At 71.5% G+C, this 56,477-nt stretch carries 50 protein-coding genes, 1 pseudogene and 1 riboswitch (2 of these 52 only partly in view); of the genes and pseudogenes, 11 read left to right on the top strand and 40 right to left on the bottom strand.

The window, feature by feature from the left end:
• The 4 genes from dxr to ACIBK8_RS03215 all read right to left on the bottom strand — a co-directional run.
• On the bottom strand, nt 1-1,097 hold the 5' portion of the coding sequence (gene dxr / locus ACIBK8_RS03230) for a 1-deoxy-D-xylulose-5-phosphate reductoisomerase (RefSeq protein ID WP_399039762.1). Its footprint begins 178 nt before the window's first position; the window shows 1,097 of its 1,275 coding nt (coding positions 1-1,097); it begins with the start codon at nt 1,095-1,097; its stop codon lies off the left edge, out of view.
• Between the two features lie 185 nt (nt 1,098-1,282).
• Nucleotides 1,283-3,217, bottom strand: a complete 1,935-nt coding sequence (locus tag ACIBK8_RS03225) for an acyl-CoA dehydrogenase family protein (RefSeq protein ID WP_399039761.1) — start codon at nt 3,215-3,217, stop codon at nt 1,283-1,285.
• A gap of 391 nt (nt 3,218-3,608) precedes the next feature.
• The gene (locus tag ACIBK8_RS03220) at nt 3,609-5,063 is read right to left on the bottom strand and encodes an aldehyde dehydrogenase family protein (RefSeq protein ID WP_399039760.1); all 1,455 of its coding nucleotides are present in this window, start codon (nt 5,061-5,063) and stop codon (nt 3,609-3,611) included.
• 266 nt (nt 5,064-5,329) lie between these two features.
• A complete protein-coding gene (locus ACIBK8_RS03215; protein ID WP_399039759.1) occupies nt 5,330-6,976 on the bottom strand; it encodes a PucR family transcriptional regulator in 1,647 nt (548 codons plus the stop codon).
• Nucleotides 6,977-7,246: 270 nt separating this feature from the next.
• Between ACIBK8_RS03215 and ACIBK8_RS03210 the strand changes: the two genes are divergently transcribed.
• On the top strand, nt 7,247-7,666 hold the full coding sequence (locus ACIBK8_RS03210) for a tautomerase family protein (protein ID WP_399039758.1): 420 nt from the start codon (nt 7,247-7,249) through the stop codon (nt 7,664-7,666).
• Nucleotides 7,667-7,703: 37 nt separating this feature from the next.
• Here ACIBK8_RS03210 and ACIBK8_RS03205 read toward each other — a convergent pair.
• Nucleotides 7,704-9,865 (bottom strand): annotated as a pseudogene (locus tag ACIBK8_RS03205) (ATP-binding protein).
• Nucleotides 9,866-10,091: 226 nt separating this feature from the next.
• Here ACIBK8_RS03205 and gabT point away from each other — a divergent pair.
• Together gabT and ACIBK8_RS03195 are read left to right on the top strand one after the other, a co-directional pair.
• A complete protein-coding gene (gene gabT, locus ACIBK8_RS03200) occupies nt 10,092-11,441 on the top strand; it encodes a 4-aminobutyrate--2-oxoglutarate transaminase (protein WP_399039757.1) in 1,350 nt (449 codons plus the stop codon).
• Nucleotides 11,442-11,892: 451 nt separating this feature from the next.
• Entirely contained in the window at nt 11,893-12,528 is a 636-nt protein-coding gene (locus ACIBK8_RS03195; RefSeq protein WP_399039756.1) for a phosphatase PAP2 family protein, read from the top strand.
• Between the two features lie 22 nt (nt 12,529-12,550).
• Here the strand turns inward: ACIBK8_RS03195 and ACIBK8_RS03190 are convergent, their stop codons facing one another.
• From ACIBK8_RS03190 to ACIBK8_RS03165, 6 genes are all read right to left on the bottom strand, one after another.
• Nucleotides 12,551-13,000 (bottom strand): hypothetical protein, encoded by a 450-nt coding sequence (locus ACIBK8_RS03190; RefSeq protein WP_399039755.1) that lies wholly within the window; start codon nt 12,998-13,000, stop codon nt 12,551-12,553.
• A gap of 134 nt (nt 13,001-13,134) precedes the next feature.
• Nucleotides 13,135-14,547 carry an NAD(P)/FAD-dependent oxidoreductase gene (locus tag ACIBK8_RS03185; protein WP_399039754.1) on the bottom strand — a complete coding sequence of 471 codons (1,413 nt, stop codon included), beginning with the start codon at nt 14,545-14,547 and terminating at the stop codon, nt 13,135-13,137.
• 5 nt (nt 14,548-14,552) lie between these two features.
• On the bottom strand, nt 14,553-15,392 hold the full coding sequence (locus ACIBK8_RS03180; RefSeq protein ID WP_399039753.1) for an ABC transporter permease: 840 nt from the start codon (nt 15,390-15,392) through the stop codon (nt 14,553-14,555).
• Nucleotides 15,392-16,327, bottom strand: a complete 936-nt coding sequence (locus ACIBK8_RS03175) for an ABC transporter permease (RefSeq protein ID WP_399039752.1) — start codon at nt 16,325-16,327, stop codon at nt 15,392-15,394. Before ACIBK8_RS03175 ends, ACIBK8_RS03180 begins: the two co-directional genes overlap by 1 nt.
• A 55-nt stretch (nt 16,328-16,382) precedes the next feature.
• Complete coding sequence (locus ACIBK8_RS03170; protein WP_399039751.1) at nt 16,383-17,546, bottom strand: ABC transporter ATP-binding protein; 1,164 nt, start codon at nt 17,544-17,546, stop codon at nt 16,383-16,385.
• Between the two features lie 93 nt (nt 17,547-17,639).
• Nucleotides 17,640-19,157: a gamma-aminobutyraldehyde dehydrogenase gene (locus ACIBK8_RS03165; protein WP_399039750.1), complete on the bottom strand. Its 1,518-nt coding sequence runs from the start codon at nt 19,155-19,157 to the stop codon at nt 17,640-17,642.
• 201 nt (nt 19,158-19,358) lie between these two features.
• Between ACIBK8_RS03165 and ACIBK8_RS03160 the strand changes: the two genes are divergently transcribed.
• Nucleotides 19,359-19,958 (top strand): NADAR family protein, encoded by a 600-nt coding sequence (locus tag ACIBK8_RS03160; RefSeq protein WP_399039749.1) that lies wholly within the window; start codon nt 19,359-19,361, stop codon nt 19,956-19,958.
• A 149-nt stretch (nt 19,959-20,107) separates the two neighbouring features.
• A complete protein-coding gene (locus tag ACIBK8_RS03155; RefSeq protein ID WP_399039748.1) occupies nt 20,108-21,130 on the top strand; it encodes an adenosine deaminase in 1,023 nt (340 codons plus the stop codon).
• A gap of 93 nt (nt 21,131-21,223) precedes the next feature.
• On the opposite strand, the gene ACIBK8_RS03150 is transcribed toward ACIBK8_RS03155, so the two are convergent.
• Together ACIBK8_RS03150 and ACIBK8_RS03145 are read right to left on the bottom strand one after the other, a co-directional pair.
• Complete coding sequence (locus ACIBK8_RS03150) at nt 21,224-22,408, bottom strand: spermidine/putrescine ABC transporter substrate-binding protein (RefSeq protein ID WP_399039747.1); 1,185 nt, start codon at nt 22,406-22,408, stop codon at nt 21,224-21,226.
• Nucleotides 22,409-22,525: 117 nt separating this feature from the next.
• Nucleotides 22,526-23,980, bottom strand: coding sequence for a gamma-aminobutyraldehyde dehydrogenase (locus tag ACIBK8_RS03145; protein ID WP_399039746.1), 1,455 nt, complete (start codon nt 23,978-23,980; stop codon nt 22,526-22,528).
• Between the two features lie 179 nt (nt 23,981-24,159).
• On the opposite strand from ACIBK8_RS03145, the gene ACIBK8_RS03140 reads away from it, so the two are divergent.
• From ACIBK8_RS03140 to ACIBK8_RS03120, 5 genes are all read left to right on the top strand, one after another.
• Nucleotides 24,160-24,633, top strand: coding sequence for an Lrp/AsnC family transcriptional regulator (locus tag ACIBK8_RS03140; RefSeq protein ID WP_227047869.1), 474 nt, complete (start codon nt 24,160-24,162; stop codon nt 24,631-24,633).
• Between the two features lie 2 nt (nt 24,634-24,635).
• Nucleotides 24,636-25,997, top strand: a complete 1,362-nt coding sequence (locus tag ACIBK8_RS03135; protein WP_399039745.1) for an aspartate aminotransferase family protein — start codon at nt 24,636-24,638, stop codon at nt 25,995-25,997.
• A gap of 248 nt (nt 25,998-26,245) precedes the next feature.
• Nucleotides 26,246-26,986 (top strand): ABC transporter ATP-binding protein, encoded by a 741-nt coding sequence (locus ACIBK8_RS03130; protein ID WP_399039744.1) that lies wholly within the window; start codon nt 26,246-26,248, stop codon nt 26,984-26,986.
• Nucleotides 26,968-28,149, top strand: a complete 1,182-nt coding sequence (locus tag ACIBK8_RS03125; RefSeq protein ID WP_399039743.1) for a hypothetical protein — start codon at nt 26,968-26,970, stop codon at nt 28,147-28,149. Before ACIBK8_RS03130 ends, ACIBK8_RS03125 begins: the two co-directional genes overlap by 19 nt.
• 198 nt (nt 28,150-28,347) lie before the next feature.
• The gene (locus ACIBK8_RS03120; protein WP_399039742.1) at nt 28,348-29,373 is read left to right on the top strand and encodes a hypothetical protein; all 1,026 of its coding nucleotides are present in this window, start codon (nt 28,348-28,350) and stop codon (nt 29,371-29,373) included.
• 36 nt (nt 29,374-29,409) lie between these two features.
• On the opposite strand, the gene ACIBK8_RS03115 is transcribed toward ACIBK8_RS03120, so the two are convergent.
• The 9 genes from ACIBK8_RS03115 to rpsB form a co-directional block, all read right to left on the bottom strand.
• Nucleotides 29,410-30,489 (bottom strand): ABC transporter ATP-binding protein, encoded by a 1,080-nt coding sequence (locus tag ACIBK8_RS03115; protein WP_399039741.1) that lies wholly within the window; start codon nt 30,487-30,489, stop codon nt 29,410-29,412.
• Entirely contained in the window at nt 30,490-32,181 is a 1,692-nt protein-coding gene (locus tag ACIBK8_RS03110) for an ABC transporter permease (protein WP_399039739.1), read from the bottom strand.
• Nucleotides 32,157-33,185, bottom strand: a complete 1,029-nt coding sequence (locus tag ACIBK8_RS03105; RefSeq protein WP_399039798.1) for a thiamine ABC transporter substrate binding subunit — start codon at nt 33,183-33,185, stop codon at nt 32,157-32,159. Before ACIBK8_RS03105 ends, ACIBK8_RS03110 begins: the two co-directional genes overlap by 25 nt.
• A 152-nt stretch (nt 33,186-33,337) precedes the next feature.
• Nucleotides 33,338-33,458: riboswitch (TPP riboswitch) on the bottom strand.
• 33 nt (nt 33,459-33,491) lie between these two features.
• Complete coding sequence (gene rlmN, locus ACIBK8_RS03100; RefSeq protein WP_399039738.1) at nt 33,492-34,604, bottom strand: 23S rRNA (adenine(2503)-C(2))-methyltransferase RlmN; 1,113 nt, start codon at nt 34,602-34,604, stop codon at nt 33,492-33,494.
• 165 nt (nt 34,605-34,769) lie between these two features.
• Nucleotides 34,770-35,927 carry a phosphatidate cytidylyltransferase gene (locus ACIBK8_RS03095; RefSeq protein WP_399039737.1) on the bottom strand — a complete coding sequence of 386 codons (1,158 nt, stop codon included), beginning with the start codon at nt 35,925-35,927 and terminating at the stop codon, nt 34,770-34,772.
• Nucleotides 35,927-36,484: a ribosome recycling factor gene (gene frr, locus ACIBK8_RS03090; RefSeq protein ID WP_393687637.1), complete on the bottom strand. Its 558-nt coding sequence runs from the start codon at nt 36,482-36,484 to the stop codon at nt 35,927-35,929. Before frr ends, ACIBK8_RS03095 begins: the two co-directional genes overlap by 1 nt.
• Nucleotides 36,485-36,660: 176 nt before the next feature.
• The gene (gene pyrH, locus ACIBK8_RS03085) at nt 36,661-37,434 is read right to left on the bottom strand and encodes a UMP kinase (RefSeq protein ID WP_227047879.1); all 774 of its coding nucleotides are present in this window, start codon (nt 37,432-37,434) and stop codon (nt 36,661-36,663) included.
• A 162-nt stretch (nt 37,435-37,596) separates the two neighbouring features.
• Nucleotides 37,597-38,433, bottom strand: coding sequence for a translation elongation factor Ts (tsf, locus tag ACIBK8_RS03080; protein ID WP_399039736.1), 837 nt, complete (start codon nt 38,431-38,433; stop codon nt 37,597-37,599).
• A 99-nt stretch (nt 38,434-38,532) separates the two neighbouring features.
• The gene (gene rpsB / locus ACIBK8_RS03075; protein WP_399039735.1) at nt 38,533-39,420 is read right to left on the bottom strand and encodes a 30S ribosomal protein S2; all 888 of its coding nucleotides are present in this window, start codon (nt 39,418-39,420) and stop codon (nt 38,533-38,535) included.
• Between the two features lie 462 nt (nt 39,421-39,882).
• Here rpsB and ACIBK8_RS03070 point away from each other — a divergent pair, with 462 nt between their 5' ends.
• The gene (locus ACIBK8_RS03070; RefSeq protein ID WP_399039733.1) at nt 39,883-41,232 is read left to right on the top strand and encodes a M23 family metallopeptidase; all 1,350 of its coding nucleotides are present in this window, start codon (nt 39,883-39,885) and stop codon (nt 41,230-41,232) included.
• Between the two features lie 288 nt (nt 41,233-41,520).
• Here ACIBK8_RS03070 and ACIBK8_RS03065 read toward each other — a convergent pair whose 3' ends face one another.
• The 18 genes from ACIBK8_RS03065 to ffh form a co-directional block, all read right to left on the bottom strand.
• Nucleotides 41,521-42,060 carry a TetR/AcrR family transcriptional regulator gene (locus ACIBK8_RS03065; protein WP_227049348.1) on the bottom strand — a complete coding sequence of 180 codons (540 nt, stop codon included), beginning with the start codon at nt 42,058-42,060 and terminating at the stop codon, nt 41,521-41,523.
• A 125-nt stretch (nt 42,061-42,185) separates the two neighbouring features.
• On the bottom strand, nt 42,186-43,022 hold the full coding sequence (gene whiG, locus ACIBK8_RS03060) for an RNA polymerase sigma factor WhiG (protein WP_399039732.1): 837 nt from the start codon (nt 43,020-43,022) through the stop codon (nt 42,186-42,188).
• Between the two features lie 350 nt (nt 43,023-43,372).
• Nucleotides 43,373-44,653: a DNA-processing protein DprA gene (gene dprA / locus ACIBK8_RS03055; protein WP_399039731.1), complete on the bottom strand. Its 1,281-nt coding sequence runs from the start codon at nt 44,651-44,653 to the stop codon at nt 43,373-43,375.
• A gap of 115 nt (nt 44,654-44,768) precedes the next feature.
• Nucleotides 44,769-46,379: a YifB family Mg chelatase-like AAA ATPase gene (locus ACIBK8_RS03050; RefSeq protein ID WP_399039729.1), complete on the bottom strand. Its 1,611-nt coding sequence runs from the start codon at nt 46,377-46,379 to the stop codon at nt 44,769-44,771.
• Nucleotides 46,379-46,699, bottom strand: coding sequence for a YraN family protein (locus ACIBK8_RS03045; protein ID WP_399039797.1), 321 nt, complete (start codon nt 46,697-46,699; stop codon nt 46,379-46,381). Before ACIBK8_RS03045 ends, ACIBK8_RS03050 begins: the two co-directional genes overlap by 1 nt.
• A 417-nt stretch (nt 46,700-47,116) precedes the next feature.
• Entirely contained in the window at nt 47,117-47,425 is a 309-nt protein-coding gene (locus ACIBK8_RS03040) for a DUF2469 domain-containing protein (RefSeq protein WP_003980220.1), read from the bottom strand.
• 38 nt (nt 47,426-47,463) lie between these two features.
• Nucleotides 47,464-47,988 carry an NUDIX hydrolase gene (locus ACIBK8_RS03035; protein WP_399039727.1) on the bottom strand — a complete coding sequence of 175 codons (525 nt, stop codon included), beginning with the start codon at nt 47,986-47,988 and terminating at the stop codon, nt 47,464-47,466.
• Nucleotides 47,981-48,778, bottom strand: a complete 798-nt coding sequence (gene lepB, locus ACIBK8_RS03030; protein WP_399039796.1) for a signal peptidase I — start codon at nt 48,776-48,778, stop codon at nt 47,981-47,983. Before lepB (ACIBK8_RS03030) ends, ACIBK8_RS03035 begins: the two co-directional genes overlap by 8 nt.
• A gap of 52 nt (nt 48,779-48,830) precedes the next feature.
• Nucleotides 48,831-49,796 (bottom strand): signal peptidase I, encoded by a 966-nt coding sequence (gene lepB, locus ACIBK8_RS03025; protein WP_399039795.1) that lies wholly within the window; start codon nt 49,794-49,796, stop codon nt 48,831-48,833.
• Nucleotides 49,738-50,793, bottom strand: coding sequence for a signal peptidase I (lepB, locus tag ACIBK8_RS03020; RefSeq protein ID WP_399039726.1), 1,056 nt, complete (start codon nt 50,791-50,793; stop codon nt 49,738-49,740). Before lepB (ACIBK8_RS03020) ends, lepB (ACIBK8_RS03025) begins: the two co-directional genes overlap by 59 nt.
• Complete coding sequence (gene lepB / locus ACIBK8_RS03015) at nt 50,786-51,550, bottom strand: signal peptidase I (protein ID WP_399039725.1); 765 nt, start codon at nt 51,548-51,550, stop codon at nt 50,786-50,788. Before lepB (ACIBK8_RS03015) ends, lepB (ACIBK8_RS03020) begins: the two co-directional genes overlap by 8 nt.
• A gap of 95 nt (nt 51,551-51,645) precedes the next feature.
• Complete coding sequence (gene rplS, locus ACIBK8_RS03010; RefSeq protein WP_227049335.1) at nt 51,646-51,993, bottom strand: 50S ribosomal protein L19; 348 nt, start codon at nt 51,991-51,993, stop codon at nt 51,646-51,648.
• 132 nt (nt 51,994-52,125) lie between these two features.
• Nucleotides 52,126-52,935: a tRNA (guanosine(37)-N1)-methyltransferase TrmD gene (gene trmD, locus ACIBK8_RS03005; RefSeq protein WP_399039724.1), complete on the bottom strand. Its 810-nt coding sequence runs from the start codon at nt 52,933-52,935 to the stop codon at nt 52,126-52,128.
• Nucleotides 52,935-53,480 (bottom strand): ribosome maturation factor RimM, encoded by a 546-nt coding sequence (rimM, locus tag ACIBK8_RS03000; protein ID WP_399039723.1) that lies wholly within the window; start codon nt 53,478-53,480, stop codon nt 52,935-52,937. The genes trmD and rimM overlap by 1 nt, the downstream gene beginning before the upstream one ends.
• Nucleotides 53,481-53,724: 244 nt before the next feature.
• Nucleotides 53,725-53,964, bottom strand: coding sequence for an RNA-binding protein (locus ACIBK8_RS02995; RefSeq protein WP_393687625.1), 240 nt, complete (start codon nt 53,962-53,964; stop codon nt 53,725-53,727).
• Nucleotides 53,965-53,966: 2 nt separating this feature from the next.
• A complete protein-coding gene (gene rpsP, locus ACIBK8_RS02990) occupies nt 53,967-54,407 on the bottom strand; it encodes a 30S ribosomal protein S16 (RefSeq protein WP_392373123.1) in 441 nt (146 codons plus the stop codon).
• A 156-nt stretch (nt 54,408-54,563) separates the two neighbouring features.
• Nucleotides 54,564-55,154 (bottom strand): hypothetical protein, encoded by a 591-nt coding sequence (locus ACIBK8_RS02985; protein WP_393687624.1) that lies wholly within the window; start codon nt 55,152-55,154, stop codon nt 54,564-54,566.
• A 422-nt stretch (nt 55,155-55,576) separates the two neighbouring features.
• Nucleotides 55,577-56,477, bottom strand: the 3' portion of a protein-coding gene (gene ffh, locus ACIBK8_RS02980; RefSeq protein WP_399039722.1) for a signal recognition particle protein. Its footprint extends 650 nt past the window's final position; the window shows 901 of its 1,551 coding nt (coding positions 651-1,551); its start codon lies beyond the right edge, outside the window; the stop codon is at nt 55,577-55,579.

Below are 56,477 nucleotides of genomic sequence, written 5' to 3'. Positions count from 1 at the left end.
CCGCCGTGGAGGAATGCGTCGACGCATTCCTCGTTCGCGGCGTTGAAGACGGCCGGTGCGGTGCCGCCGAGGCCGCCGACGTGGCAGGCCAGCGGGACGGAGGGGAACGCCTTCTCGTCGAGCGGGAAGAACTCCCAGCTCGTGGCCTTCGTCCAGTCCACTCCCGGTGCGGCGTCCGGGACACGGTGCGGCCAGCCCATGCCCAGCGCGATCGGCATCCGCATGTCGGGCGGGCTGGCCTGGGCGAGGGTGGAGCCGTCGGTGAACTCCACCATCGAGTGGATGTAGGACTGCGGATGGACGACGACCTCGATGCGGTCGAACGGCACGTCGAACAGCAGATGGGCCTCGATGACTTCGAGGCCCTTGTTGACGAGGGTCGACGAGTTGATCGTGACGACGGGCCCCATGGACCAGGTGGGGTGGGCCAGGGCCTGCTCGGGGGTGACGTCGGCGAGTTCGCGCCTGGTGCGTCCGCGGAACGGGCCGCCGGACGCGGTGACGACGAGCTTGCGGACCTCCTCGCGTGCGCCGCCGGTCAGCGCCTGGAACAGCGCGGAGTGCTCGGAGTCGACGGGGATGATCTGGCCGGGTGCGGCGGCTGCCTTGACCAGCGGGCCGCCGGCGATCAGCGATTCCTTGTTGGCGAGCGCGAGCACCCGTCCTGCCCGGAGGGCGGCGAGCGTGGGGGCGAGGCCGATGGAGCCGGTGATGCCGTTGAGGACGGTGTGGCAGGCGGAGGCGGCGAGGTCGGTGGCCGCGTCGGGGCCGGCGAGGATCTCGGGCAGCGGCTCCCCCGCGCCGTAGCGCGCCGTGAGCGCCTCGCGCAGCGCGGGCACCGTCTCCTGGCGGGCCACGGCGACGGCGCGTACCCGCAGTTCGTGCGCCTGCTCGGCGAGCGGCTCGACCCGGCCGCCGGCCGCGGAGAGCGCGGTCACCCGGAAGCGGTCGGGGTTGCGCCGCACGATGTCGATCGCCTGGGTGCCGATGGAGCCGGTCGAGCCGAGGATCACGATGTCGCGGGGGCCGTGCTGCGCTCCGGGGTCGGCGGGAGCCGGTGTGAAACGCAGGTGCGGATGGGCGAGGGAGTCCGTCATGCGGTCCATTGTGGCCGGTCGCCGGGGCGGCGTGGGCACCGCGTCGGCGACCGGGTGCGCGCAAGCGGCGCACGGACCGGCGCGCGGCGGCTCCGGGCGCTCCGGGACGGGCTGCGGGCATCCCGTACGGCGGGTGTCCCGGGCGCCCGTACGGGGCGGGATTCCCCGTACGGGCGCGGTGCGGGCTACGTCGTGCCGGGGCGGCGGACGGTGCGGTGGACGTTGTCCTTGGCGCTCGGGCCCGGTGTGGCGTCCGCGATCCACGGGCCTTCGCCGCTGGGGTCGACGATGCCGTCCTCCAGCCACGCGTACCGTCCGGCGAGGACACCGGAGACGACTTTGCGGTCCGGTGCGTCGGTGTTGTTCCAGAGCCGCCCGAACAGTTCGTCGACGCGGATCCTGGCCTGGTGGCAGAAGGTGTCGGCCAGTTGGTGGGCCTCGCGGCCGTGGTCGCCCGACAGGCGCAGGTGCTCGGCGCGTACGCAGGCGGCGCTCATCGCGAAGAGTTCCGCGCCGATGTCGACGACCCGGCCCAGGAAGCCCTGCTTGGTCTCCATCCGGCCCTGCCAGCGCGACATGGCGTAGAAGGTGGCGCGGGCCAGCTTGCGGCAGGACCGCTCGACGTACCGCAGGTGTTCGGCGAGCACGCCGAACTCCTGGTAGCTGCGCGGGAGTTGGCCGGGTCCTGCGACGAGCCTGGGCAGCCAGCCCGCGTAGAAGCGACCCGCGTTCGCGGCGGCCCTGCCCTTGTCGCCGAGACTCTTCTCGGGGTCGATGAGGTCGCCGGCGACGGAGAGGTGGGCGTCGACGGCCTCGCGGGCGATCAGCAGGTGCATGATCTCCGTGGAGCCCTCGAAGATGCGGTTGATGCGCATGTCGCGCAGCAACTGCTCGGCGGGGACGCCGCGTTCGCCGCGGGCGGCCAGCGAGGCGGCGGTCTCGAAGCCGCGTCCGCCGCGGATCTGCACCAGTTCGTCGGCCATCAGCCAGCCCATCTCGGAGCCGTAGAGCTTGGCGAGCGCCGCCTCGATGCGGATGTCGTTGCGGTTCTCGTCGGCCATCTGGGAGGAGAGGTCGACCACCGCTTCGACGGCGAAGGTGGTGGCGGCGATGAAGGAGATCTTGGTGCCGACGGCCTCGTGTTCGGCGATCGGCCTGCCCCACTGCTCGCGGGCCGCCGACCACTCCCTGGCGATCTTCAGGCACCACTTGCCCGAGCCCACGCACATCGCGGGCAGCGAGAGCCGCCCGGTGTTGAGCGTGGTCAGCGCGATCTTGAGGCCGGCACCTTCGGGGCCGATGCGCTGCGCGGCCGGCACCCTGACCCCGTGGAAGCGGGTGACACCGTTCTCCAGGCCGCGCAGTCCCATGAAGGCGTTGCGCTGCTCGACGGTGATGCCGGGCGAGGTGGCCTCGACGACGAAGGCGGTGATGCCGCCCTTGTGTCCCGGGGTCGCCGGCACCCGCGCCATCACCACCAGGAGGTCGGCGATGACGCCGTTGGTGGTCCACAGTTTCACGCCGTCCAGGACGTATCCGTCGCCGTCGGGGACGGCGGTGGTCGCCAGGCGGGCCGGGTCCGAGCCCACGTCCGGCTCGGTGAGCAGGAAGGCGGAGATGTCGGTGCGGGCGCAGCGCGGCAGGAAGGCGTCCTTCTGCTCCTGGGTGCCGAAGATCTTCAGGGGCTGCGGGACGCCGATCGACTGGTGTGCGGAGAGCAGGGCGCCGACGGCGGGGCTGGCGGAGCCGACCAGGGCGAGGGCCTTGTTGTAGTAGACCTGGGTGAGGCCGAGACCGCCGTATTTGGTGTCGATCTTCATGCCGAGCGCGCCGATCTCCTTGAGGCCGTTCACGGTCTCGTCGGGGATCTGCCCCTCGCGCTCGATCCGCGCTCCGTCGATCCGTGTCTCGCAGAACGTGCGCAGGGCGGTCAGGAAGGTCTCGCCGCGGCGTACGTCCTCGGCTGCCGGGCTGGGGTGCGGGTGGATCAGGTCGAGCCGGAAGCGTCCCAGGAACAGTTCCTTGGCGAAGCTGGGCTTGCGCCAGTCCTGTTCGCGGGCCGCCTCGGCGACCTGGCGTGCCTCGCGCTCGGAGACGTTGCGGGTGGTCGGAGCGGTCATCACAAGCTCACCTCGCCGCGGGGTGTCGGCCGTCCCGGCGGGCCGGTCGGCCGCCGGGAAGTGCTACTTGTGAGGGTTACCCCAATTGCGCCGGTTGCACCAGTGGTGGCGGGGCGCCGCGGCCGTTCCGGGAGGGCCGCGGGCCCGGTGCGGCCGGGGTGTGCGGCGATGCGGGTGCGTTGGGCCGGTGAGACGGCGGGCGCCGTCAGGGGGACGCGGCGCGCTCCGGAACGGTGCCGGAGCGCGCCGCGGCCGGGGGCCGGTCCCGGGACGGACCGGCGGGCCTGGAGGTGACGGCCTCGGGGGCGGCCGTTGTGCTGTCCACCGGTCCAGGCCGGTCGGGGGTACGCGCGGACGTACGCGGTGGGCCGGTCTCAGCGGCCCCGGGTGCTCACAGGTCCAGGCCGGTCAGGACCAGGACCCGCTCGTAGGTGTAGTCGTCCATGGCGTAGCGGACACCCTCGCGGCCGACGCCGGAGAGCTTGGCGCCGCCGTACGGCATCTGGTCGGCGCGGTAGGACGGCACGTCACCGATGATCACGCCGCCCACCTCCAGCGCACGGTGCGCCCGGAACGCGGCCTGCACGTCGCGGGTGAACACCCCTGCCTGGAGGCCGTACTTGGAGTCGTTCACGGCGGCGAAAGCGGCCTCCTCGCCGTCCGCCTTGACGATCGAGAGCACCGGGCCGAAGACCTCCTCGCGGGCGAGCGTGGTGTCGGCGGGCAGTTCGGCGAGCACCGTCGGCGTGTACGAGGCGCCGTCGCGCTTGCCGCCGGTCAGCAGCTTGGCGCCGGCCTGCACGGCCTCGTCGACCCAGCTCTCCACGCGCTGCGCGGCGGCCTCGCTGACCAGCGGGCCGACCTCGGTCGCTTCGTCGGACGGGTCGCCGGTGACCTGCGCGTCGACGGCCGCCACGATCTTGGGTACCAGGCGGTCGTAGACGTGCGCGTCGGCGATGACCCGCTGCACCGAGATGCAGGACTGGCCGCCCTGGTAGTTGGAGAAGGTGGCGATGCGCTGCGCCGCCCAGTCCAGGTCGGCTTCGGAGGCGAAGTCCCGCAGGACGACGGCCGCGCCGTTGCCGCCCAGTTCCAGGGTGCAGTGCTTGCGCGGCACCGAGTCCAGGATGTCGTAGCCGACCTTCTCGGATCCGGTGAAGGAGATGACCGGCAGCCGCTCGTCCTGGACCAGCGCCGCCATCCGCTCGTTGGGCACCGGGAGGATCGACCAGGAGCCGGCGGGCAGGTCGGTCTCGGCGAGGAGTTCGCCGATGACGAGGCCGGAGAGCGGGGTGGCGGGGGCCGGCTTGAGGAAGATCGGGACGCCGGCGGCGAGGGCCGGGGCGATCTTGTGGGCGCAGAGGTTCAGCGGGAAGTTGAACGGGGCGATGCCCAGGACCGTGCCGCGCGGGAAGCGGCGGGTCAGGGCGAGGCGTCCGGCGCCGCCCGCGTCGGTGTCCAGGCGCTGCGCCTCGCCGCCGTTGAAGCGGCGGGCCTCCTCGGCCGCGAAGCGGAAGACCGAGACCGCGCGGCCGACCTCGCCGCGGGCCCACTTCATGGGCTTGCCGTTCTCGGCGGAGATCAGCCGGGCGATCTCCTCGGTGCGCTCCACCAGCCGGCGCTCGACGTGCGCGAGCGCGGCGGCGCGGACGTGTGCGGGGGTGGCGGCGAACTCGTCCTGGACGGCGACGGAGGCGGCGACGGCCTCCTCCACCTGGGCCTCGGTGGGAACGCTCACCGTGCCGACGAGACGCCCGTCCCAGGGGGAGGTGACGTCGAAGGTGGTGTCGCCGGTGGCCTGCCGGCCGGCGACCCAAAAGGCGGTGGGGGCTGCAGTGTTCGGCACAGTGGATCCCGGCCCTTCCGAGGTGGTGGGGTGGCGCGCGCGGCTCGTGGAGCGGCTCCGCGTTGTCGACTCCGCCCACCGTAGGGGCGCCGGGCCGCTGTGGCGTTTGTCCGAAGCGGCGTAATCGCCCCGCGTGTCTCTCCGCGGTGGACGGGGCGCGGGATCCCGGGGGCGCGGACGGTGCCGTCGGGGCACCCCGGACCTGCCGCTCGGACTCCGCTCGTCGGACTCCGGCTCGTCGGACTCCACTCGTCGGACTCCGGCTCTCAGTCGCCGGACGGGCCCGCCGTCGCCTTGAGGGCCAGCCACAGTTCCATCCGGACGTCCGCGTCGTCCAGCGAGCGGCCCAGAATCTCCTCCACCCGCCGCATCCGGTAGCGCAGCGTGTGCCGGTGCACGCCGAGGTCGGCGGCTGCCGCGTCCCACTGGCCGTGCCGGGACAGCCAGGCGCGGAGCGAGGCCACCAGGTCGCCGCGGCCGGTCGCGTCGTGCTCGCGCAGGGCGCGCAGCAGCCCGTCGGCGAAGGCGCGCACCGCGTCGTCGGCGAGCAGCGGCAGGACGGACCCGGCGGCCACGTCCTCGTGCTCGATCAGCGCCCGGCCGCGGCGGCGGGCGACGGACTGGGCCTGTTCGGCCTGGCGGTGCGCGGTGGCGGTGGCCGCCGGCCCGGTCGGCGCGGACAGCCCGATGGCGAGACCCTCGCCGCCCTGGGCCGCCCCGCCACGCGCCGTCCGGTCGCCGCGGGTCTTCGGCCGCTGCGCGAGCCGGTCGTCGGTGGCCGCTGCGTAGCGGGCGCAGGCCGCCGCCGCCCCGCCGCCGTCGGCGACCAGGGCCGTCAGCCGCTCGCCCTCGGGGACGGCGAGTACGGCCTCGCCGGTGCGGGCGGCGGCCGAGTCCATGGCGTCGGCGAGCCCTTCCAGGACGGCGGACGGCGCCCGTCCCGGCAGCGCGGGGGCGTCGTCGGTGGCGAAGGACTCGGCGACCACGACCCGGAACGGCGCGTCCAGCAGCCCTCCGTAGAGGCGCCCGGCGACCGCCCGCGCGTGGTCGGGCTCGCCGGCCAGCAGCATCTTGAGCACCGCGGAGCCGAGCCGCGCCTCCGCGTCCTGGAGGGCGCGGGACCGCTCGGTGGTGAGGGTGAGCAGGGCGACGGCGGAGTGCACGGCGTAGCGTTCCGCGGTGCCCAGGGGCGCGCCGGTGCCGACGGCGAGGACGCCGCGGGCCCGCCGTCCGGTGCCCAGCGACTGGAGCTCGACGCGGTCGTCGCCGTCGGCGGCGCTGACCACGGCGCTGGCGGGGGCGGGCCGCTCGCGCAGCCGGGCGACGTCGCCTGCGAGCCGGGCGGCGCGGCGGGCGGCCCAGTCGGGTGCGGCGGCCAGGACGGCGCCCGACGCGTCGTAGAGGGCGGCCCAGCCGTCGAGGTGGGCGGCGAGCCTGGCCAGCAGTTCGGCGGGGCCGTCGGCGCTCAGCGCGGCCCGGGTCAGCTCCCGCTGGGCCTCGAATCCGGCGGTCACCGCGCGGTACTGGTCGGCGGCGACGGCGGCCGACACGGCCTTGCTGATCGCGATGAACGGGGTCCTGCGGGGCACACCGAGCAGCGGCAGTCCCGCCGCGCGCGCCGCCGCCACGAGCGCCGGCGGCACGTCCTCGTAGTTGACGCCGACCGCGAAGCCGAGCCCGATCACCCCGGCCCGCGCGACCCGCCGTACGTAGCTGCGCGCGGTCGCCTCGTCGTCGGCGTCCAGCTTCAGCGCGGTGATCAGCAGCAGTTCGCCGCCCTCCATGTAGGGCACCGGGTCGATCAGTTCGCTGGCGTGCGCCCAGCGCACGGGTACGTCGAGGCGGTCCTCGCCCGCGAGCACGGTCAGCTTGAGCGCGGTGTGGTTGACCAGGGAGGCGAGGGTGTGCGGCATGGGACCTTCGATTGCGGCGTCGGTGCAGGGGTGCGGCGGTCGCCGTCGGGGTGTTGCGCCGTCCCGTATGAACGACTGCTGTCGATTCTGCCTCAGTGGCGGGTTGAGCGGCAGTCTCGGAACCGGCGCCGACGGGCCGGCCCCGGGCCCGCGCCGGGGAACCCACGGCGGAGGCCCGCCGACGGACTGTACCTACTGGTATGTACGATCACGGCACGCGCCCCGGCGCCACACCCCTGATGCCACCACCCCGCAAGGAGGAGCACCGACATGCCCTTCGTCCGTATCGACGCACTCGGATGCGACCGGGACCGCCTCGACGCGCTCAGCCGCGCCGTGCAGCAGGCCCTGACCGAGACCATGAACTTCCCGCCCGACGACCTCTTCCAGGTCCTGACCGGCCACGACGGCACCCGCAGCACCCTGCGCTACGACGACTACCTCGGCATACACCGGGACGACGGCGTGGTGTACATCGCGATCACGATGCGCGCCGGCCGACCGGACGCGCAGAAGCGGGCGCTGTACCGGCGGATCGCCGAACTCGCCCGCACCCACGCGGGAACGGAGCCGCGGAACGTGCTCGTCACCGTGACCGAGAACGCGTCGGCCGACTGGTCGTTCGGCCATGGGGTGGCGCAGTACGCGGCGGCATCCGAGGACGCCGCCGCGGAGCCGGGAGCGCACTGAGGCGACCCGGCGGCGCGGGCCGCCCCGCGCCCGCCGGTCAGCCCCTGAGGTCCACCAGCACCGGCGGCGCGTGCTCCCCCCGCACCGACGTCACCGACAGCACCGCGTGGCCGGGCGGGACCGCGTTGGCGAGGTCGGACGCGGACCAGCGTTCGCGTTCGACGGTGCGGACGGTGATGGCCTTGGCGGTGGCGGCCTTGCCCGTGACCAGCTGCCGGAACATGTGGAACGCCTTGCCCGCGGCGCTGTCCGCGATGATCTGACGGTCGGTCACATCACGGGTCTCCACCCACTCCTTGCCCCACACCTCGGCGAACCTGGCGCCGTCCCAGGTCGTCACGCCGGCGAAGGCCATCCGGCAGCCGACCGCGCCGAGCAGCGCGCTGCGCAGCCCTTCCGGTACGTCGTCCAGCGCGCGCAGGGTCAGCACCACACCGGCGTTGGCCGAACGCAGCCGCTGGAGGCCGCGCAGCGCCTCGGTGGTGAGGGCGGGGGCGGCCTCGTCGAGCACCAGGCAGGCGAAGAGCGAGCGGTCGGTGCGGGCCACCGCGCATGCGGTGAACTGGGCGAGGATCAGCCGGGCGAGGATCCCCGACGCCTCGGCGTGGCCGCGCTCGGGGAGTTCGATCCGGACCCGCAGCGGGTGGTCGACGGCGCGCAGCGACACCTGACGGGTGCGCCCCGTGGGGTCGAAGAACCCGGCGAAGGCGGGCCGGTCCAGCAGCGCGATGCGGTCGGCGAGCAGCATGCCGACGTCGCCCGCCCGCTCCGACTGCCGGGTGCGGGCGTCCAGTTCGCGCAGCAGCGACGCCGCGCCCGCGCTCTCCAGGGCGGCGCGCAGGGCGGCCGTCGGCTCCGGTGCGCCGTCCAGGAGTTCGCGCAGTTCCGGGACCGAGGGGAAGCGGTCGTGGGCGGCGCGGAACGGGCCGAGGAGCTGGCCGAGCGCGGTGGCGCCGCGCCGCTGGTGGTCGGGCAGGTCGCCGACCAGGGCCTCGGCCAGGATGCCGGCCGCCTCGTCGGGGTCGGTGGTGCCGCCGTACAGGTCGAGGTCGCTGTCCTGTCCGGTGCGGCCGATGCGTACCACCACGTCGAAGGCGTCGTCCGGGCCGAGATCGGCGCCGGCCGGGCCGACGGCGACGACGGCGCACTGCCCGGCGAGCGCCTGGAGGCACATCGACTCGACGACGGGCTTGAGCACCCGGCTGGTCTTGCCGCTGCCGGAGGGGCCGACGGCCAGCAGCGAGGTGCCCAACAGGCGGGGTTCCAGGGCGAGTCCTGCGCCGCGGTGCTGCGGCGGGTTGCGCGGGTGGTCGGGCGCGACGCCGATCCGTACCTGGTGGGCGATGAGGTCGTGGTGCGCGGTCCTGCCGGGCAGGTCGCGGCGCCCCGAGGGGTGCGCGCAGGCGGCGGCGCCGTGCCGCAGGACGGTGTCGGTGAAGGAGGCGAGCGAATGGGCGCCGGACCGCACCGAGAGCCAGGCGCGCTCGATCCGGGCGACGTCGACGTCGTTCATCCGGCCCGCGCGGGCCTCGGCCGCCAGTTTGTCGGCGGCGTCCGGGGCGCCCGCGGCCCGCAGTTCGGGCCACTGGGCGCGGTCGGCCGCCGGTTCGGGCACGGTGGCGGGGCGCGCTCGCGCAGGCGGGCGACGAGCGGGCCGCCCAGCCTGCGGGCCAGCTCCCGCCAGCGGCCCAGGCGGCCGAAGACGAACACCATGAGGACCGCGAACAGGCCGTAGTACAGGTAGGTGGCCCAGGCGAACGCGACGGTGTTGCCGCCGGCCGTCCGCCAGGAGTCCGGCGTGAACAGCAGCAGCGGCCACAGCCAGTAGCTGCCGAGGTAGTTGTTCCACAAAAGCGACCAGAGCAGCCAGCCGCACAGGAACGAGATCACCGCGCCGCTGATCAGCTGCCGCAGCGGGGCGCGTTCGGGGTCGACGGCGGCCTTCGGGCGGTGGCCGTACGTCCAGATGCCGGGCGCCGCGGCCGGGCGCGGGGTGCGCAGCCAGCGGAGCACCGGCGGTTCGGCACTCTCGTGCGGCCCGGCCGCGGGTCCTGCGGCCGGCGGTGCCGTGGGTGGCGGGGGGATCGTGGGAGGCGCGGCGGGTGCCGCGGGGCGCGGCACGGTCGGTTCGGCTCGGTGTGCTCCGTGCGGTGACGGCGAAGCGGTGTGCGGTGCGTCGTGCGTGCCCTCGGTGTCCATCCGGTGCCCCTTGTCCCCCTATGTGACCTGCGTCGTTGACGGCGTGTGCCCGCCGGGGTGCGGCACGCCGCCGCTCAATCTACTGGCCGCGCGCCCTCGCTATGTCCGGCGCGGACAACGCAACACGCACACTTCTCCCGAACGGAACATGCCAGACCCGGCCACCCGCCCCTAGCCTGCGAGAACAGACCTTCCGTACGTCGCCTTTCACCCCCAGGAGACTGCTATGACCGAACTGTCCGGAGGCCCCGCCCTCCCCCAGGAGCGTCGCGTCGTCACCGCGATCCCCGGCCCCAAGTCGCAGGAGCTGTGGGCGCGTAAGCAGGCCACCGTGGCGGGTGGCGTCGGTGCGGTGCTGCCCGTCTTCGTCAAGCGCGCCGGCGGCGGTGTCCTGGAGGACGTGGACGGCAACTCCCTCATCGACTTCGGCTCCGGCATCGCGGTGACCTCGGTCGGCAACAGCGCCGAGGCCGTGGTCCGCCGCGCCACCGCGCAGTTGGAAGCGTTCACCCACACCTGTGCCATGGTCGCGCCGTACGAGCCGTACATCGAGGTCTGTGAGCAGCTCGCCGAACTGACGCCCGGCGACCACGCGAAGAAGTCCGCGCTGTTCAACTCCGGTGCGGAGGCGGTGGAGAACGCGGTGAAGATCGCCCGTTCCTACACCAAGCGCCAGGCGGTCGTCGTGTTCGACCACGGCTACCACGGCCGTACGAACCTCACGATGGCGCTGACCTCCAAGAACATGCCGTACAAGCAGGGCTTCGGCCCGTTCGCGCCCGAGGTCTACCGGGTGCCGCTCGCCTACCCCTACCGCTGGCTGACCGGCCCGGAGAACTGCGCGCAGGAGGCCGCCGACCAGGCCATCTCGCAGATCACCAAGCAGATCGGCGCGGAGAACGTCGCGGCGATCATCATCGAGCCGGTGCTCGGCGAGGGCGGCTTCATCGAGCCGGCCAAGGGATTCCTGCCCGCCATCGCGCAGTTCGCGAAGGAGAACGGCATCGTCTTCGTCGCGGACGAGATCCAGTCCGGCTTCTGCCGTACCGGCCAGTGGTTCGCCTGCGAGGACGAGGGCATCGTGCCCGACCTGATCACGACGGCGAAGGGCATCGCGGGCGGCCTGCCGCTGGCCGCGGTCACCGGCCGCGCCGAGATGATGGACGCCGCGCACGCGGGCGGTCTGGGCGGCACCTACGGCGGCAACCCGGTGGCCTGCGCCGCGGCGCTCGGCTCGATCGAGACCATGCGCGAGCAGGACCTGAACGGCAAGGCCCGCCGGATCGGTGAGGTCATGAAGCCGCGCCTGGAGGCGATGGCGGAGAAGTACGACATCATCGGCGAGGTCCGCGGGCGCGGTGCGATGATCGCGATCGAGCTGGTGCAGTCCGGTTCGAAGGAGCCGAACCCGGAGGCCACCGCCGCGCTCGCCAAGGCGTGCCACCAGCAGGGCCTGCTGGTCCTGACGACCGGTACGTACGGCAACGTGGTGCGGTTCCTGCCGCCGCTGGTGATCGGCGAGGCCCTGCTGGGCGAGGGCATGGACATCGTGGAGTCGGCGCTCGCCACGCTCTGACCTGCGAAGGACCCGTGACATACCGGCCCGGGGCGCGGCACTCGCCGCGCTGCGGGCCGCTGCGCGCGGTGCACGCACGGTAGGTGCCGGGTGCCGCGGCGTGAAGAAGATGTGCGGGCCCGATGGCGGCAGGGTGATCCGTCTGTCGGCCGCGGGCCGGGTGCCGTACGGTTTCTGCAGATGAGAGAAACACCCCGCTCGCAGGGGACTGCGGGCGACGCCAGGTCGGCGCTTCCCCGGCTTCGACCAGGCCGTGCCCTCGCGCACGACACCGGATCCCCCGGAAACGGGGACTCCGGGAATCCTCACCGATCGGATGGCCGCCCGCTCCACACCCCCCGGGGCGAGCGGCACCCCGGTCCGCGTGGCCGCCTCGGAATCACCCCCCCCTGTTCCGAGGCGGCCTTTTTCTCTGCCGGGCCACGGCAGGTCCCGCCTCTCCCCCACCGCGGTGGCTCTCGCCTGTGCGGTGGTGTTCGCGCTGCTCACCTGGCAGGTGGCGGCCCACGGCCCGCTGCGCGCCCTCGACGAACGGGCCGGACGCGCGCTCGCCGCGAGTGCGGTACCCGGGCCGCTCGCGGAGTTCTTCGCCGACCTCGGCAACACCGTCGTCGCACTGCCGCTGCTGCTGGTGGCGGCGGGGTGGGCGTACTGGCGCGGCCGGAGGCCGGACGGCGCGGCGGCACCCCGCGGGTGGCTGCCGCCGCTCGCCGCGATGGTCACCCTGGCCGTGCTGCCCGCCCTCGTCGTCCCCCTCAAGCTGTGGCTCGACCGGCCGGGCCCGGCGCGGATGACCGGGGTGCACGACGGCTTCTACCCGTCGGGGCACGCCGCCACGGCCGCGGTCGCCTACGGCCTGACGGCGCTGCTGCTGATCCGCGCGCGGCGGCGGCCGGACACCGCGGCGGGCCCGGCCGTGGCCGGACCCGCCTGGGCCGCCGCGCTGCTGAACCTCTGCGTCGGCGTGGGCCTGGTGCGCCAGGGCTACCACTGGCCGCTCGACGTGCTCGCGAGCTGGTGCCTGTCCGGCGTGCTGCTCGCGCTGTGGTGCGCGGTGTGCGACCGGCGGCCGGCGGCGCGCCTCTGAGACCTGTGCCCGGACGAGCCCTCTACGGAGCGGCCCTGAGCGCCACCGCTTCGTGCAGGGCGAGTTCGAGGAGCGCCGGGTCGGTGAGGGTGCCGGTGCCGTCCGGCGGGACGATCCAGCGGACGCCGCCGGTGGCGCGGCCCGGGTAGGGGGTCACGATCCAGGTTCCGGCGCCCGCGGCGCGTACGCCGGTGCCCAGCCAGCGGCTCGCGGTCCCCGGGGGGACGAAGAAGCCCATCCGGGAGTCGCCGAAGTCGGACAGGACCGGGCCCGTCCTGTCGATCACGCGGGTGAGGACGTCGAGGGTGGGGTAGCCGAGTTCGCCCTCGACGATCAGGACGTCCCAGCGTCTGCCGGCGGGGAGGAGTACGACCCCCAGCGGGTTGCGCTCCCACTCCTCGCGGCAGGCGTCGGGGTCGGGTGCCACCGCTGCCAGCCAGTCCACTGCTTTCTTCGCCCCCGCGGCGTCCATGTCTCTCCTCGTTCTCCCGGCCCGTTCGGGCCTGGTCTGACGGGGAGAGCGCGCGGGGGCGGCATCCTTACACAGGTCGGCGGGTCTTTTTCGGCACCCGGTGTCCGGGCGGCGGCCCGGGGCGCGGCGGGCGGTCAGCTGTCGAAGCCGAGGCCCGCCTTGTCCATCGCCCGCAGCCACAGGTTGCGGTGGCCCGCCTGCCTGTCGGCCCGGGTCATCGACCACTGGGTGATGCCGATGCCGGCCCAGCGCAGCGGCTCCGGCGGGAACGGCAGCGGCTTGCTGCGGACCATCTCCAGCTCGGTGCGTGCGGTGCGCTCGCCGGCCAGCAGGTCGAGCATGACCTCGGCGCCGAAGCGGGTGGCGCCCACGCCGAGACCGGTGTAGCCCGCGGCGTAGGAGACCCGGCCGCCGTGCGCGGTGCCGAAGAAGGCGGAGAAGCGGGCGCAGGTGTCGATGGCGCCGCCCCAGGTGTGGCTGAAGCGCAGGCCCTCCAGCTGCGGGAAGCAGCGGAAGAAGTGCCGGGCGAGCTTCTCGTACGTGGCCGGGTGGTGGTCGTACTCGGCGCGCACCCCGCCGCCGTAGCGGTAGACGATGTCGTAGCCGCCCCACAGGATGCGGTGGTCGGCGGTGATGCGGAAGTAGTGGAAGTGGTTGTTGGAGTCCGAGAGGCCCTGGCGGTTCTTCCAGCCGATGGCGGCGAGTTGGTCGTCGCTCAGCGGCTCGGTCATCAGGGCGTGGTCGTAGACCGGGACGATGTACGGGCGGACGCGCTTGACGAGCGAGGGGAACGCGTTGGTGCCGAGGGCGACATGGCGGGCGAAGACCCGTCCGTAGGGGGTGCGGACGGCCATGCCGGGGCCGTGGGGCGCGAGTGCGGTGCCGCGGGTGCGCTCGTAGATGCGGACGCCGAGGCCGAGGCAGGCCCGCTTCAGGCCCCAGGCGAGGCGGGCCGGGTTGAGCATGGCGACGCCGTCGCGGTCCCACAGTCCGGCGAGGAAGGTCGGCGAGTCGACCTCGGCGCGCAGGGCGTCCCGGTCGAGGAAGGTGTGCCGGTCCAGGCCGAGCGCGGCGGCGTCTTCGGCGGCCTGGGCCAACTCGGCGATCTGGTGCGGCTCGGTGGCGATGTCGATCTCGCCGGTGCGCTCGAAGGCGCAGTCGATGCCGTAGCGGGTGACGGCCTCCTCGATGGCGTCGAGGTTGCGGATGCCGAGTTCTTCGAGGCGCGCGAGTTCGCCGGGCCAGCGGGCCAGGCCGTTGCCGAGGCCGTGGGTGAGGGAGGCGGCGCAGAAGCCGCCGTTGCGCCCGGACGCGGCCCAGCCGATCTCGGCGCCCTCGATGAGGACGACGTCGCGCTGCGGGTCGCGTTCCTTGGCGAGCAGCGCGGTCCACAGGCCGGAGTAGCCGCCGCCGACGACGAGCAGGTCGCACTGTTCGTCGCCGACCAGGGCGGGCAGCGCGGCGGGGCGGTCGGGGTCGTCGAGCCAGAAGGGGGCGGGGGTCGCGTCGGCGAGCGCGCGGACGGGGGTCATGGCAGCTCGTGCCATGGTTCTCAGCTCCTCTTACGGCGGGCACCGGCCAGTTGGCCGGCGACCACGCACAACACGGCGATCAGGAACATCGCCGTTCCGATGACATTGATCTGAACGGGAGTACCCCGCTGTGCCGATCCCCAGACGAACATGGGAAAGGTCACGGTGGAGCCGGCGTTGAAGTTGGTGATGATGAAGTCGTCGAAGGACAGCGCGAAGGACAGCAGCGCGCCGGATGCGATGCCGGGCGCGGCGATCGGCAGGGTGACCCGCAGGAAGGTCTGCGCGGGCGAGGCGTAGAGGTCCTGGGCGGCCTGTTCGAGACGCGGGTCCATGCTCATCACGCGGGCCTTGACGGCGGTGACGACGAAGCTCAGACAGAACATGATGTGCGCGATGAGGATCGTCCAGAAGCCGAACTGGATGCCCATGTTGAGGAAGAGGGTGGCCAGCGAGGCGGCCATCACGACCTCGGGCATCGCCATCGGCAGGAAGATCAGGGTGCTGACGGACGACCGGGCGCGGAAGCGGTAGCGGGCGAGCGCGAAGGCGATCATGGTGCCCAGGACGGTGGCCCCGAGGGTGGCCCAGACGGCGATCTGGAGGCTGAGGCCCAGCGAGCCGCACAGGTCGGCGACGCCGCACGGGTCGCTCCAGGCGTCCAGGGAGAAGCGCTGCCAGCTGTAGTTGAAGCGGCCGTTGGGCTTGTTGAAGGAGAAGACCAGCACGACGACGTTGGGCAGGATCAGGTAGCCGAGCGTGGCGAGTCCTGCGAGCGTGACGAGGTGGCGGCGCAGCCAGCGCAGGCCGCGGTGCGGGGCACCGGCGGCCGGCGGTGCGGTGGTGTCGCGGACGGCCATCAGACCAGGTCCTCCGTCCCTGACTTGCGGATGTAGACGGTGACCATGGTGAGGATCGCCGCCATCAGGATGAAGGAGAGCGCGGCGGCCGTCGGGTAGTCCAGGACCCGCAGGAACTGCGACTGGATGACGTTGCCGATCATCTTCTGGTCGGTGGAGCCGAGCAGTTCGGCGTTGATGTAGTCGCCGGCCGCCGGGATGAAGGTGAGCAGGGTGCCGGCCACCACGCCTGGCATGGACAGCGGGAAGGTCACCCGGCGGAAGGTGGTGGAGGGCCGCGCGTAGAGGTCGCCTGCGGCCTCGTGCAGCCGCGGGTCGATCCGCTCCAGCGAGGTGTAGAGCGGCAGGACCATGAACGGCAGGAAGTTGTACGTCAGTCCGCACACCACGGCGAGCGGGGTGGCGAGCACCCGGTGCCCTTCGGTGAGGCCCAGCCAGGTGGTGACGTCCAGGAAGTGCAGCGCGTCGAGGGCGCCGACGACCGGGCCGCCGTCGGCGAGGATCGTCTTCCAGGCGAGTGTGCGGATCAGGAAGCTGGTGAAGAACGGGGCGATGACGAGGATCATCACGAGGTGCCGCCAGCGGCCCGCCTTGAAGGCGATGAGGTAGGCGAGCGGGTAGCCGAGCAGCAGGCAGAGCACGGTGGCCACGGCGGCGTAGGAGACGGAGCGGACGAACTGCGGCCAGTACGAGCCGAGCGCGTCCCAGTAGGTGGCGAGGTGCCAGGTGACCTTGAAGCCCTCTTCGAGCGAGCCGGTCTGGATCGACGTGGACGCCTGGTAGACGAGCGGGGCGGCGAAGAAGACGAGCAGCCACAGGATGCCGGGCAGCAGCAGCCAGTAGGGCACCAGCCGTCTGCGGGCGGGCGGGGTGCGGACGGCGGGCGGCTCGGCCTCGGGGGCGGGCGCGCCGGGCGGCGCTTCGGTCGCGGTCACGCCGGCACCCCCATACACCCGCGGTGCAGGCGCCGTCCTGCGGTGCGCTGCGCGGTCATGCGGCCTCCTCGTCGAGGTCGGCGCCGGCCCCGATGTCCTGGGCCGCGTCCAGGCCGAAGGTGTGTGCCGGGTTCCAGTGCAGTACGACGTCGGCGCCGGGTATCAGCCGTCCGTCGCGCTCGATGTTCTGCTCGTAGACGGCGAGTTCGCCCACACCAGGCGCGGTGACGACGTACTGCGTGGAGACGCCGATGAACCCGGCGTCCTTGAGGCGCGCGGGCAGCCGGTTGCGGCCTTCGGGGAGCGCTCCGGCGTCGTCGGCGTGCGCCAGGGCCACCTTCTCCGGCCGTACGCCCGCCAGCACCTTCCCGCCGGGGCGGGCCGGGGCGCTGCACCGGCGCGCGGGCAGCCGCAGTTCGGCCCCGCCGGCCGTGAGCCGCAGTTCCTCGCCGTCCGCCGCGACGACCTCGGCCTCGATGAGGTTGGAGGTGCCGAGGAAGTTGGCGACGAAGGTGGTGGCGGGGTTCTCGTAGAGGTCGGCGGGGGCGCCGAGTTGTTCGACCCGGCCGCCGTTCATCACGGCCACGGTGTCGGCCATCGTCATGGCCTCCTCCTGGTCGTGGGTGACGTGCACGAAGGTGATGCCGACCTCGGTCTGGATGCGCTTGAGTTCCCGCTGCATCTGGCGGCGCAGTTTGAGGTCGAGGGCGCCCAACGGCTCGTCGAGCAGCAGCACTTCGGGCTTGTTGATCAGGGCGCGGGCGACCGCGACGCGCTGCTGCTGGCCGCCGGAGAGCTGCTGCGGCCTGCGGCGCGCCATGGGGCCGAGCTGGACGAGGTCGAGCATGTCGTCGACCTGCTTCTTGACGGACTTGATGCCGCGGCGGCGCAGCCCGAAGGCGACGTTCTCGTAGATGTCCAGGTGCGGGAAGAGCGCGTAGTTCTGGAAGACGGTGTTGACCTGCCGTTTGTAGGGCGGCAGGGCGGTGACGTCCTGGCCGGACAGGGTCACGGTCCCGGTGGTCGGGTCCTCAAGGCCCGCGATCATGCGCAGGGTGGTGGTCTTGCCGCAGCCCGACGCGCCCAGCAGGGCGAAGAAGGAGCCCGCGGGGACGGTGAGGTCGAGCGGGTGGACGGCGGTGAAGGAGCCGTAGGTCTTGCTGATGCCCCGGAGGCGGACGTCGCCGCCGCTGCTCCGGGGGTTCGCGGTTGTGGTCATGTCTGCGTCCCGTGTCTCGGAGGCCGGGGCCTGTCGTTGGGGTCGGGTCGGATCAGGGAGCGGGCGAGCCCGACCCGATCCATACGGCAGTCCCTAGCCGCGGTCCCCGAAGACCGTGCGGTGCCAGTCCTTCCTCGCGGTCCCGGTGATGTCGTACATCACGTGCTTGACCTGCGTGTACTCATCGAAGGAGTAGGCGGACATGTCCTTGCCGTAGCCGGATGCCTTGGCGCCGCCGTGCGGCATTTCGCTGATGATCGGGATGTGGTCGTTGACCCAGACGCAGCCGGCCTTGATCTCGCGGGTGGCGCGGCCGGTGCGGTAGACGTCACGGCTCCAGGCGGATGCGGCGAGCCCGTAGGGGGTGTCGTTGGCGAGCGCGATGCCCTCGTCGTCGCTGTCGAAGGGCAGCACGACCAGGACCGGGCCGAAGATCTCGGCCTGCACGATCTCGCTGTCCTGGGCGGCGCCGGCGATGAGCGTGGGCCGGTAGTAGGCGCCCTTGGCCAGTTCGCCCTGCGGGGCCTCGCCGCCGGTGACGACGGTCGCGTAGCCGCGGGCCCGGTCGACGAAACCGGCGACGCGGTCGCGCTGGGCGTGCGAGATCAGCGGGCCGAGGTCCGTCGACGGGTCGAAGGGGTCGCCGAGCCGTACGGTCGCCATCAGGTCGGCGACACCGGCGACGAACGCGTCGTACAGGGGGCGTTGGACGTAGGCGCGGGTGGCGGCGGTGCAGTCCTGGCCGGAGTTGATGAGCGCCCCGGCCACCGCGCCGTGCACGGCGGCTTCCAGGTCGGCGTCGTCGAAGACCACGAAGGGGGCCTTGCCGCCCAGTTCGAGGTGCAGGCGCTTGACGGTGCCGGTGGCGATCTCCGCGACGCGCTTGCCGACGCCGGTCGACCCGGTGAAGGACGTCATCGCGACCCCGGGGTGGCCGACGAGGTGTTCACCGGCGTCCCGGCCGGCGCCCGAGACGATGTTGAGCACGCCGTCGGGCAGTCCGGCGCGGGTCGCGGCCTGCGCGAACATCAGCGAGGTGAACGGGGTGATCTCGGCGGGCTTCAGGACGATGGTGTTGCCGGCGGCGATGGCGGGCAGCACCTTCCACGCGGCCATCTGGAGCGGGTAGTTCCAGGGTGCGATGGAGCCGACGACGCCGATCGGTTCGCGGCGGACGGCCGAGGTGTGGTCCGGGCTGTACTCGCCCGCCGCTTTGCCTTCCAGGTGGCGGGCGGCACCGGCGAAGAAGGCGGCGTTGTCGACCGAACCCGGTACGTCGAACCCGGCGCTGAGTTTGAGCGGCTTTCCGCAGTTGAGCGATTCGGCGTAGGCCAGTTCGCCGGCGTCTTCGGCGAGCGCGGCGGCGAAGCGGTGCAGCGTATCGGAGCGTTCTCCCGGGGTCGCGCCGCCCCACTCGGGAAAGGCCCGCCCGGCGGCCTCGACTGCCGCGTCCACGTCGGCGGGACCGGCGAGTTCGTAGCGGTGGACCTCTTCGCCTGTCGCCGGATCCACCACGCTCTGGGTGCGGCCCGACGTACCACCGCGCAGCCGCCCTGCAAGGAATTGCGCGCCCTCGGCGAATCGCTCGGTCACATCGAAACGCTGTTCCACGGTGGTCTCCTCCGCCTGGCTCGGGTCCGTTCCACGGTACGGCCGGGCGTAGCTATTGCCGGAATTGATGGCCGATCTTGGCAGAGCGATAGGGGGTCAACAAGGGATTCCGTTGTTGCCTTTTGGTTACGCGACGGATTCTGCGATTTCCGTAGTCCGGCCTCCCGACAGAATGTCAGTGCCGGCTGACAGAATCCCGGCATGATGCACGACACCACGGGGATCTCGCACCACAGCACCGCCGGCGGCCCGCGCTCGGTGCCGGAACTGCTCGCCGCCGAGGCCGCGGGCGAGCGCGTCAAGTACGTCCACTTCTGGGGCCATTCCCCGCGCAGGGACGGCGCGTTGGGCCCGAGTTGCTTCAGCCAGTGGTGGCCGTCCGCCTTCACCGTCGACGGCGTCCGCTACGCCACGGCCGAGCACTGGATGATGGCCGCCAAGGCCCGGCTGTTCGGGGACGAGGAGGCGGAGCGGCGTGCCGTGGCCGCGGGCCACCCCCAGCAGGCGAAGGCGGCGGGGCGTACGGTGCGCGGTTTCGACGAGACCGTCTGGCAGGAGCACCGCTTCGGTCTCGTCGTCGAAGGCAGCATGCACAAGTTCGGCGACGACCCCGCGCTGCGCGCCTACCTGCTGGGGACCAACTCCCGGGTCCTGGTGGAGGCCAGCCCGATGGACCGGATCTGGGGCATAGGTCTGGCGGCCGACGACCCGCGCGCGGCGGACCCGGCGCGCTGGCGTGGGCTGAACCTGCTGGGCTTCGCCCTCATGGAAGCCCGCGGGCGGCTCGCGGCGGCGGACTGACGGCGGTGTGGCCGGGCCGCGGGCGGGCCGCGGCCCGCTCCCGGCTCCTCACGCCCTCGCGCCCTCCCGGCCCCTCGCCCGTGCCGGGCCGCCGCATACGATGACCGGAAGTCTGCGCGCTCCCCACCCCCATTGACCAGGAGGAACCGTTGTCCGATCTCGACGCCTTCATCGCGGGCCTGCCCAAGGCGGAGCTGCACGTCCACCATGTCGGATCGGCCTCGCCCCGGATCGTCGCGGAACTGGCCGCCCGGCACCCGGACTCCCCGGTCCCCACCGACCCCGAGGCGCTCGCCGACTTCTTCACCTTCCGCGATTTCGCGCACTTCATCGAGGTCTACCTCTCCGTCGTGGACCTCGTGCGGACCGCCGATGACGTGCGGCTGCTGACGTACGAGGTCGCCAGGGACATGGCACGGCAGAACATCAGGTACGCCGAGCTGACCCTGACCCCCTTCAGCTCCACCAAGCGCGGCATCCCGGACGCGGCGTACGTCGAGGCCATCGAGGACGCGCGCAAGTCCGCGGAGTCCGAGCTGGGTGTGGTGCTGCGCTGGTGCTTCGACATCCCCGGCGAGGCCGGTCTGGAGGCCGCGGACGAGACCGCGCGCATCGCCTGTGAGCTGCAGCCGGAGGGGCTGGTGTCGTTCGGTCTCGGCGGCCCCGAAATCGGCGTACCGCGCCCGCAGTTCAAGCCGTACTTCGACCGCGCCATCGCGGCCGGGCTGCGCTCGGTGCCGCACGCCGGCGAGACGACCGGCCCGGGAACCATCTGGGACGCCCTGACCGAGCTGCGCGCCGACCGCATCGGCCACGGCACCAGCGCCCCGCAGGACCCGGCGCTGCTGGCCCATCTCGCCGAGCGGCGGATCCCGCTGGAGGTCTGCCCCACCTCCAACATCGCGACCCGCGCGGTGCGCAGCCTGGAGGAGCACCCGATCAGGCAGATGGTCGACGCCGGGGTGCTGGTGACGATCAACAGCGACGACCCGCCGATGTTCGGCACCGACCTGAACACCGAATACGGCATCGCCGCCCGGCTGCTGGATCTTGACGCCGCGGGGGTGACGGCGCTCGCCAGGAACGCCGTCGACGCCTCGTTCCTGGACGCACCGGACAAGGCCCGGCTGACCCGCGAGATCGACAGCTACGCGGCGACCTGGCAGGCCTGACCGCCGCCGGGCCCGAACGGGCGGACGGGGAGGGGCAGTTGACACCTGCCGCCGGTGCGCCGAGCACCGGCGGCGGCACGGGTGCCCGCCCCGTCACAGCCCCACGATGCCGTTCCACTCCTTGGCGAGCGCGGGGCGCTCCTTGGAGGTGATGTCGCGGGCGATGGCCAGCCGCTTGCGCATCGCCGCGTCGGGGAAGACCAGCGGGTCTTCGGCGAGGGCGGCGCGTTCCTTGTCCTTGGACGAGGCCAGCACGTCGCGGGCGGCGGGTACGGGGCAGACGTAGTTGACCCAGGCGGCGAGGTCGGCGGCGACCTCCGGCCGGTAGTAGTGGTCGATGAGTTTCTCGGCGTTGCTCTTGTGGTCAGCGAGGTTGGGGATCATCAGGCTCTCCGCCCACAGTTCGGCGCCTTCCTCGGGCACCACGAACGCGATGTCGGGGTTGTCGGCCTGGAGTTGGATCACGTCGCCGGAGTACGCCTGGGCGGCGAGCACATCGCCGGAGTCGAGGTCCTTGATGTAGTCGTTGCCGGTGAAGCGCCGGATGTGGCCGCGGCCGACGAGCCGCCGTATCCGGTCGGCCATCCGGTGGAAGTCGTCGGTCGTCCAGCGGGTGATGTCGACGCCTTCGCCCTGGAGCAGCATCGCGAAGGACTCGTCGAGCCCGGACAGCAGGGTGACCCGGCCGCGCAGGTCGTCCTTCCACAGGTCGGACGTGTGCCGGATCTCCCGGCCGAGCTTCCTGCGGTTGTAGGCGATGCCGGTGATGCCGGACTGCCAGGGCACCGAGTGCTTGCGGCCGGGGTCGAACGGCGGGGAGGCGAGCTGCGGGTCGAGGTTCTTCGCGACGTGCGGCTGGGCCGCCCGGTCCATCTCCTGCACCCAGCCGAGCCGGACGTAGCGGGCGCACATCCAGTCGCTGATGACGATCAGGTCGCGCCCGGTGGGCTGGTGGTTCATCAGGGCGGGGCTGATCTTCCCGAAGAACTCGTCGTTGTCGTTGATCTCCTCGGTGTACGTCACGGAGATCCCGCTGCGGCGCTGGAACGCGTCCAGGGTGGGCCTGCGCTGCTTGTCGTGGTCGTCGGTGTCGATGTAGAGCGGCCAGTTGGCGAACACCAGCCGGTGGTCGCGCGCCGAGCGGTCGGGACTCGTCCGGTCCGCCGCCTTGACGTACGCGGGCGGTACCCCGCATCCGGCCGCGGCGGCGGCCAGCGCCCCGGTCACGCCGACTGTGCCCATGCCCCGAAGCAGCGAACGCCGCGAAAGATCAGCCATGGCGTGCACTCTCACGGGTCGCGGGCGGAGGCGGCAAGAGACAGAGCGTCCATTGCCGGGCCTCCGCCCGCGACGGTGTGTCGAGCGGCCGGCGCCGCGCGACGGTGGACCGGCGGCTCAGCCGTCCAGCGAGGTCATCACGTGCTTGATGCGGGTGTAGTCGTCGAAGCCGTAGGCCGAAAGGTCCTTGCCGTAACCGGACTTCTTGAATCCGCCGTGCGGCATCTCGGCGACCAGCGGGATGTGGGTGTTGATCCACACGCAGCCGAAGTCGAGGTTCTTGGACATCCGCATGGCGCGGGCGTGGTCCTTGGTCCACACCGAGGAGGCCAGGGCGTACTCGACGCCGTTGGCCCACTCCAGCGCCTGCTCCTCGTCACGGAACGACTGGACGGTGATGACCGGGCCGAAGACCTCGTGCTGGATGATCTCGTCGTCCTGCTGGAGCCCTGAGACGACGGTCGGGGCGAAGAAGTAGCCCTTCTCGCCGACCTGTTCGCCGCCCGCCTCGATCTTGGCGTGCGCGGGCAGCCGCTCGATGAAGCCCTTGACCTGCTTGAGCTGATTGGCGTTGTTCAGCGGCCCGTACAGCACATCCTCGTCGTCGACCGCGCCGGTCTTCGTCTCGGATGCGGCCTTGGCGAGCGCGGCGACGAACTCGTCGTGGATGGACTCCTGGACGAGCACGCGGGTGGCGGCCGTACAGTCCTGGCCCGCGTTGAAGTACCCGGCGACGGAGATGTCCTCGACGGCCTTGGCGATGTCGGTGTCGTCGAAGACCACGACCGGCGCCTTGCCGCCCAGTTCCAGGTGGACCCGCTTGAGGTCCTTGGCCGCGGACTCGGCGACCTGCATGCCGGCCCGCACCGAGCCGGTGATCGACGCCATCGCGGGGACCTCGTGCTCGACCATCAGCCGGCCGGTCTCCCGGTCGCCGCAGACGACGTTGAACACGCCGCGGGAGTGGCCGAGTTCGTCCAGCACGCCGCCGATGATCTCGCCGATCAGGACCGTCGACGCCGGGGTGGTGTCGGAGGGCTTGATGACGACGGTGTTGCCGGCGGCGAGCGCCGGGGCGAACTTCCACACGGCCATCATCATCGGGTAGTTCCACGGCGCGACCTGGGCGCAGACGCCGATCGGCTCGCGGCGGATGATGGAGGTGAAGCCGTCCATGTACTCGCCGGACGCGCGGCCCTCCAGCATCCGGGCGGCGCCCGCGAAGAAGCGGATCTGGTCCACCATCGGCGGGATTTCCTCGGAGCGTACGAGCGCGAGGGGCTTGCCGCAGTTCTCGGACTCGGCGGCGATCAGCTCGTCGGCGCGCTCCTCGAAGCGGTCGGCGATCTTGAGCAGGACCTTCTGGCGCTCGGCCGGGATCAGGTCGCGCCAGGCGGGGAAGGCGGCCTGGGCGGCGGCCATGGCCGCGTCCACATCGGCGGCGGCCGACAGCGGGGCGGTGGCGTACGGCTCTCCGGTAGCCGGATCGACCACCTCCGTGGTCCGCCCGTCGGCGGCGTCCCGGAACTCCCCGTCGATGTAGTTGCGCAGACGACGCAGTGCCGTGGTCACTGGGCGCCCCCTTCAATCAGATGTCCGGTGGTTGAGACACCCACCCTAGTCATGAGGTCAACGCTTTCGACACACCCACCACCTTCGAACAACGGAATCAGTTCATTTTCGATCTCCCGACAACTGATTTCATCGGTTTGGGGTTGCGGGACAGACGAGGCTCGTGCACAGTGAGGGATGTGGCCACTCGTGACAGAACCGGCACCCCGTCGATCGACTCCGTCTCCCTGGCGATCATCGAGCAGCTCCAGGAGGACGGGCGCCGTCCGTACGCCGCGATCGGCAAGGCCGTCGGCCTGTCCGAAGCGGCGGTACGCCAACGCGTACAGAAACTGCTCGACCAAGGCGTGATGCAGATCGTCGCGGTCACCGACCCCCTCACGGTCGGTTTCCGGCGGCAGGCAATGGTCGGCATCAACGTCGAGGGCGACCTCGACCCCGTGGCCGATGCCCTGACAGCCATGGAAGAGGTCGAGTACGTCGTCATGACGGCGGGCTCCTTCGACCTGCTGATCGAAATCGTCTGCGAGGACGACGATCACCTGCTGGAAATGATCAACAAGCGAATCCGCACGCTGCCCGGCGTCCGGACGACCGAGAGCTTCGTGTACCTCAAGCTCCGGAAGCAGACCTACACCTGGGGAACGAGATAGCAATGAGCGCCGACCTCTCCAAGACGGCGTACGACCACCTGTGGATGCACTTCACCCGCATGTCGTCGTACGAGAACGCCCCCGTGCCGACGATCGTGCGCGGCGAGGGCACCTACATCTACGACGACAAGGGCAAGCGCTACATCGACGGCCTGGCCGGCCTCTTCGTGGTCAACGCGGGCCACGGCCGGGTCGAGCTGGCCGAGACCGCCTACAAGCAGGCCCAGGAGCTGGCCTTCTTCCCGGTGTGGTCCTACGCCCACCCCAAGGCCGTCGAACTGGCCGAGCGGCTGGCCGACTACGCGCCCGGCGACCTCAACAAGGTCTTCTTCACCACCGGCGGCGGCGAGGCGGTCGAGACCGCCTGGAAGCTGGCCAAGCAGTACTTCAAGCTCGTCGGCAAGCCGATGAAGCACAAGGTGATCTCCCGCGCGGTGGCCTACCACGGCACCCCGCAGGGCGCCCTGTCCATCACCGGACTCCCGGGCCTGAAGGCCCCGTTCGAGCCGCTGGTGCCCGGCGCGCACAAGGTGCCGAACACCAACATCTACCGCGCCCCGATCCACGGCGACGACCCCGAGGCGTTCGGCCGCTGGGCCGCCGACCAGATCGAGCAGCAGATCCTCTTCGAGGGCCCCGAGACGGTCGCCGCGGTCTTCCTGGAGCCGGTGCAGAACGCCGGTGGCTGCTTCCCGCCGCCGGCCGGCTACTTCCAGCGGGTCCGCGAGATCTGCGACCAGTACGACGTGCTGCTCGTCTCCGACGAGGTCATCTGCGCCTTCGGCCGGCTCGGCACGATGTTCGGCTGCGACAAGTTCGGCTACGTCCCGGACATGATCACCTGCGCCAAGGGCATGACGTCGGGCTACTCCCCGATAGGCGCCTGCATCATCTCCGACCGCCTCGCCGAGCCGTTCTACCAGGGCGACAACACCTTCCTGCACGGCTACACCTTCGGCGGCCACCCGGTCTCCGCCGCCGTCGGCATAGCCAACCTCGACATCTTCGAGCGCGAGGGCCTCAACAAGCACGTCCTGGCGAACGAGGTCAACTTCCTCGGCACCCTCCAGAAGCTGCACGACCTGCCGATCGTCGGCGACGTCCGAGGCAACGGCTTCTTCTACGGCATCGAGCTGGTCAAGGACAAGGTCACCAAGGAGTCCTTCAACGACGAGGAGACCGAGCGCGTCCTGTACGGCTTCCTCTCCAAGGCGCTGTACGACAACGGCCTCTACTGCCGCGCCGACGACCGTGGCGACCCGGTGATCCAGCTCGCCCCGCCGCTGATCGCCGACCAGAAGCTCTTCGACGAGATCGAGCAGATCCTGCGCAGCGTCCTGACCGAGGCGTGGGCCAAGCTCTGACCGCCGCGTCCGGCACCCTCACCGGCCGGCCGGGGCACCCCGCCCCGCTGACGCACCCTCAGCACAATTGAAGATCTCACGGCCCGGATTCACTCTTTTAAAGCCATAAGAGTGAATCTGGGCCGTTGTGCATGCCGAGCGACGATTGCCAGGGGTCCGCAGTCCTTACCGTTCCAGTGACCGATACCCTCCATGGTCGTTCACCCGGCCGGGGGAACGAGCGGACGCGACGAGCAAGAGGTGCGCAGATGGTGGCCCCGCCTGACAACGACGTTCTCTGGGCCCGCGGCCTGCACCACAGCTATGGCGGCAGCCCGGCCCTGGCCGGTATCTCCCTGGGCGTCAGGGAAGGCGAGATCCTCGCCGTCACCGGCCCGCGCGGCAGCGGCAAGACCACACTCCTGCGCTGCCTCTCCGCCCAACTCGCCCCGTCCGAGGGCGAGGTGTGGTTCAACAGCTCCCCCGTCCACACCCTCTCCGCCCGGGGCCGGGAGCGGCTGCGCCTGGACCGCTTCGGGTGGATCGACACCCAGCCGCAGCTCGTCGCCGAGCTGACCGCCTGGGAAAATGCCGCGCTCCCGCTCCTGCTGCGCGGCGAGGGCCACCGCACCGCCCGGCACACCGCGGCCGAGTGGCTGGACCGCCTCGACGTGGGCGGCTGCGCCCGCCGCCGCCCCGACCGGCTCGACCAGTCGCAGCGTCAGCGCGTCGCCGTCGCCCGCGCCCTCGCGTCCGCCCCGCACGTGCTGTTCGCGGACGAGCCGACCGCGCCGCTGCACCGCACCGACGGCACGCAGGTGCTGCGCACCCTCACCGCCGCCGCCCGCTCCCACCAGGTCACCGTCGTGCTGGCCACCCACGACCCGGACGTGGCGACGCTCGCCGACCGCACCTTCGCCCTCGTCGACGGCCGCAGAGCCGGGGCGGCGTCCGCGGCCACCGACGCTCCCGACGCGGAAAGCAGGGCAGCGTGCTCGCTCTCCGTCTAGCCCGCGGCACGCATCCCCTCGTCCTGGTACGCCGGCTCTTCGTGGCCGCGGCGGCAGCGGGCACCGGCTTCCTCCTGCTGGCCACGCTCGGCCACGCCGTCGGCCACCCCAAGGCCGTCGGCGACTCCCTGGTCCGCCTCCTGTGGTGCGTCGCGCCGCTCGCGGCCACCGCCCAGTTCGCGGTGTCGGTGGCGCGTACGGATCCCGCGGCCCGCTTCCCGAGCGGCATGGCCGCGGCCGGTCTGGGGCCCGTCCGGCTCACCCTGCTCGCCGCCGCCTCCACGGCGCTGTCCTGCGTGCTCGGCGCGGCCCTCGCCCTCCTGGCGTTCTTCCGTCTCCGCGGTGATCTCGGCACGTCGCCCTCCCGCGGGCTCGGCACGGATCTGCTCGGCGCCGGCCACCCGGTTCCGCTCGTCGGCGCCCTGCTCCTGCTGTCGACGGTGCCGCTGACCGCCGCAGCGGCGACCGCCGTCGCGCTGCGCCCGCGCGAGCAGCGGCCCGCGCCCGCACCGTCCGACGCCGATGACGCTCCGCCGCGTACCGCACCGGCCACGCCGTCCGGGCTGCCCTGGGGCATCACCCTGGCGGCGGCCGGCCTGGCCGTCGAGAGCTACGCCGCCCAGGGTGTGGCGGCGGGCGACGGCCTGCTGCCGCTGCCTGGCCGGCTGATCGGGAGCCCGCCGGGTGTCCTGGCCGGCTGGGCGCTGTCGGCCATCGGCCTGGTACTCGCCGGTCCCGGTCTTGTGCATCTGTGCGGGCGGCTGCTGTGTGCGAGCCGTCCCGGCGCGCTCCGGCTGCTGGCCGGGCGGGTGCTCCAGGAGGAGGCGCGCCGCATGGGCCGCCCGGTCGGCGTGCTGTGCGCGGTGGTGTCCGGCGTCTACGCGGCGGTGAAGGTGTTCCACGCCGCGCCGCTCCAGCCGTTCGGGCCGCTGACCGCCGTCGGCGCCGCCGTCGTGCTGGTCTGCGTCACGGCGAGCTTCCTGACCGCGGCCGTGGAATCCCGCGCGGCCCGTGCCGACACGACGGCCGCGCTGCGCCGGCTCGGCGCCCCCGCCTCCCTGCTGCGCCGCGCGGCGACGCTGCGCGCCCTGACCCTGGTGGTCGTGCTGGCCCCGGTGACCTGGTCCGTCGCGGAGCTGGCGGCTCTTCCCCTGGTGCGCTGAGCGGCCCGTGGGGGCGGTGCGCGGCTCCCGACCTTCCCACCGCGAGCGGGAATCCACGCCCGGCCGCAGGCCCTCGGCTCCGCCAGGCAACCCGCGGCCCGAAATGCACGTCTGCCTGGCCGGGTAACGCAGTGGTGAGAGGCATACCCGCCAGCCGGGAAGACGCGGCGCGGCGGCGGTGCGTGAACGGAGCTCTTGGTGATCATCGGCCTTCTGACGGCCGTGGCGGCATCGGTCTGCTACGGCACGGGTTCCGTTCTCCAGGCGGTGGGATCGCGGAAATCCGCCCGCCGGGAGGCGGCAGGCGCCGCCACCGGTGTCACCCAGCACGGCGGCCCCAGCCTGGCGTCGACCGCGAAGGCCGCGGTGACCTGGGAGTTCATGGTCGGTTCCGGGCTGGATTTCGTGGGCTTCGGGCTGGGCGCGCTGGCCGCCAGGCTACTGCCGCTGTTCCTTTCGCAGACGGTGATCAGCGCCAATCTCGTGATCACCGCGCTGCTGAGCATCAAGCTGCTCGGGATACGTCTCAGCAGGCCCGAGTGGACGTCGATCGCCGTGGTCTGCGGGGCGCTGGTGCTGCTGGCCACCGCCGCGGGGCACGAAGGGAGCGGCCACACTCCGGCCGCCGGCCACTGGTGGCTGCTGATCGCGTCCGTCCTCCTGATCGCCGTCGGCACCCTGGTCGTCCGGCTGCTGGGTGCGCGGGCCGCGATCCTCGCCGGGCTTCTCTCCGGTCTCGGCTTCGGCGCGCTCGGTGTGGGTGTCAGGATGCTGGACGGCGTGGCGCCGTTCAGCCTGTCCGTCCTCCTCGCCGACCCGGCGCTCTACGCGATCCTGGTGGCGGGGATCGGCGGCATGTACCTGCACACCGTGGCGCTGCAGATCGGTTCGGTGAACGGTGCCACCGCGGCGCTGGTGGTGGGTGAGACGGTGGTGCCCGGCATTCTGGGGGTGCTGTGGCTCGGTGACGCGTCCCGGCCGGGCTTCGCCTGGGTCGCGGTGCTCGGCTTCGTGGTGGCGGTCGCCGGTGCCGTCGCCGTCGCCTGGTTCGGCTCGGAGGAGGGCGATCCGGCGGGTGCGGCGGACCGCGGCGACATCGGCGGAGCGGATCTCGCGCGGTCCCAGGATCCGGCCGTGGGACGCGCGCGGGACGTGGAACACGTCCCGACCGGCGCAGACGCACCGGGCGCGGGACACGGCTGGGACGCAGAGCGCCGCCGGTAGCCGTCCCGGCGTTCTCAGCCTGACCGTTTCGGAGCGCTACCCGTCCCCGTCCGCCAGCACCACGACGTCATCGGCGGCGAAGCGGACGCCGACCCGCTCTCCCGTTTCCGGTGCGTCCCGCAGTGCGCAGGCCGCCTCCAGTTGGGGGCCTTCGGCCGGCTGGAGCAGCAGGGCGACGTGGGTGCCGCGGAAGGTCCGGGCGGCGACCGTGCACGGCAGGCCGTCGGACACGGGCGTCAGCCGCACGCCGGCCGGCCGGACGAGCAGCCGGCACCGTCCGTCGGGCGACGCTTCGGGGACCGGCACCTTGCCCCAGGGCGTCACGGCGGCGCCGCCCTGCACCGTCGCCGCGACGACGTTGTCGAAGCCGAGGAAGCGGGCGACGAATTCGGTGGCGGGCCGCTGCCAGACCTCCAGCGGGGTGCCGGTCTGCGCGATCCGCCCGTCCTGCATCACCACGACCCGGTCGGCCAGGGCGAACGCCTCGCCCTGGTCGTGTGTGACGGCGAGCACCGTCGTCCCCAACTCGCCGAAGAGCCGCCGCAGTTCGACGACGAGGCGTTCGCGCAGTCCGCGGTCGAGCTGTCCGAGCGGTTCGTCGAGCATCAGCAGCCGGGGGCTCGGCGCGAGGGCGCGGGCCAGCGCGACCCGCTGCTGCTCGCCGCCGGAGAGGGAGGCGACGGCGCGGCGCCCGGCGCCCGGAAGGCCGACGAGGCCGAGCAGTTCGGCGACGGTGCGCTGCTGTGCGGCGCGGTCCGTCCGGCGCATCCGCAGGCCGAAGGCGACGTTGCCTGCGACGTCCTTTTGCGGGAAGAGCTGGTGGTCCTGGAACATCAGGCCGACGCCCCGCCGGTGGGTGGGCACCCGCGCCTGGTCGCGTCCCTCCAGAAGCACCTGCCCGGCATCGGCCGGTTGCAGCCCGGCCACCACCCGCAGCAGCGTCGACTTGCCGCTGCCGCTGGGCCCGAGCACGCACACGATCTCGTGGGCGGCGACGTCCAGGTCGACCGCGTCGAGCGCGGCGGGCGCGCCGGCCGGTCCGAAGCGTACGGTCACGCCGTTCAGCCGCAGCAGCTGCTGCCCTTCGGTGTCTGCGGCCCGAGCCGTAGCCGTCATCTAGAACTCCCCGGACTGGTCGGTGCGGAGGCGCTCCAGGACCAGCAGGGCCCCGGCGCACACCACCATCAAGATGGTCGAAAGGGCCATCGCCTGGCCGTAGTTGAGCTCCCCGGCGCGGCCGAGCAGCCGGGCGACGGCCACCGGGAGGGTCGGCTGGTCGGGCCGTGCGATGAAGACCGTCGCGCCGAATTCGCCGAGCGACACGGCGAACGCGAATCCGGCGGCGATGAGCAGGGCGCGGCGCACCATCGGCAGGTCCACCTCGCGCCACACGCGCCACGGCGAGGCGCCCAGCACGGCCGCCGCCTCCCGCAGCCGCCCGTCGACGGCACGCAGGACGGGCAGCATGATCCGCACCACGAACGGCACCCCGACCAGCGCCTGGGCCAGCGGCACCAGCCACCACGAGGAGCGCAGGTCGAGCGGCGGCCGGTCGAGGGTGATCAGGAATCCGAAGCCGACGGTGACCGCGGACACGCCGAGCGGCAGCATCAGCAGCGCGTCGAAGCCGCGGACGAGCCGCCCGCCGCGCCGGGTCAGGGCGGCGGCTGCCAGACCGCCCACCACCAGGGCGATCGCGGTGGCGGCCAACCCGTAGGCGAGCGAGTTCCACAGCGCTTCCAGGGGGGCGACGGCGAAGGTGCTGTCGGCGGACGCGGCGGAGCCCAGCGTTTCGTAGAAGACCGTGCCGTAGCCGTCGGGCCCGGCGAAGGACCGCTCGACGAGCACGAGGAGCGGCACGACGACGAGGACGGCGATGATCGCGAGGGTGCCCCACAGCAGCGCCCACTGTCCGGGGCCGCGGGGCCGCCGCGCGGTCCGCGCGGCGTCGACGAGCCGGAGGGCCGTCTCGCGGCGGCGTACCGTCCAGGCGTGCAGGGCCAGCAGGGCGAGGACCGCCGCGAACTGGATCAGGGTGAGGACGGCGGCGGTCGGCAGGTCGAGGAAGTCGGCGGTCTGCCGGTAGATCTCCACCTCCAGGGTGGAGAAGGTGGGCCCGCCGAGGATCTGCACCACTCCGAAGGAGGTGAAGGTGAACAGGAAGACCATCAGCGCGGCGGCGGCGACGGCGGGGCCGAGCGCGGGCAGCGTCACCCGGCGCCAGGCCGCGAGACGGCCGGCGCCGAGCACCCGCGCCGCTTCCTCCTGCCGCGGGTCGAGCTGTCCCCACAGCCCGCCGACGGTCCGCACGACCACGGCGTAGTTGAAGAAGACGTGGGCGAGCAGGATCGCCCAGACCGAGGTGTCGAGACGCACACCCCACAGGTCGTCGAGCAGTCCGCCGCGGCCGGTCAGGGCCAGGAAGGCGGAGCCGACGACGACGGTCGGCAGCACGAACGGCACCGCGACCACCGCCCGCAGCAGCTGCTTGCCGGGGAACTCGAACCGGGCGAAGACGTACGCGCCGGGCAGTGCGATCAGCAAGGTGAGGCCGGTCGACGCGGCGGCCTGCCAGACGGTGAACCACAGGACGTGCAGCACGTCCCCGTCGCCGAGCACGTCGGCGATCCGGCCGAGCTGCCACCGCCCGCCGTCCTTCAGTCCGCGTCCGACGATCGCAGTGACCGGGTAGGCGAAGAACAGCGCGAAGAAGGCGACCGGCAGCGCCATCAGGGCCGCCCGCACCGCCGTGGCGCGCCGGCTACGGCCGCGCCTGGCCCCGTCTACTTCAGAACGAGCGAGGACCACTGCTTGACCCACTGTTCGCGGTGCTCGGTGATCGTCTCCGGGGCGAGGGTCGCCGGCTTGTCGATCGTCGCGCCGTACTTGGTGAACAGGTCCGGCACCGTGGCGTCCTTGCGCGCCGGGTTGACGAACATCTGGAGCGGCATGTCCTCCTGGAACTTCCGGCTGAGCAGGAAGTCCAGCAGTTCCTTGCCGCCCTTCTCGTTCGTGGCGCCCTTGAGGAGACCACCGAACTCGATCTGCCGGAAGCAGGTCCCGGTGGCGACGCCGGTCGGTGCCTGCTTCGGCGCGGGCTTCTTGCCGAGCACCTCGACGGGCGGGCTGGAGGCGTACGAGACGACCAGCGGCTTGTCGCCCTTGCCCCGGCCGGCCGCGGATCCGGAGAAGCGCTCGTTGTACGCCTGCTCCCAGCCGTCGACCACCTCGACACCGTTGGCCTTGAGCTTTTTCCAGTAGTCCTGCCAGCCCTGCTCGCCGTGGGTGGCGATGGTGCCCAGCTGGAAGGCGAGCCCCGGCGACGAGGTGGCGGAGTTCTCCGTGACGAGCAGGTCCTTGTACTGCGGCTTGAGCAGGTCGTCGAAGGTCTTCGGCGGCGCGAGGTGGTGCCGGTCGAAGTAGTCGCGGTCGTAGTTGACGCAGGTGTCGCCGTAGTCGAGGGGCGTGACGCGGTGGCCTGCCTTGTCCAGTTGCAGGGCGGCGGGGACGGCGTCGAGGCCCTTGGCCCGGTACGGCGTGAAGAGGCCGGCCTTCAGGCCACGGGACAGCAGGGTGTTGTCGATGCCGAAGAAGACGTCGCCCTGCGGGTTGTCCTTGGAGAGGATCGCCTGGTTGACGGCCTTGCCCGCGTCGCCGCCCTTGAGCACCCGGACCTTGTAGCCGCTCTGCTTCTCGAACGCGGCGAGCACCGACTTCGAGGCGTTGAAGGAGTCGTGGGTGACGAGTGTGACGGTCTTGGCGTCCGCCGCGCTGCCGCCTTCCGTGCTGCCGCAGGCGGCGAGCGCGGTCATGCCGGCCGCTGCGGCGGCGACCGCCGCCACGGCTCTGCGGGCGGTGGTGGTGCGGTTGGTGCTCACTGATTCCTCCTGGCTGGCCAGGAAGAGACGCGGCCCCGCGCCGCGCCGCCCGGTGGAGCCGGGCGGCGCAGGGCGGGGCGCAACAGCATGAGTGACGACCGAACTTCCTACCCGGAATGACCCGGGCGAGGTTCAAGGGTCTGCGGGCGCCGTATCCCTACGACGTCTCCGCACTCTCAGCGCTGTGGCGCTCCCCTGTCGGAATGTGCATTTGTTCGATCACACGCTACCAGCGGGCGGTCAGCGTTCCGAGGCCGCGAGCTGCCCGCAGGCGCCGTCGATCTCCTGGCCGCGGGTGTCGCGGACGGTCACCGGCACGCCGTGCGCCTCGATGGCCCGGACGAACGCCCGCTCGTCCTCGGGGCGCGACGCGGTCCACTTCGAGCCGGGTGTCGGGTTCAGCGGAATGAGGTTGACGTGCACGCGCTTGCCCTTGAGCAGCCGTCCCAGCAGGTCACCGCGCCATGCCTGGTCGTTGATGTCGCGGATCAGGGCGTACTCGATGGAGATCCGGCGGCCGGACTTCTCGGCGTACTCCCAGGCCGCGTCCAGGACCTCGCGCACCTTCCAGCGGGTGTTGACCGGGACGAGGGTGTCGCGCAGCTCGTCGTCCGGGGCGTGCAGCGAGACCGCGAGCCGGCACTTGAAGCCCTCGTCGGCGAACCGCAGCATGGCGGGCACCAGTCCGACGGTGGAGACGGTGATGCCGCGCTGCGACAGGCCGAGGCCGTCCGGCTCGGGGTCGGTGAGCCGCCGGATGGCGCCGACCACCCGCTTGTAGTTGGCGAGCGGCTCGCCCATGCCCATGAACACGATGTTCGACAGCCGCGCCGGGCCGCCGGGCACCTCGCCGTCGCGCAGGGCGCGCATGCCGTCGACGATCTGGTGCACGATCTCGGCGGTCGAGAGGTTGCGGTCCAGACCCGCCTGGCCGGTGGCGCAGAACGGGCAGTTCATCCCGCAGCCGGCCTGTGAGGAGATGCACATCGTGACCCGGTCCGGGTAGCGCATCAGCACGGATTCGACGAGCGTGCCGTCGTGCAGCTTCCACAGGGTCTTGCGGGTGGTGTCGTCGTCGCACGAGATGTGCCGCACCACGCTCATCAGCTCGGGCAGCAGCTCCGCCGCGAGCTTCTCCCGGGCCGCGGCGGGAATGTCGGTCCACTGCGCCGGCTCGTGCGCGTAGCGGGCGAAGTAGTGCTGCGACAGCTGCTTGGCGCGGAACGGCTTCTCCCCGATCGCGGCCACGGCTTCGCGGCGCTCGGCGGGGCTGAGGTCTGCGAGGTGCCGCGGGGGCTTCTTGGCCCCGCGGGGGGCGACGAATGTCAGCACACCGGGCTCGGGCGGTGCCATGGGCGGAACTCCTCAATGCGACGGTGCCGGACGATCTCCACGGTGCGGAGCCAACGGCGGGACGGTGCCGGAACCCGGGGGACTCACGGGAACTGTCCCCGCGGTCGCGAGGACGGAAAAAGGCCCGCTGTCGGACAGCGGGCCTTTCCAGACTACCTGGGCGCTTCAGCCGCTGCCAACGAAGATCACGAAGAGCAGCCAGATGACCGGGGCGGTCGGCAGCAGGGAGTCGAGCCGGTCCATGATGCCGCCGTGGCCGGGCAGCAGGGTGCCCATGTCCTTGATGCCGAGGTCCCGCTTGATCATGGATTCGCCGAGGTCGCCGAGGGTGGCGCTGGCGGCGACGGTCAGGCCGAGCAGCAGCCCCTGCCACCAGGCACCGTCCGTGATCAGGAACTCCATGCACAGCGCGCCGGCGGCCATCGCGAACAGCACGGCGCCGACCAGGCCCTCACGGGTCTTGCCGGGGCTGATGCGGGGCGCGAGCTTGTGCGTGCCGAAGCGCCAGCCGACGGCGTACGCCCCGGTGTCGCTGACGACCGTCAGCAGCAGGAAGGTCAGTACCCGCTGCGGCCCGTCGTCGGCGGCGAGCATCAGGGCGACGAACGTCGCGAGGAACGGCACGTAGAACGCCGCGAAGACCCCTGCGGTGACGTCCCGCAGGTAGTTCTCGGGTCTGCCCGTCATGCGCCAGACCAGGACGGCGAGGGTGGTGAGTGCCATCGCCACCCAGGCGCCCTCGGCTCCGCGCACATAGCCGGCGATCACCATGGCGGTGCCGCCGACGGCGAGCGGGACCAGCGGCGCCCTGACGTCCTTGCGCTCGGTGAGCCGCGAGGTCAGCTCCCACAGGCCCACGACGACGGCGACCGCTATCACGCCGATGAAGACGTGCTTGTAGATGAAGAGGGAGGCGACGATGACCGCACCGAGGCCGACGCCGACCCCTATCGCGGCGGGCAGATTCCGTCCCGCGCTCTTCTTCTTCGGCTTCTCTGGGTCCTGCGAGCCCGTGGGCCCGGGGGAACCGGGGAAAGGAGTGGCCATGGGCTCCTGCGGCTTTTCGTCGCGGAACAGGGGGCCGCTCAGCCGAGTGGCCCCCCGGTCGTCGTCCCGGATGTCCCGGTGGTCCCGGCTGTCGTCCTGGTGTCCGCCGGCGTCGGGCACGACGGGCAGCGGCCGGGTCTGCCCCACCGCTCCCCCGTCGTACGCGTACTCCGCCACAGCGGGTGGCGCCGCCCCGCTCGGCGCGGAGGCCGGTCCGTGGTCGGGCGGTCCCCAGTGACCTGCGCCGGGCGGGGCCCCCCAGGATGACTCGTTCATCAGACCTCGAGGAGCTCGGATTCCTTGTGCTTGAGGAGCTCGTCCACCTGCGCGACGTACTTCGCGGTGGTGTCGTCGAGCTCCTTCTCCGCGCGCCTGACCTCGTCCTCGCCGGACTCCTTGTCCTTGACGAGCTTGTCGAGGTTTTCCTTCGCCTTGCGGCGGACGCTGCGAATGGAGATCTTCGCGTCCTCGCCCTTGGTCTTGGCGACCTTGATGTAGTCCTTGCGGCGCTCCTCGGTCAGCTCCGGGAACGTCACTCGGATGATGTTGCCGTCGTTGCTCGGGTTGACACCGAGGTCGGAGTCGCGGATCGCCTGCTCGATGTTGCGCATCGCGCTCTTGTCGAACGGGGTCACCACGGCCATCCGCGGTTCCGGAACCGAGAACGACGCCAGCTGGTTGATCGGCGTCAAGGCACCGTAGTAGTCCGCCACGATCTTGTTGAACATCGCCGGGTGCGCACGCCCGGTGCGGATCGCGGCGAAGTCCTCCTTGGCGACCACGACGGCCTTCTCCATCTTCTCCTCGGCCTCGAGGAGGATCTCTTCGATCACCACTTGCTCCTGGTCTCTTCGGTAAGAAGCAGAGCCTCGCCCCTGCCGCGCGTCTACTCCTGCACGGTGTCCGACCGGCAGGCGGTTGTCCATCCCCGTGCCGGAGCCCTGCCCCGGCACGGGAGTTGCCGCGGGTACCGGCCGATGCCCGTACGCCGTCGCGGCAGTTGGGGCCGTCAGGCCCGGGTGCCCTGATCGCTGACGAGCGTGCCGATCTTCTCACCCTTCACCGCACGCGCGATGTTGCCCTCGGCGAGCAGTTCGAAGACGAGGATCGGAAGCTTGTTGTCGCGGCACAGCGTGATGGCGGTGGCATCGGCGACCTTCAGGTCGCGGGTGATGACCTCGCCGTATTCGAGCGCGTCGAACTTCACCGCGTCGGGGTTCTTCTTGGGGTCGGCGTCGTAGACACCGTCCACGCCGTTCTTGCCCATCAGCATGGCCTCGGCGTCGATCTCCAGGGCGCGCTGTGCGGCGGTGGTGTCCGTGGAGAAGTACGGCATGCCCATACCGGCGCCGAAGATGACGACCCGGCCCTTCTCCAGGTGGCGCACCGCGCGCAGCGGAATGTACGGCTCCGCGACCTGGCCCATGGTGATGGCGGTCTGCACGCGGGTCTCGATGCCTTCCTTCTCCAGGAAGTCCTGGAGGGCGAGGCAGTTCATGACCGTGCCGAGCATGCCCATGTAGTCGGAACGGGCCCGGTCCATGCCGCGCTGCTGGAGTTCGGCGCCGCGGAAGAAGTTGCCGCCGCCGATCACGATGGCGATCTCGTAGCCGTCGCGTACCACGGCGGCGATCTCACGTGCCACGGCGTGCACGACGTCGGGGTCGACACCCAGGCCGCCGCCGCCGGCGAACGCTTCGCCTGACAGCTTCAGCAGGAAGCGTCCCTTCCCACCGCTGTCGGGATTGTCGGCCTTGTCCGAGCCGTCGGCACCGTGATTCATTGAGCTCTCCTCGTACACATACGAAGAAGGCCATTGCCGTGGGTCCGGTTCAGATCCCCGTACGGCAATGGCCTCCTCGTCACATCTGCGGCCGGCCACCGAGCGGCCGACTGCGTACGACCCTAGCGGGGTCGTAGGTCATTCGCTGCCTTCGCGGCAGGCTCAGGCGCCGACGCGGATGCGCGCGAAGCGCTTCAGCGAGACACCGGCCTCGTCCACGACCTTCTGGACGGACTTCTTGTTGTCCTTGGCGAACGCCTGGTCCAGCAGCGCGTTCTCCTTGAAGAAGCCGTTGACGCGACCCTCGACGATCTTCGGAAGGGCGGCCTCGGGCTTGCCCTCCTCCTTCGCGGTGGCCTCGGCGACGCGACGCTCGTTCTCGACGACGTCGGCCGGGATGTCCTCACGGGAGAGGAACTTCGGCGCGAACGCGGCGACGTGCTGCGCGACGTCCTTCGCGACCTCGGCGTTCTCCTTGTCCAGCTCGACCAGGACGCCGACCTGCGGCGGGAGGTCGGGCATGGTGCGGTGCATGTAAGCGGCCACGTAGCCACCGGAGAACTGCGCGAAGCGGTCCAGGACGATCTTCTCGCCCAGGGTGGCGTTGGCCTCGTCGACGTACGCCTGGACGGTCTTGCCGGCCTCGATCTCGGAGGCGAGCAGCGCCTCGATGTCGGCCGGGGAGGTCTTGGCGACGTGCGCGGCGAGCGCGTTGGCGACGGCCAGGAACTTCTCGCCCTTGGCGACGAAGTCGGTCTCGCACTTCAGCTCGAGCAGCACGCCGGAGGTCTTGTCGTCGGCGATGAGGGAGACGACTGCGCCGTTCTCGGCGGAGCGGCCCTCGCGCTTGGCGACGCCCTTCTGGCCCTTGACGCGCAGGATCTCGACGGCCTTGTCGACGCTGCCGTCGCCCTCGTCCAGCGCCTTCTTGCAGTCCATCATGCCGGCGCCGGTGAGCTCACGGAGCTTCTTGACGTCAGCGGCGGTGTAGTTCGCCATGATCTGTGAATCTCTTCTCGAAAGTCGAAAGATCTACGGGTGGACGGCGGGGGCGGCGCTTGTGGCACCGGCCCCCGCCGTCATCAACCGGTTCTGAGGTCAGGCCTGCTCGGCGTCCGTGGCCGGCTTCTCGGCCTCGGCGGCCGGAGCCTCGGCCGGCTTGTCCTCGGCGGGCTTGTCCTCGGCCGCGGGGGCCTCGTCGGCCTTCTTCTCGCCCTCGAGCAGGTCGCGCTCCCACTCGGCCAGCGGCTCGGCGGCAGCCTTCTCGCCGGGCTTCTGGTCGCCGGTGGCGACGCCGGAACGGGCGATGAGGCCCTCGGCGACGGCGTCGGCGATCACGCGGGTGAGCAGGGTGACGGAGCGGATCGCGTCGTCGTTGCCCGGGATCTTGTAGTCGACCTCGTCGGGGTCGCAGTTGGTGTCGAGGATCGCGACGACCGGAATGTTGAGCTTCCGGGCCTCACCAACCGCGATGTGCTCCTTCTTGGTGTCCACGATCCAGACGGCGCTGGGCACCTTCTGCATCTCGCGGATACCGCCGAGGGTCTTCTCCAGCTTGGCCTTCTCGCGGGAGAGGACGAGCAGCTCCTTCTTGGTGAGGCCGGACGCGGCCACATCCTCGAAGTCGATCTGCTCAAGCTCCTTCAGGCGCTGCAGGCGCTTGTAGACGGTCGAGAAGTTGGTCAGCATGCCGCCGAGCCAGCGCTGGTTCACGTAGGGCATGCCCACGCGGGTCGCCTGCTCGGCAATGGCCTCCTGGGCCTGCTTCTTCGTGCCGACGAACATGACCGAGCCACCGTGGGCGACGGTCTCCTTGACGAACTCGTAGGCGCGGTCGATGTACGACAGCGACTGGAGCAGGTCGATGATGTAGATGCCGTTGCGCTCCGTGAAGATGAAACGCTTCATCTTCGGGTTCCAGCGGCGGGTCTGGTGCCCGAAGTGGACGCCGCTCTCCAGCAGCTCCCGCATCGTGACGACGGCCATGGCCGTACTCCTTGTTGTTCTCGGTTCCACTGCGGCCGGTCGGCCGCGGTGCCTGACGCCCCGACGCGCCTGCCGAGGACGGAACCGTCCGAGGACCGAGGAGCGCGGCCACCGTGCTGCCCCGAAGGGGACTGGTGCACTGATGGCGGGGCGTGCGAAGTCGACCCGGTGACCCGGATCGCCACCAGAAGTGTACGGGACGGTCGATGCCCCGGGCGACACGCTCCATGAGCCACCCCCGCAGGCCACCACCCGACGACACCCACCCCCGCACCACCACCCACCGACCACGGCGGAACCCCCTCTCCCCGCCCTCCACTCACCGGATCGGGTGACGCAGATATCCCCAGCCGACCGGTTACCCACAGCCACGGACCAAGATCCCCCCGCAATCGCCGATTACGTCACCGTCGACCCGTACGACGTTCCGGAAGCGGGAGATCGATCGGGGGGCGATGGCCGATGAGGGTGCGGGCTGTTGGGGAGTGGGGGTCGGCGTGGGAGTGGCCCGGGTGTGGGTGGCGTGGGCGGTGCGGGTGGCGGTCCGCCCGGGACCGGTTGGCCCGGGATACGCCTCGGGATACACCTCGGGATACGCCTTGGGGACGGCGGCCCGTACCGGAGTGCGCTCCGGCGCGCGAGGAGGCCGGGCAGGGGCGGAGCCGACGCGAGCCTGATGGACGTAGAGGGAATCGACGCACGGCGAGCGGGCACGGCCAAGGGCCCCACCCGCTCGCCACCCCGCCCCCTCAGCGCGCGAGGCCCGCACGCACCAGGAACTGCGCCTTCCCCCGCACCACCGCCACGACCCCCTGGACCGTCGCGCTGACCGCCCTCCTCTGCCTCCTCCCGGCCACGAACGCGATGGCCGGGCCTCCCCCGCCACCCGCAGCGTCAGCCACAGAAGCAGGAGCAGCGACAGAAACGGAAGGGAATGGAACTGGAACTGGAACCCAACATGCTCGCCCCCGTCCACCGACTCCGGGCGATCATTCCTGGCCGGTGGATGGTCAACACGGCCTGCATCCAACGGTGTTACGCGGCTGGGAGCCACCGCCATCCCCCTGGTCCGCGGGACATCGGGGCGTCGATCTGGCAGCACCGACCGGCGCCACGGTGCAGGCCGCCGCCGCGGGCCGAGTGACCTTCGCCGGACAGGTCGCCGGCCGGGGCGTGCTGACAATCGAGCTGTCCCACTCGGGACGACCACCGCTACGCACCACCTACGAACCGGTACGCGCCACGGCACGGAAAGGCGACAAGGTAACCGCGGGCCATCCGGTCGCCGTCCTCCAGCCCGGCCCGTTCCACTGCCGCGAGCCCTGCCTGCACTGGGGCCTGCTCAGGGGAAAGACATACCTCGATCCCCTGTCGCTGCTCCCCCCTTCGATGCTGCACGGCGGCCCGTCACGCCTCCTGCCGGTCTTCGGCATCCCGCTTCCACCGCCGTCACACAGCGCCGCCGTCGCCCCCTCCCCATCACCCCACACAAGCCGCACGGCCTACTCCGCACCCACCACGACGGGACTGCCCTTAGCCGTGACTCTCACCGTCGCCACCCTGTGGGCAATCAGCCGCATGCCACACAGCCGACGAACTCCCAAACGCCACGACCGCCCCAGCTCACCCGCCGCCCCACGGCACCGAAGGGCCTCGCGCCGGTACGTACCGAGCCTCCCGCGCACAGCTCCCGCAGGCCGAGCGCCGGCCACCGCACCGCGAGTGACGGGTGAGCGCCCATCGCTCCTCAGGGACGAGATACCCACGGCGACGGCAGGAGGAGACACCCGTAGGCCGCACCGGGGAGCCTGAGCTGCCGGATCCCGAAACCGGCGAGGCGGACGAGCGGGTACGAGAGGGGGCGGTCACCAGCGGGGTGGTGTGCCATCGGCGGGGCGACGCCAGCACACGGCTTGTGGTGCGGCGTGCGGCGTGCGGCGTGCGGCGTGCGGCGTGCGGCGTGCGGCGTGCGGCACACCAAACACCACAACCGGCAACGGTTGAGGGACGGGGTGGAGGCGGGGGGAGGGGCGGGGGGCGGGGGAAGACGAAAAGCTTGAGTCGCGCCGCCGCCCAGCCCCTCCACCCCTCCCCCTCAGGTCAGCCCCGGACGCCCCGGAGGGCCATGGAGACTGCTGCCTCGGTGATGTCGTCCGGGTTTTCGGCGGCGCCGAGTTCGATGCGGCGGACGGCCGCGTCCACGACTCCCTGGAGGAGCATGGCGGCGAGGCGCGGCTGTTCGTGGCCGAGTCCGGCGAGCGCCTCCACGATCATGGCGATGAGGCCGCCGTGCGCGGCGCGGATCTTTTCGCGTGCGCCGGCATCCAGTTCACCGGCGGAGATGGCGACCACCGCACGGTGCCGGCGGTCGCCGACGAGTGCGAGCTGCCGGCGTACGTACGCCTCGATCTTCGCCTCGTCGGTGTCGGCGCGCTCCATGGCCGCTTCGACCTCTGCGGCCCAGACGGGGAAGTCGACGGCGCACAGCTCTTCGACGACGGCCGCCCGGGAGCGGAAATACTCGTATACGGAGGAGCGCGCGAGTCCCGTGCGCTCGGCGAGGGCGGGGAAGGTCAGCGCTTCCGTTCCGCCTTCGGACAGCAGGGTGCGGGCGGCGTCCAAGAGGGCGCCGCGCTGCATCGTCCGGTGCTCGGCCACTGAGGCCGCTCGAATCCTGGGCACCTGACCACTCTACGGATGACGGGCCCGGAGCGGCACTCCGCCTGGCACCGGTCGGCGGACGCGCCGGATGCCGACCGGGGTGTTCAGCGGCCGACGTCGGCGAGTTTGGCCCTGAGTTGCAGCACGGATTTGGTGTGGATCTGGCTCACCCGGCTCTCGGTGACGCCGATGACATTGCCGATCTCGGCGAGCGTGAGGCCCTCGTAGTAGTAGAGGGTGACGACCGTTTTCTCCCGGTCGGGGAGGGTGTTGATGGCGCGGGCGAGCAGTCGGCGCAGTTCGCGGTCCTCCGCGATCTCGACGGGGTTGTCGGCGGCCGTGTCCTCCAGGGTGTCCATCAGGCTCAGTCGCTCGCCGCCTTCGCCGCCGGCGTGCAGGAGTTCTTCGAGGGCGACGACGTTGGCGAGGGAGAGCTGGCTGAAGACGCCGTGGAGTTCTTCCAGGGCGATGCCCATTTCGTGGGCGACCTCGCTCTCCGACGGGGTGCGGCGGAGTTGCGCTTCCAGGGTCGCGTAGGCGCGTTCGACGGCGCGGGCCTTTTGCCGTACGGAGCGGGGGATCCAGTCCAGCGCGCGCAGTTCGTCGATCATGGCGCCGCGGATGCGGGTGATCGCGTAGGTCTCGAACTTGATGGAGCGTTCCGGCTCGAATTTTTCGATGGCGTCGATCAGTCCGAAGACTCCGGAGGAGACGAAGTCGGCTTGTTCGACGTTGGACGGCAGGCCGACGCTGACCCGGCCGGCGACGTATTTGACCAGTGGGGAGTAGTGCAGGATCAGCTGTTCGCGCAGTCGCCCGTCGCCCGTCGCCTTGTAGGAGCGCCACAGCTCGTCGACCGAACTGGGCGCGGCGGGGCGCACGCTGCCGCGCGCGGCGGGTGGTACTGCCGCGCGGTCAGACCCGGAGGTGTGCTGGGGCATTCGTCGCCTTGAGCCGTTCTGCCGAGACACGGGTGGGGGGATGTATGACAATTGAACCGATTGTGAGCGTAGCGTGACTGTGCTGTCGCGGTGCGCAAGGGAGGGTGGGCAGATACGTTCCGCTGCCCGCACCTCAGGGTTACCCGGCGCGGCGGATCGACGGCCGGGCGGGGCGGCGGGCGCAGCACCTCGGGGGTTCGTGCGGCCGGCCGCGACGACGCGACGGACGGTATCCCGCGTGCCCCTCACGCCACATCGGCCTCTCCCAACGGGTCGACTCCGCATACCGAAGCAAGGCAAACCTGGATTCTGCGGTCATTCCCCTCACCCTTTCACCCGTTCGCCCCAGGTCAAGTACCGCCTCGCCGGGAACCTTCGGAGGTCTCCGTTCGTCGCGCCAACTCCCAGCGGTCGCCGCACCTTTGAACGAACCCGAGGGATTGCAGTTCCAGCAGCCTGCCGTGCGCGACGTCCCGAGGTGTGCCCGATTCGCGGGCGACCTGGGTGGTGTCCACGCCGCCACGGGCCGGGAGGGCCTCCAGAACCCGGGCGGCGACGGGTTCCAGGAGGTCGCGGGCACGGACCGGTCCGCGGATGTCGGGGGCCAGGTCGCCGATACTGCCGACGAGTTCGACGATCTCGTCGGCGTTGGTGACCACTGTGGCCTCGCCGCGCAGGAGTTGGTGCACACCGGCGGACAGCGCGCTGGTGACGGGGCCCGGTACGCCCATCGTGAAGCGCCCCATTGCCTGCGCCCGCCGGGCGGTGACCAGGGAGCCGCTGCGGTGTTCGGCTTCCACGACGACGGTGCCCCGGGTGAGGGCGGCGATGACGCGGTTGCGTTGGATGAAGCGGCTGCGGGTGGGGTGATCGCCTGGCGGTAACTCGGCTATGGCCAGGCCCTGTTGGGCGATGCGTCCGATCAACTCGGCGTGTCCGCTGGGGTAGGCGCGGTCGACGCCGGAGGCGAGGACGGCGATGGTTGCGCCGTCCCCTGCCATCGCGCCGCGGTGGGCTGCCCCGTCGACGCCGTACGCGGCCCCGGAGACGACCGTCCAGCCGCGGTCGGCCAGGCCGGCACCGAGGGTGGCGGCGAGGTGGGCGCCGTATTCGGTGCAGGCGCGGGCGCCGACGAGGGCGACGGAGCGCAGTGCCCACAGGCGGAGGTTGGCCGTGCCGCGTACCCAGAGGCCGGTGGGGCGTGCGTCGCCCAGGTCGTTGAGCTGGCCGGGCCATTCCTCGTCGTCCGGGCAGACGAACCGGCCGCCGAGTGCGTGGATGGTGGCGAGGTCGGCTGCGGGGTCGGCCCGCGCGGCTCGGAGTCGCAGGCCGGCGAGTTTGGTCTTGCTCGCGCGTTGCGGTGGTGGTCCGTCACCGGACAGTGCGCGCCACAGGGCTACGGGGCCGAGTTCCCGCAGCCAGCCTCCTGCCGTCTCGTCACCCGGTTCGATGATGCGGGTGAGGGCGGCGCGGGCGAGGCGTTGGGGTTCGTGGTTGGCGTCCGCGGCGTGCTGCGCCGGGTGGTCATTCGCCGTGGGCGGTGCGGGGTGGGCCCCGTATGGCTCGTGGTGGGCAGGAGGTTGTGCCTCGGGTGGTCGGTGGGTGTGCCCTCGCTCGTCCGCGGTGGTCATCGCGTCCCCCTTCGTCGCTCGCTTCTCCTGGCGGTGCGTCGTCCGCCGCCGCGGGGCAGTCGTTCCTGATCGCGCGGCGACGGGGCAGGAGCGAGGCCGTGGCGGCGTGCTCGGTTCATGTCGTCGCCTTGGCCGCCGGTACGCCCCGCCGTACGCCGGTGCGGAGTTCCAGGGCCCAGTTGACGTCCTCCGCCGTGGGGCGGTCGTGGCCGGCGAGGTCGGCGGCCGTCCAGGCGACGCGGAGGACGCGGTCGAGGCCGCGGGCGGTGAGCAGGCCGCATTCCAGGTCGCGTTCCGCTTGGGCCAGGGCGCCGGGGGTCACGTGCCATCGGGTCCGCAGTTCGTGACCGGGGACATCGCTGTTGGTGTGCCAGGGGGTGCCGGTGAACCGGTCGGCGGCGCGTTCGCGGGCGGCACGGACGCGCTCGGCCACTGCGGCGCTGGGTTCGGCGCCGCGGCCCAGCGCCACCAGCTCGGAGCGGGCGACGGGCTCCACGGTGATCCGCAGGTCGACGCGGTCCATGAGGGGACCTGAGAGGCGGGCGCGATAGCGCCTGATGGAGGACGGGCGGCATTCGCAGCCGCCGCCGGTGCTGCCGTGCCGCCCGCAGGGGCAGGGGTTCGCGGCGAGGGCGAGCAGAAAGTGCGCGGGCATCCGCATCATGCCGGAGGCGCGGGCGACGACGACATGGCCGGCCTCCAGGGGCTGGCGCAGTGCGTCCAGGACGCGGGCGCTGCATTCGGCGGCTTCGTCCAGGAACAGCACGCCACGATGGGCGAGGGACACGGCCCCGGGGCGGGGCAGTCCGGTGCCGCCGCCGACGAGGGAGGCCATGGTCGCGGAGTGGTGGGGTGCGCAGTAGGGCGGGCGGTCGACGAGTGGCTGGCCCGGTGGGAGGGTGCCGGCGACCGAGTGGACTGCCGTGACTTCCAGCGACTCCTTGGGCGACAGGGGTGGCAGCAGTCCCGGGAGGCGTTCGGCGAGCATGGTTTTGCCTGCTCCGGGTGGCCCTTTCAGGAAAATGTGGTGGCGTCCTGCGGCGGCCACTTCCAGGGCGCGACGTGCGGTGTGCTGCCCGGCGACGTCCGCGAGGTCGGGTGTGTGGTCGCCGGACGGCAGCCCGGCTCCGACGCCGGTACCGGGGACGATGAGGCCGGCCAGCAGGGGGTCGGGGCGGCCTTCCTGGGGCATCGCGTCCTCGTCGGGTACGGGTTCGTCGGCGAGGACGGCGATGAGTTGGCGCAGGCTGCGGACGCCGAGTACGGAGACGCCCGGGACGAGCGAGGCTTCGGCGGCGGTGCGTTCCGGTACGACGACTTGGCGGTATCCGGCGTCAGCGGCTGCCAGGACGGCGGGCAGTACGCCGCGTACGGGCCGGACGCGGCCGTCGAGTCCCAGTTCGCCGATCATCATCAGGTCGGTGAGTTCGCGGGGGTCGAGGCGTTCTGCGGCGCCGAGGACGGCGCAGGCGACGGCCAGGTCGAAGCCGCTGCCTCCCTTGGGTACGGAGGCGGGGCTGAGGCCGACGGTGAGCTTCTTCTGGGGCCACTCGGCCCCGGAGTTGGCCACGGCGGCACGCACCCGGTCCTTGGATTCGACGAGGCTCTTGTCCGGCAGGCCGACGAGGGTGAACGCCGCGACACCTGGTTCCAGGTCCGCCTGGACCTCGACGACCACGCCTTCGACGCCGACCAGGGCGACCGAGCAGGTGCGGGCGAAGGCCATCACGCCACCCCTCGGACGTGTTGGACGACCGGTGCGCCACGGGCCGGCAGGAGGACGCCGATCACGTCGATGCGGACGCCTCCCGGTGGGGGTCCGCCGTGCCGTTCGAGCCAGCGTTCCGCCAGGAGTCGCAGCCGCTGGGTCTTGGCGGCGCGTACCGCGGCCATGGGGTGTTCGTAGGCGGCGGCGCGGCGGGTTTTCACCTCGCAGACGACCAGGGCGTCGCCGTCCGCCGCCACGATGTCGATCTCCCCCTCGCGGCAGCGCCAGTTGCGGCTCAGGATGCGCATGCCGCTTTCGGTGAGGCGGCGGGCGGCCAGGTCCTCTCCGTAGCGTCCGAGTGCGCGCCGGGGGTCGGTGGTGGTGGGGGTGACGGTGTCGGGCGTGCCCGTGGTGTGCGGGCTTCGGCTCCGGGTGGTTCCCGTCGTGCGGGTTGCGCGTCGGTGGGCTGCCGGCGGGGCGGTGGCCGGTGGGCCCGGCCTTCTCCCGGTCGGCGCCGTGCGCCTGCGCCTGGCCCCGCCGGGGGAGGGAGCGGGTCCTGCGGTCTTCGGGTCTGCGGTCGGCTTGCCGGGCTGCATGGCGTTCATGCGGTACCACCTCCGGCACCGACTGTGACGCTTCCGCCCGGATCCATTGGATCTTGGTGGATAACTGCCCGGCTGTGGATAACTCGCTCACCCGAACGGGCAGCGATCACGGGCGTCAGCGGTCGGTAGAGCCGCCCCGCTCCCCCGGTGTCAGCTCCCCGGAAGGTCCAGATCGCTCTTGTTGAGCTCTTCGATGTTCACGTCCTTGAAGGTCAGGACGCGGACCTGCTTGACGAAGCGGGCGGGCCGGTACATGTCCCAGACCCAGGCGTCCGCCATCGACACCTCGAAGAAGACCTCACCCTGGACGGAGTGGACCTGCATCTCGTAGTCGTTGGTGAGGTAGAAACGCCGCTCCGTCTCGATCACGTACTTGAACAGCCCGACGACGTCGCGGTACTCCCGGTAGAGCTTCAGCTCCATCTCGGTCTCGTACTTCTCGAGGTCCTCGGCGCTCATGGCAGATCCCCTTCAGCCGTGCGTCCCCCCATTGTGCGTCAGGCTCGCTCCGTCTCCAGGGCCAGCGGCGCACTGGGGGGCCCTTCGTCGAGCAGCGTGCGCAGCAGCCCGGCGAGTCTGGTCGGGTACACCGTCTCATGGGACGCCGACAGTTCCTCCACGGTCCACCACCACAGCCCCGAGAGGCTGCGTCGTTCCAGGTCGGTGTGGCCGCGGGTGTCGGTCGCGGTGCGGTCGGTGCGTCCCAGGTAGTACCACTCGTCCTGCACCCAGCGGCGGCCGTCGAACGGGAACGAGCAGCGGCGTTTCCACAGGACGGGGCCGAGGTCCGCGTCGGTGATGCCGGTTTCCTCGGCCAGTTCGCGGCGGGCGGCCTCCTCGTGGGTCTCGGTGCCTTCCAGGCCGCCGCCCGGTGTGAACCACCAGGTCTCGGTGGGGTGCGCGGGTTCGAAGCCGTGCAGCAGGAGGATCCGGTCGTCGGGGTCGAGCAGGATGACCCGGGACACCTGGCGCACCTCGGTGGCGGCCCCGCCGTCGGCCGGCCGCTGTTCCTGGTCAGCCATGGGCACGGCCCTCGCTCACCGGACGTTCCGCGCCGTCACCGGCACCCCCGTCACGCCCCGCACCCGTGCGCCCCTTGCGTCCCGCCCGGCGCACGAGGGGTCCGTACGCGGCGCCGCCCAGGATGAGCACCGCGCCGGCGACGACCGCGTACGTCAGGGGCTGCAGCGGGCCGGGCTCCGACGTGCCTCCGGGGAGGCCGTCGAAGGCCGTGGGCCGGTCCAGCATGCCGATGCTGTCCAGCGGCCAGGCGAGGCCGTCCACGCGGGCCTGTACGGCGCTGCGCGGGACGGATCCGTGGTCGCCGTCGGTGACGTGGGAGCGGGAGTCGAGGGAGTCGTTGCGGTGGTCGCCCAGGAGGAAGAGCTGTCCGTCGGGGACCTTGGCGGTGAAGCCGGTGGGCGAGGCCAGGTGCGCGTTCTGCAGGTACGGTTCCTCGATCGGCGTGCCGTTGACCGTCAGCCGGCCCTTGGTGCAGCAGGAGACCTTGTCGCCGCTCACGCCGACCACCCGCTTGACCATCGGCAGGTCGCCCCACACCGCGTCCTTGAAGACGACGACGTCGCCGCGGCGGATCTGTGCGCCGTCGACCTTCTCGGCCAGGACGCGGGCGCCCGGCGCGATCGTCGGGGCCATCGAATCGGTCGGCACCGTATAGGGGCGGTAGAGCACGGCCGCCCAGAGGAAGCCGCCCAGGAACAGCACACAGCCGACGGCCACGGCCAGACCGGACAGCACGCTGCCCTTGGTCCGGCCGTGGCCGTCGGTCCCATCTTCCGTACCGCTGACCATCCCAGCTCCCACCCCGCGGGCGCGGCCCGCGTCGAAGATCTGGGACGGCACCCTACCTGGGGGTACGTTCCTTGGTCAGCCTCTTGCGACGCCACAGAACGAGCGGGACGGCGCCGACGAGGCCCAGCGCGGCCGGTGTTGCGGCCATCGCCTTGTTCAGTCCTGCCTGGTCGAAGGTGTCCGGCACGGGCAGCGTCGACCAGCGGTTGATCGGCCAGGCGACGGTGAAGGCGCGGCCGACGACCTCGTCGACCGAAACCGTGCCGTTGCCCTTGAGGTTCTGGTGGTAGCGCGAGTCGAGGGAGTCGTCACGGTGGTCGCCCATGACCCAGATCCGGTCCTTGGGGACGTGGATCGGGCCGAACGCCCGGTCGCCGCAAGGGGTGTTGCCCGGGAAGATGAACGAATCCTCCTTGAGCGCCTTGCCGTTGACCTTGACCGGCCCCGTGCCCTGGCATTCGACGGTGTCACCGCCGACCGCGATGACCCGCTTGATGAGGTCCTTCTCCTCGGCCGACGGCATCAGGCCGATGAAGCTGAGGACCTTTTGGACGGGGTTGGGCTCGGGGGTGGGCGTTTCGTTGAGCCAGCCGCCCGGGTCGTGGAAGACGACGACCTCGCCGCGCTCCGGCTTGGACCCGAACCACGGGGTGAGCTTGTCGACCAGCACCCGGTCGCCCCGCTGGAGGGTGTCCTGCATGGAGTCGGACGGGATGGAGAACGCCTGCACCAGGAACGTTTTGATCAACAGGGCGAGGATCAGCGCGATGCCGACCAGGATCGGCAGCTCTTTCCAGAAGGCACGCGGCTTCTTGGCGCTCTTCGTACCCTTCCCGCCACTCACGCCGTTGCTCTCCTCATCCACCGGGCGGCGGTCCGCTGCCGGTCCTTGCGCTGCCTGCTGTGACTGTCCCTCGGGATGCGACGGATGCACGGAACTCGCTGCCGTCTGCGCGGACTCACCGCTTCCCGCCGGCTCTTCGGGCCCTTCGGTTCCGGACCGCGCGCCGACCGCCAAGTCCCCCACATCCACTCCTCACTCCACGCTCTCGCCCACCCGTCAACCGGTGCAGGCCCACCACTCCCATAACGAGCGGGAGTTCCGCAGGGGTCGGGAGTTCGGTCAAAGACTCGGGCAACACCCTATGCGGGTCCGCCGCGGCCGATGCCCCCGCACCCGGCGCGTCGTGCACGTTCGCGAAGGTGTCGGGCTCTTCGAGTTCACGCCAGTGCTTGAACGGCCAGGCGATCACCACGGCTCGTCCGACGACGTTGTCCTCGGAGACCGTTCCGTGGTCGGGCTCGTCCAGGTGGTAGCGGGAATCCGCCGAGTTGGAGCGGTGGTCGCCCATGACGAAGACCCGCCCGGTGGGGACGTTCACCGTGAATTTCAGCTGGGAGGGCGGGTTTCCGGGGTTCACGTACGGCTCGGTGAGCGGAGTTCCGTTGACCGTAAGTTTGCCTTGTTTGTCACAGCACTTGACGGTATCGCCACCCACACCGACCACACGCTTGATCAGATCTTGTTCATCGGCCGACGGCAACAGGCCGATGAAGGTCATGAATTCCTTGAGCTGCTTGACCCCCGCCGGGTCCGGGGCGGCCTTCTTCAGCCCGTCCTTCTTGAGCCAGCCACCGGGATCCTTGAAGACGACGACGTCGCCGCGCTCCGGCTTGGACCCGAACCACGGGGTGAGCTTGTCGACCAGCACCCGGTCGCCGATGCGGATCGTCTGCTCCATGGAGCCCGACGGGATCACGAACGCCTGGACGAGGAAGGTCTTCAGAACCAGGGCGATGGCCAGGGCCACCCCGATGAGGATGGGGATTTCCTTGAGGTACGAGCGCCGTCTGCGGCGTTTGATGCGCCGCGCCTGCCGCCGCCGCTCGGCACGTCCGCCGGTGGGCCGTCCGCCCGCCCTGTGCCCGTCTCCCCCGCCCTCGCGGCCGTCCACGTCCGGCTCGCCGTCGGCGGCCTCCTGGAGCCCGTGCCGCGGACGCCCGCGGCTACCCATGCGGGCCTGCCGGAGCCGGTACGGCGTCGAAGGCGGGCGGACGGTCGATGCCGGTCCAGCGGCTGAACGGCCAGCTGATCCAGTCCGCCCTGCCGATCACCTTGTCGACGGGTACGGTGCCGCCGCCCGCTTCGCCCAGGTGATCGCGGGAGTCCCGGGACCGTGCCCGGTGGTCCCCCATGACCCACAGCTTTCCCTGTGGCACCACGATGTCGAAGGGCACCGAGGACGGCGCGTTCCCCGGATACACATAGCCCTCCATGACGGGCTTGCCGTTCACTTCGATCCGCCCCCGTTTGTCGCAGCAGGTCACCCGGTCCCCTCCGATGCCGATCACGCGCTTGACGTAGTCGGTATCGGCAGGCCGGGCCAGTCCCAGCGCCGCGCCGGCTCCGCGCAGCAGCCCCGCGACGGGATTCTCCTCCGACTCCCTGTGAACGAAAGACCCCGTGCCGTCGAAAACGATCACATCGCCCCGGCGCGGCTCACCGCCGAAGCGGTACGCCAGCTTGTTGACCAGCACCCTGTCCCCGATCTTCAGGGTGTTCTCCATGGAGGAGCTGGGGATCAAAAAAGGCTGGACGACGAAGGCGCTCAGCAGGAGCAGGAACGCCAGACAGATCGCGAAAAGGGTGACGGGCCGGAAGCGGAGCCCGGCCAGGGCGGCGAGAAAACGCGCGGAGCGCGACCGGTGCTCCGGCCCCTGGTCGGGGGCGGGAGAGCGGTCGCGCTCCGAGAGCTGTGCGTCGGTGTCCATCGGGCCCTGAGCCTATCCGGCCGGGTCCGGGCGCCGTACGTGAGCCTGGTGAGGCGTTGCCGGGGCGCGGAAGGACGCGGCCCCGGCGGCACGACTCAGTTGTCGCGCTTCTCCTTGATCTTCGCGGCCTTGCCGCGCAGCTCACGGAGGTAGTACAGCTTGGCGCGACGGACGTCACCGCGGGTCACGAGCTCGATCTTCTCGACGATCGGGGTGTGCACGGGGAAGGTGCGCTCGACGCCGACGGAGAAGCTGACCTTGCGGACCGTGAAGGTCTCGCGCACGCCGGCGCCCTGACGGCGGATGACAACGCCCTTGAACTGCTGCACACGGGAGCGGTTGCCCTCGATGACGCGGACGTGGACGTTGACGGTGTCACCCGGGCGGAAGGCCGGGATGTCGCTGCGCAGCGACGCGGAGTCGACGGAGTCGAGAAGGTGCATGACCTACTGCTTTCTTCGTTGATGCCACAGGTCATCAACGGGATATCGAAGATGATGTTCGGATGCCGTTCCGTCGGGCGGACGTCGTTCCCCCTGTGGCAGGGGCGCGCGCCGGACGCACACAGCAGCGGCCTATTCTTCCACGGCCCCGTCCGTCCGCCCAAATCGGCCGTCCTCGCCCGGCGCCCAGCCCAGTGCGGCGAGGATGGCGCGGTCCTTCTTGTCGAAGGCGGCGGGATCGGCGCGCTCGATCAGGTCGGGACGGTTGCGGTCGGTGCGGCGGAACGCCTCGTCGCGGCGCCAGCGCGCGATCTTGCCGTGGTGACCGCTGATCAGCACCTCGGGGATGCCGCGCCCGCGCCACTCCGGGGGCTTGGTGTAGACGGGCCCCTCCAGGAGGTCGGCCATCGCACCGGGGGCGAACGAGTCGTCCTGGTGGGACGCGGCGTTCCCGAGCACTCCGGGGAGCAGCCGGGCCACGGCCTCGACCATGACGAGGACGGGGGCCTCACCGCCGGCCAGGACGTAGTCGCCGATGGACACCTCGCGGACGTCGACGCGGTCGCCGTACTCCTCGATGACGCGGCGGTCGATGCCTTCGTAGCGGGCCGGGGTGAACACCAGCCAGGGCTTGGCGGAGAGTTCGACGGCGAGCTGCTGGGTGAAGGGTTCGCCGCTCGGGGTGGGGACGACGATCACCGGCTCGCCGTCGCCGGACGCGAGGACCTCGTCCAGCGCCTCACCCCAGGGCTCCGGCTTCATGACCATGCCGGGCCCGCCGCCGTAGGGGGTGTCGTCGACGGTGTTGTGCTTGTCGTGCGCCCAGTCCCGCAGGTCGTGGATGCGGACGTCGAGCTGCCCGCGGGCGCGGGCCTTGCCGACGAGTGAGACGTTCAGCGGTTCGAGGTACTCGGGGAAGATCGTGACGACGTCGAGCCGCATCAGCTGTCCTCGCGGGTCGACGCGATCTCGGCCTGGCTGTCGTCCAGGAGGCCGGGCGGCGGGTCGATGACCGCGCGCTGCTCCTCCAAGTCGATCTCCGGCACGATCTCGGCGACGAAGGGCACCATGACCTCGCTGCCGTCGGGCCGCTTGACGATCAGCAGGTCCTGGTAGGGCAGGTGGGAGACCTCGGTGATCCGGCCGACGGCGGTGCCGTCGCGGGTGACGACGTCGAGGTCCATCAGCTGGTGGTCGTAGAACTCCTCCGGGTCGTCCGGGACCTCGTCGGGGTCGACCTCCGCGATGAGCAGGATGTTGCGCAGCGCCTCGGCGGCCGTGCGGTCGCGTACGCCCTCGAAGCGCAGCAGCAGCCGGCCGCTGTGCACCCGGCCGGTCTCGATGGTCAGCGGCCCGGCGGAGGCCGGTTCGGTGGCCAGGACGGCTCCAGGACCGAGCCGCAGCTCCGGCTCGTCGGTGCGTACCTCGACGGTGACCTCGCCCTTGATGCCGTGGGCGCGGCCGATCCGCGCGACTACCAGCTGCACGCTGCTCCCTCTTTGCGGCTGAGCCGCCGCCGCTCTCGCGGATGCGGCCGAGGAACGTGTGGGTTCCTCGATGTAATGGTGACGGAGATGGGGTGATGTTGTCGGACGGCGGCGGCCGGCGGGGCGCACCGCGCGTACGGCAGGGCCGCCCGTCGTCCCGGCGGGCGCGGGCGGCACCCGGCGGACGACAAAGGCCGGGGACGGCTCGAAAGCCTTCCCCGGCCCGAGCCGGTGCTCAACTTCTTCAGCGGACCTGGTCCACGTCGACGAGGTCGACGCGGATGCCCTTTCCGCCGATGGCGCCCACGACGGTCCGCAGCGCGCGGGCGGTACGGCCGTTGCGGCCGATCACCTTGCCGAGGTCGTCGGGGTGGACCCGGACCTCCAGCACGCGCCCGCGGCGCAGGGTGCGCGAGGCTACCTGCACGTCATCGGGGTTGTCGACGATGCCCTTGACGAGGTGCTCGAGGGCCTCCTCGAGCATGCTCAGGCCTCGGTCGACTCGGAGGTGGACTCGGCCGCAGCCTCGTCCGCCTTCTTGTCAGCCTTCTTCGCCTTCGGGGTGATGGCCTCACCCTTGGGCTCGTTGCCGGAGTCCTTGGCAGCGGCCTCGAAGAGGGCGCGCTTGTCGGCCTTCGGCTCGGCGACCTTCATCGGCGCCGGGGCCGGCAGGCCCTTGAACTTCTGCCAGTCGCCGGTGACCTTGAGGATGGCCATGACGGGCTCGGTCGGCTGCGCGCCGACACCCAGCCAGTACTGGACACGCTCGGAGTCGACCTCGATGCGCGAGGGGTTCTGCACCGGGTGGTACAGGCCGATCTCCTCGATGGCCCGGCCGTCACGGCGGGTGCGGGAGTCGGCGATGATGATGCGGTAGTGAGGCGCGCGGATCTTGCCCAGACGCTTCAGCTTGATCTTGACTGCCACGGGAGTGGTGTCTCCTGGTCTTGACGTGGTGGGGCACAACGGGATGCCACGTGGGGTTGCGGTACTCGGTATGCCCGATGGACGCGTCAGCCGGAGGAGAGAGGGGTCCTGTGCGACTGTCGAGTACAGCTGTCCATTGTGCCACACGCCGTCGGGTCAGCCGACCGCGGCCACCTCGGGGATCCGGAAGGGCTTGCCGCAGCCACCGCAGACGATGGGCGCCTGGGCCAGCACGGACGGCACGACCCGGACGTTGCGTCCGCAGTCGCAGACGGCCTTGACGCGTACGCCGCCTCCGGAGGAACCGTGGCGCGCGGCCGGGCCGCGGAAACTGCGGGCGCTGTCCGTGGCGGTCGCCATGGTGTGCGCCTTGAGGGCTCTGCCGAGCCGCTCGATGGTGGGCCGGTAGCGGCGCCTGGCTTCGGGGTTGAGCGTGACCAGGGAGAAACCGCTGCTGGGATGCGGTTCGTCGACGTGGTCCAGACCCAGCTCCTCGGCGATCGTCAGGAACCGGCGGTTGTGGTAGCGGCCTGCACGGGAGGTGTCGCGGATGCCGCGGGCTGCGGCGATGCCGTGGACTGCCTCGTGGAGCAGCCGTTCGAAGGAGAGTTCGGCGCCACAGGCGGACGAGGACTCTCCGATCAGGGACTCGGGCGCGGCCAGGTCCGGCAGCTCGGGGTGGTGCCGTTGAATATCGGCCCAGGCGAGTGCCAGCTCGGCGGCGAGAACAGGCGGTGTCGTGCTCACGTCGTGACAACGAGCCGGGGTCGCCCAGTGTTCCGATTCCGGGCCATCCCAAATAATTTGCACGTACCAGTCAGTTTCTGGTGAAGGGGCGCGCCGGGGGCGGGTGCCGCGATCTGTACGCAAGACGTGCACGGCGCATCAAGCCGGTACGTAACCCCGCGTACACCACGCGCCGCATCCGGGGCACACGCCGGTCGCGCGGCGTGGTCGCCACCGTCCCGTACACACCGTAGGGCCCGCGTGAACGGCGGGTGGGACCGGGTGGTGACGGGCGGGCGGCGAGGCCGGCAGCGGGCGGGTGCCGTCAACGGGCGAGCCCCCGGCCGGGGGTCCGGCAGGGGGCTCGCGTGGGGCGTTCCGTGCGGCTGCGTTCCTGCCGTCGGCCGGTGGTGGCGGTGTGACGGCAGGGGCCGGGGTGCGGCTCAGCCCATGAACTTCTTGAACTCCTCCGGGAGTTCGAAGTTCTGCGGGTCCTGGCCGTCCTGCGGCAGGCCCAGCGGGTTGCCGGCCTGGGCGGCCTCGCGGCGGGCCGCAGCCGCCGCCTCGTCGGCCTTGCGCTTCATCGGGTTACCGCTCTTGCGCTTGCCCTTGGCCTGCTTGACCTGCTTCTTCTTCTTGGCGCCGCCGCCACCCATGCCCGGCATCCCCGGCATGCCCGGCATGCCGCCGCCCTGGGCCATCTTCGACATCATCTTGCGGGCGTCGAAGAACCGCTCGACGAGGTTCTTGACGGCGCTGACGTCGACGCCTGATCCCTTGGCGATGCGGGCGCGGCGGGAGCCGTTGATGATCGTCGGTTCCTGGCGCTCGGCCGGGGTCATCGACTTGATGATGGCGGCCGTGCGGTCGACCTCGCGCTCGTCGAGGTTGTTGATCTGGTCCTTCATCTGGCCCATGCCGGGCAGCATGCCGAGCAGCTTCGAGATGGAGCCCATCTTGCGGACCTGTTCCATCTGGGCCAGGAAGTCGTCGAGCGTGAACTCCTTCGGCCCCTTCTGGAGCTTGGCCGCCATCTTCTCGGCCTCGGCCTGGCTGAAGGTCTGCTCGGCCTTCTCGATGAGCGAGAGCATGTCGCCCATGCCGAGGATGCGGGACGCCATGCGGTCCGGGTGGAACGCGTCGAAGTCGTCCAGCTTCTCGCCGTTGGAGGCGAACATGATCTGCTTGCCGGTGACGTGCGCGATCGAGAGCGCGGCACCACCGCGGGCGTCGCCGTCGAGCTTGGAGAGGACGACGCCGTCGAAGCCGACGCCGTCGCGGAACGCCTCGGCGGTGTTGACCGCGTCCTGGCCGATCATCGCGTCGACGACGAAGAGGATCTCG

This window comes from Streptomyces sp. NPDC050161, from assembly GCF_044460025.1.
Taxonomy (GTDB): domain Bacteria; phylum Actinomycetota; class Actinomycetes; order Streptomycetales; family Streptomycetaceae; genus Streptomyces.
Note: the sequence above shows the minus strand (reverse complement) of the source record. Positions and strands in the feature narration are given on the sequence as shown.

Bases quoted from the DNA above. Each gene is read 5' to 3' on its own strand.
- ACIBK8_RS03065 (WP_227049348.1), bottom strand. From the start codon at position 42,060: ATGCAGCGCGGCGCCCTCTTGGACGCCGCCCGCACCCTGCTGTCCGAA.
- tsf (WP_399039736.1), bottom strand. From the start codon at position 38,433: ATGGCGAACTACACCGCCGCTGACGTCAAGAAGCTCCGTGAGCTCACC.
- dprA (WP_399039731.1), bottom strand. From the start codon at position 44,653: ATGACCACCGCGGACGAGCGAGGGCACACCCACCGACCACCCGAGGCA.
- ACIBK8_RS03180 (WP_399039753.1), bottom strand. From the start codon at position 15,392: ATGGCCGTCCGCGACACCACCGCACCGCCGGCCGCCGGTGCCCCGCAC.
- whiG (WP_399039732.1), bottom strand. From the start codon at position 43,022: ATGCCCCAGCACACCTCCGGGTCTGACCGCGCGGCAGTACCACCCGCC.
- lepB (WP_399039725.1), bottom strand. From the start codon at position 51,550: ATGGACACCGACGCACAGCTCTCGGAGCGCGACCGCTCTCCCGCCCCC.
- rpsB (WP_399039735.1), bottom strand. From the start codon at position 39,420: ATGGCCGTCGTCACGATGCGGGAGCTGCTGGAGAGCGGCGTCCACTTC.
- lepB (WP_399039726.1), bottom strand. From the start codon at position 50,793: ATGGGTAGCCGCGGGCGTCCGCGGCACGGGCTCCAGGAGGCCGCCGAC.
- ACIBK8_RS03170 (WP_399039751.1), bottom strand. From the start codon at position 17,546: ATGACCACAACCGCGAACCCCCGGAGCAGCGGCGGCGACGTCCGCCTC.
- pyrH (WP_227047879.1), bottom strand. From the start codon at position 37,434: ATGAATCACGGTGCCGACGGCTCGGACAAGGCCGACAATCCCGACAGC.
- ACIBK8_RS03225 (WP_399039761.1), bottom strand. From the start codon at position 3,217: ATGACCGCTCCGACCACCCGCAACGTCTCCGAGCGCGAGGCACGCCAG.
- ACIBK8_RS03190 (WP_399039755.1), bottom strand. From the start codon at position 13,000: ATGGACGCCGCGGGGGCGAAGAAAGCAGTGGACTGGCTGGCAGCGGTG.
- ACIBK8_RS03070 (WP_399039733.1), top strand. From the start codon at position 39,883: ATGAGGGTGCGGGCTGTTGGGGAGTGGGGGTCGGCGTGGGAGTGGCCC.
- ACIBK8_RS02995 (WP_393687625.1), bottom strand. From the start codon at position 53,964: ATGCTCGAGGAGGCCCTCGAGCACCTCGTCAAGGGCATCGTCGACAAC.
- ACIBK8_RS03105 (WP_399039798.1), bottom strand. From the start codon at position 33,185: ATGACCGCGCTCGCCGCCTGCGGCAGCACGGAAGGCGGCAGCGCGGCG.
- rplS (WP_227049335.1), bottom strand. From the start codon at position 51,993: ATGCACCTTCTCGACTCCGTCGACTCCGCGTCGCTGCGCAGCGACATC.
- ACIBK8_RS03185 (WP_399039754.1), bottom strand. From the start codon at position 14,547: ATGGCACGAGCTGCCATGACCCCCGTCCGCGCGCTCGCCGACGCGACC.
- ACIBK8_RS03095 (WP_399039737.1), bottom strand. From the start codon at position 35,927: ATGAACGAGTCATCCTGGGGGGCCCCGCCCGGCGCAGGTCACTGGGGA.
- ACIBK8_RS03115 (WP_399039741.1), bottom strand. From the start codon at position 30,489: ATGACGGCTACGGCTCGGGCCGCAGACACCGAAGGGCAGCAGCTGCTG.
- ACIBK8_RS03215 (WP_399039759.1), bottom strand. From the start codon at position 6,976: ATGCCGCACACCCTCGCCTCCCTGGTCAACCACACCGCGCTCAAGCTG.
- ACIBK8_RS03050 (WP_399039729.1), bottom strand. From the start codon at position 46,379: ATGGCCTTCGCCCGCACCTGCTCGGTCGCCCTGGTCGGCGTCGAAGGC.
- ACIBK8_RS03135 (WP_399039745.1), top strand. From the start codon at position 24,636: ATGAGCGCCGACCTCTCCAAGACGGCGTACGACCACCTGTGGATGCAC.
- gabT (WP_399039757.1), top strand. From the start codon at position 10,092: ATGACCGAACTGTCCGGAGGCCCCGCCCTCCCCCAGGAGCGTCGCGTC.
- ACIBK8_RS03150 (WP_399039747.1), bottom strand. From the start codon at position 22,408: ATGGCTGATCTTTCGCGGCGTTCGCTGCTTCGGGGCATGGGCACAGTC.
- rlmN (WP_399039738.1), bottom strand. From the start codon at position 34,604: ATGGCACCGCCCGAGCCCGGTGTGCTGACATTCGTCGCCCCCCGCGGG.
- ACIBK8_RS03130 (WP_399039744.1), top strand. From the start codon at position 26,246: ATGGTGGCCCCGCCTGACAACGACGTTCTCTGGGCCCGCGGCCTGCAC.
- trmD (WP_399039724.1), bottom strand. From the start codon at position 52,935: ATGCGGCTCGACGTCGTCACGATCTTCCCCGAGTACCTCGAACCGCTG.
- lepB (WP_399039796.1), bottom strand. From the start codon at position 48,778: ATGGTCAGCGGTACGGAAGATGGGACCGACGGCCACGGCCGGACCAAG.
- ACIBK8_RS03040 (WP_003980220.1), bottom strand. From the start codon at position 47,425: ATGAGCGCCGAGGACCTCGAGAAGTACGAGACCGAGATGGAGCTGAAG.
- ACIBK8_RS03210 (WP_399039758.1), top strand. From the start codon at position 7,247: ATGCCCTTCGTCCGTATCGACGCACTCGGATGCGACCGGGACCGCCTC.
- ACIBK8_RS03160 (WP_399039749.1), top strand. From the start codon at position 19,359: ATGATGCACGACACCACGGGGATCTCGCACCACAGCACCGCCGGCGGC.
- ACIBK8_RS03035 (WP_399039727.1), bottom strand. From the start codon at position 47,988: ATGGCTGACCAGGAACAGCGGCCGGCCGACGGCGGGGCCGCCACCGAG.